Here is a 57671-nt window from a genome sequence, read left to right as displayed (position 1 = left end):
CATGAGGATTTTGCCACGACCGTCTATGACTGGTCGGTATTCCCACAACGCAGCGAAACCTATTCATCCCGCAAATACAAGCTCTTCCGTTCGGTTTGCCCGGGCTGGGACAATACCGCACGCCGCAAGCGCGGTGGCACGGTGTTCATCAACAACACCCCCGCGCTGTATCGCAGATGGCTGGACAATGCTATTGAGGACACCTTGGCCCATATTAGCGAGCCATCCGAGCGGCTGGTTTTCGTCAATGCCTGGAACGAGTGGGCGGAAGGCGCTCACCTGGAGCCCGATAGCGTTAACGGCCACGCCTATCTGCAAGCGACCCGCGACGCTTTGGAGGCGGCGAAGGGGATCTCCAAGGCAAGGATTGCAATCGTTTCCCACGACGCCCACCCGCATGGGGCGCAATTGCTGGCTCTCAATGTGGCCAAGGGATTTAAGCGGCTTGGTTTTGAGCCCGATCTCATCGTGCTGGGCGACGGGCCGCTGCTCGGCCGTTTCGCCCACGCCGCGACCGTGCACAGGATCGACTTGCCTGAACAAGGCGATGCCGATGTGTTGAAACGCCTGGCCACCATTAGAAACAACGGTGCCGAGGTCGCCGTCGTGAATACCACCGTATCCGGAAAGCTCGTCCCGCTGCTGAAGCAGGCGGGGTTCCGCACCGTTTGCCTCGTCCACGAACTGCCCGGAATATTGGCGTCCTACGGTCTTGCTGACGCAGCCGCAGCCATTGCTGAGAGCGCTGACACGGTCGTTTTCCCAGCCGAGATCGTCAAAGCCGGATTCGAAGAGTTTGTTGGCCAACCGGTCAGCCAGTCGGTAGTCAGGCCGCAAGGACTCTATCTGCGTACGCCCTATCTCGCCGATGATCGCCAGCAGGTCCGCGAGGCGGTCCGCGCAAGATTAGGGCTTTCGACCAACGCAAGCATCATACTGTGCGCGGGCTATGCCGACCATCGCAAGGGCCTCGATCTTTTCGTTGATGCTTGCCTCAAGGTGATGGCATCCAGGCCGGATGCGGTTGCAGTCTGGGTCGGTCATGTCGATACTGTCTTTCACGCCAAGCAAATGCGGCGTGTGAAGGAAGCGGGACTGGAGGGCCGCTTCGTCTTTGTCGGATTGGTGGAAAATCCGCAGGAATACTATTTCGCCGCTGATATCTACGCCTTGACCTCGCGTGAAGATCCGTTCCCTTCGGTGGTGCTTGAGGCGCTGGATGCCACAGTGCCGGTCGTTGCCTTTGAGGGCGCTGGTGGCTTCCAGGATCTGCTGAAGCGGGATTGCGGAATCCTCGTGCAGGCATTCGACACCGATGCGATGGCCGAGGTCATTGGCAATCTGCTCGACAATCCAAGTGAAGCCCGGCGTCTCGCCAGCGTTGGCCGGGATATTGTCCGCCAGGAATTCAGCTTCAGCCAATACCTACATGACCTGCTGATTTACGCCGAAAGGCCGCTGCCGCGGGTGTCGGTCATCGTGCCGAACTACAACTACGCCCCATACCTGGGCGCACGTCTAGGCTCCATCGTCGATCAGACGATAAAGCCCTACGAGTTGATCGTGCTTGACGATGCTTCGACCGATGAAAGCGTAGAAGTCATCGAGGAATTTCTGGCCGGTTGCGACATCCCATACCGGCTGGTCGTCAATGCGCAGAATTCAGGCTCGGTATTCCGCCAATGGATGCGGGGGGTCGAAATGGCGCGCGGCGATTATGTCTGGATCGCCGAAGCCGACGACCTCGCCGATCCCGATTTTCTGGCCGAGCTTCTGCCCGCCTTCGAACGTGAGGAGGTGGTGATGAGCTACTGCCAGTCGCGCCAGATGGACGGCGCCGGCCGGGTTCTGTCCGAACACTATCTCGACTATGTGTCGGACATCGACCGGTCTCGCTGGACGAAACCCTACGTCGTGGACGGCCGCCAGGAAATCGCCGAGGCGCTTTACCTTAAGAACACCATTCCGAACGTCAGTGGCGTCTTGTTTCGAAGGGAGGCGCTCAGGAATGCACTGGCCAAACACAGCGAAGAGATCATGTCGTTGCGCAACGCCGGGGATTGGGTGACATATTTGCGTCTGCTCGAAAATGGTTCGATCGCTTTTTCCCCGCGTTCGCTCAATTCACACCGGCGGCATCAGTCGAGCGTAACCATAGGAAATTTCGATCTCAGGCATCTACAGGAGATCAGGCAGGTACAGGCCAACACAATCCGCAGCCACGATCTTGGATCTGCCGCGCTTGAACGGGCGAGCGTCTACGCCCGTGAACTCAGTGAACGATTTGGTATCCCAATTCAAGAATGACGACGTTGGTGGCTGTGGAGAATTAGATGTCTACAGAGCGTCGAGGAGATTTTAGTGAGAGTTCTTTTTCTGGGAGCGCCAATAGCTCCGCATCCTGATCCGCAGATTGCTTTTGAAAAGAAATTCGAAATCATTGGATACAACACCGGAAACCTTCTGATAGGGCAGTCTCTATTCGAGGAACTTCGCTTTGAAGAGTTCGGTCAGGGGTTGGGCTATTCCCCGCAAGAAGCAAACGAACGTTTCGACATCATTGCTATCGCCGCAGCGAATTTCATTTTCAAAAATTTTGATTTGTCCTATTTGGCTGACTTTATCGAGCCGACCAAGCTGCCATGCCTGGTTGCCGGCCTCGGGGCGCAAGCTTCTATCATCGGTGACAAAGTCACAGATATCCCAGAGGGCAGTAAACGCTTCCTTCGTATCATATCGGAACGCAGCAAGACCGTGGGCGTGCGTGGCCATTTTACGGCTGAAGTCATGAATGACTTTGCGATAAAGAACGTCAAAGAGGTTGGATGCCCAAGTTTGTTTCGCAAATTGCGTCCGGACTTGAAGATAAAGAGGCCAGGAAGAGACGCCGAACTGAGAGTTGCAGTGAACGGATCACGCAACGTATTTCTTCATTCGGCCAATCCCGAAGCTGCCCGGCGCGTTGAAGCTGATCTTTTGAAATTATCCGCTCATAAAAAATATCCATATGTTCTTCAGAACGAAGAACCGGAAATGAAAATGCTACTTTCCAGAGATGGGAGAGAAGATGATTTTGAGGTCGCCCAGGCAGTGCTCGGGCAGATGAACATGGAAATGGATCCGTCGCTCTATGTAAAGCACGTCAAAGAGGACGCAAAAATGTTCTTTGATCTGGCAGAGTGGGATGCGTACATCTCGAAGTTTGACTATTCGGTAGGAACGCGCTTCCATGGAAACCTGATCGCATTAACCAACGGTGTTCCTGCAACCATAATTTCCCATGATTCGAGGACGACGGAAATGGCGGAACTTATGAGCATCCCGCACATCCCGGTCGATAAAGTGGGACAATTGGACGTCCACGAGCTTGTGCAGGCTGGTAACTATGATGAGTTTCAGCGCAAGTACACTGTTCTATATGATCGTTTTGCCCAATTCCTTTCGGAAAATGGGGTTGCCCACCGGCTAGAGTAGCACCGTGAAGCTGAGCTCGTACCGAAGCAGCATTCTGCTTACGGCTTCGTTTTTTGAAAATCCTGATGGTGCTCCATGAATTCCGATTCTCATCCAGTTTACCGCCGGGCAGGTTACTGCCCAATCTGTGAAGCCAATGTCGAGTTTTCCGCCAACTATGATTGGTATCGTGATCATCTGCTCTGCTCCAGATGTGGATCGATCCCGCGCGAGCGCGCTTTGGCTCTTACGCTCACGCGACATATCCCTCGTTGGCGCAACCTTGTTATTCATGAATCCTCTCCCACTCCCCGCGGGATTTCTCCGAAGTTGAAGCGGGAATGTGCCGGGTATGTTGAATCGCAGTACTTTCCCGGAGAGCGTTTGGGCTCGTCCGTCAAGGGCTTCCGAAACGAGAACTTGGAGGCGCAGACATTTGGTGATGCGACTTTCGATGTCGTCGTTACACTTGATGTCATGGAGCATGTGAATATGCCGGAGCGGGTGACAAAGGAGATTGTCCGCACCCTGAAACCAGGCGGCGCTTACCTGTTCACCGTTCCCACCTACAAGGGCAAGATCGACAGTGAGCGCCGTGCGCTCTACAGGCCGGACGGAACGATCCAGCACACCGGCGAGCCGGAATATCATGGGAATCCGGTTAGCGATGCTGGTTCGCTGGTAACATTTCACTACGGCTATGACCTTCCAGAACTGATCCACCGGTGGTCAGGAATGGACGTCGAGGTGTGCCGTTTTCACGATCACTGGCACGGAATAGTAGGCGAATTTACAGAAGTATATTTGGCACGGAAACACGCCCGCTAAAGAATTTTTCTGCTTAGTCGGTGTTATACTCTACAGCTTTGAAGTAGCTCTCGCACTCGGTCGGGAAGGACAGCCCAATTGGAAGGCCTCGGACACCTACCTCTTGCCAACGATCTTCGGGAGCCCGATTACATGGCGACATGCGGCAGCGACGGCTTTCATGCAAGCTTGCGAAAGGCCGTGAACGTGCCGAGGTAATAAGCCGGCGGCGGTTGAGGCAGCGAGTGTATGGGGATCGGTGAAAGCTTAGGTCGGAGCCGAAGAAAAGCGAATGGTCGCGGGTACCCCAGACAGACAGTAGGACGAGTTGGTTTGAGTTACAAGCGAGACGGAATGAATACGGAGATACGCCCCGAAAACAAGACCGCGCGGATTGATCTGCCAGGCCTTCTTGCAATGCGCTGCTACGCGGCGCTATCGATTGTACTCTTTCACATGGTCTGGCTCACGAAGCTGGAGATTCCCCATTATCTAGGATTCGTCCGATCGCACTTTGGCTATGGCGTGCCGCTGTTCTTTATCGTCAGCGCTTTCGGATTGTTTGTCGGTTATAGCAGCAAGATTGGCTCGCGGGATGATCTGCGGGAATACTACTTGCGCCGCTTCCTTCGGATTGCGCCGCTGTTTTATTTCATGATGGCGTTCTATTTCCCACTCTACTGGATGTTTGGCGCCGCGCAGTTTCCCACCTCGCCGTTTGCTCTCGGGTACGTCGTCAGCTCTGCACTGTTCATCTTCAATCTGACGCCCCAGTATGTGACCGGCTACGTCATGGCCTCGTGGACGATCGGCATCGAAATGGCCTTCTATGCCATTCTGCCATTGCTGGTTTTTGCAGTGACCGATCTTACGCGCTCACTGGTCTTCCTAGCCGTGGTCGTGTTCGTCACAGTTAGCTGGGATGCTGCGTTCCAAGGGACAACAGGGCCAATCGCGGCATTTGGTGGATATTCGCTGGTTGGCCACATGGTGAATTTTGCAGCCGGCATAGCCGGATATCACGTTTGGCTTAAGCTTCGTCAAACCTCCCCTCTGGCCGGTCAGGCAGTATTTGGCGTCAGTTTATTGGCGGTCATCGGCCTGATCGACTTTTCTGCCTACATCCCTGGTTTAGGCGGGCGCGTAGCGTGGGCGGTCGCTCTAGCTGGAGCAGTAGTCGGAGTTTCTCTTCATCCGGCAAGATGGTTCGTGAACCGAGTTGCAATGACCCTCGGGAACGCCAGCTTCAGCCTCTATCTCTGGCACCCTGTTGTTCTGGTCGGCTTGGAGAGGTGCGGCCTGTATCGCACGATCTATTCAGCATTCAGCGGCGCATCCGTCCCGTTCTTCGTCTCGACCATCTGCACTCTTGCTGTATTGATTCCTTTGGCGCTGGTGAGCTATCGATACATCGAGCGGCCCGGCATGGGCCTCGCGAAACGCTTGTCCAGGCGATCTCTAGCAGGCAGTTGACCAATCGCGCGCGCAATTCATTTTAGTAACGTCCACAGGGCGCAACGTTGGCATACTCAACCGCAGCAGGTGCGACGAATTGGGAATCTGAACTGCGAGCATATAGTATCCGGGAAGAGTACCTTAAGACTTAGCTCGCGTTCCAGCCCTCTCTGCAGGTTTCGTCGTGAAGGCTTCGACCCTTCCGTTCTTAAGCGTCATTCTCTTCGTACATACGCTTTCGAGCAGGCTCTCATTGTGGGTCGCCAGGACGATGATGCCTGCCTTCTCTGCCAGTTCATCCATGCGTCGCTTGGCTTTTTCTTGAAATTGGGCGTCGCCGGCGCCGATCCACTCGTCCATCAGCAGAATTTCGGGGTCAAGGGCTGTAGCCGCTGAGAAAGCAAGGCGAGCGGCCATACCCTGGCTATAGGTTTTGAAGGGGACATCGATAAAGTCGCCAAGTTCGCTGAAGGCGATGATCTCCGGCATTTTTTCTTGGATCTCGGCCTCGGTCCACCCGCTGATCAAACCCCTCAGAACAATGTTTCGCCGCCCCGTCGCTTCGGGGCGAAATCCTATGTTGATGTTGAACAAAGCGTCGACTTTGCCTTCAATGGCTACTGTGCCGGCCGATGGCTGATAGATGCCGTACAACACCTTGAGCAGTGTCGTCTTGCCGGCCCCGTTTGGGCCGACCAAGCCCAAACGGTCGCCCGCTTTGAGTTCAAAGCTGACATCTTCCAGCGCCTGCACGACCTGCTTGCCGCCGGATCGTCCGATTTTGCCTCCAAGACCACCCAGGCGCCGGTCAGGCGCCGTAAGCGTCAATTTTTCGTAGAGGCGGTAGGCGAGGCTGACATTGTCCAGCTTGATGGAAATCATTTTGAGCTCAGATCAGGAAAACGACGCGCTTGCGATATCCGCCCAGCAGCAGCAACGCAACCGCCCAGAAAGCCAAGGAGATGTAGGCTGTCACAACAAAGGGATGGGTTGGGAATTCGCCGCTCGCGATTGGCGCACGCACCACTTCCAGGAAATATGTGAACGGATTCCAATGATAGGCATAGTTCTGTATACCGCCTTGCCCATGATAGGCCCAGAAGACTGGCGTAAGAAACGTGCCGACTCGCATGATGTTGCCGACGATGAACTGAGCATCGGGAAAGAATGCGCCCAGGAATGCGAAAACCATTACGATTGCAGGGGTCGCGAGCACAATCAGCAACAACCCCGGGATCGACAAAAGCCACTCAGCGCTGATTCCCAAACCGCTCAGCAGCAGGATGACGATGCAACCCGCGACCGAATAGCTCGCTCGGATGATACATTGCACCGTCAGCCGCATCACATACACGAAGAGTGGCAGCCTCGTACCTTGAATGAAACTGGCTTCGCGCGAGAACAGGGGCACGCTCAGGCTGATCATCTCCATAAGGTAGAACCAGACAACTAGGCCGATCGAGGCATAGGCCGTGTATCCGGCCGAATCCGTGTCCTTGGTCTTGAAAACGAAGATGAAAGTGCCGATGAATGCCAGATAATTGACCAGCATCCAAAGCGGGCCGAGCGTCGTGCGTCTGTGCTGGTCGCCGATGTCCTCATGGGCAAGCGCAATCCAGACCCGGTGTAATCTCATGGCCTTTGAGATGTCGTCAAAAGCGCCGTTTAGTGCCGCAATCATAGCTGGGAGTATCGCAATCCGTTGTTCTGGCGCATTATTCTTCGCTGGCCATAGCGAACCACCAAGCCCGTCTCTAATAGCCATTTCGATGGGCATATGGCAACGCATTGCGTCGTAACGCGGTGGGGAGCAGAGTCAACTGCGGCAAAACTGAACGCATGCTGTCTAGCTTACTTTAGCTTTTGATAATGTTGACTTTGCGGCAACCGCCCGAGCAAGATCCATGTTCTCCACTGGACGCTTCTTGTCCGAAAAAAACTCTGGCTATGCCCTCGCCCCCGCAGTATGCGATACAGCACGGCGGGGGCCGGGGATGGCACTTGAGTAAGGTGATCGGTCGCGAAGTATCTTCGTGTCGCACCTCGCTGGTGTCGATGCCCCTGAGCCTGGAGTCTAGTGCCGTCCAATGAATTCCCACCTCGAAGCTGTGTTCGGGCTCAGGCCACAGATGCGGCGCGCCTTCATCATGGTCCAGGACGTGGTCATGGTCCTGGTCGCCGTGGCACTCAGCCTCGTGCTTTCGCGGTCGAATCTTTCGTTCGACGCGCTCTCCGAGGAGGGTCTGGCGACATGGGCGGGCATTGTCGTCATCAGCCATTTGCTGTTCCGCTACAGTGGCCTCTACACCACCGTCTGGCGCTTCGCCTCGACGCCGGACTTTTTCAACATCCTGAAGAGCTGCGCGATCTTGACGTTCACTCTTTATGTGGCGTCGCTGCTGCTGCGGTTTTACCGGCCGGTCGCGGGGCTCAACGAGCGTCAGTTCATCGTCTTCTTCCTCGTCTCCTTCACCATAATATCGGCACCCCGGCTATTCTACCGCTTCCTGCGTGACGGCGCGAGCTGGGGGATTCTGAGCCGCAAGACCGACATCAGGCAGGCCAAGCGCGCTCTGTTCGTCGGCCGGCTCGACGAGGCCGACCTGATCATTCGCTTCACGCGCACGGCGCAACCGGCGGACTATTCCATCGCCGGCATCATGGCGACCGAGCGCGGCGCACCGTTGGGCACGCGGATTCAAGGTGTTCCCGTGGTGGCGACCATGCCGCGCCTGATCGATGTCCTGGAAGACTATGCGACCGGCACCAAAAGCCTGGACTTGCTGATTTTCGGCAGCGGCGCCGAGCACGAAATCGAGGACTATTCGGAACTCGTGCGCATTGCCCGGCACGGCGACATAAATGTGGTGCAGTTCTCAGGCCTTTCGGAGCTGGAACAGCACGGAAAGCTGGTTCTCGACACCGTTGAGATGGAAACGATCCTGCGCCGTCCGGCGGTCGCGTCCGACATCCAGCGCATCGGCGCCTTTGTCAGCGGCAAACGCGTTCTGGTGACCGGCGGCGCCGGTTCGATCGGCCAGACGCTGGTCAAGCGGTCGCTGGAACTGGGAGCCGAGGCGGTGTTGGTCGCCGACAACTCCGAGTTCGGCATTTTCCAGTTGAGCCAGTATGTTGACGAGAAGGACCATGACCGGCTCAAGGTCCGCATCGTCGATGTCGCGGACCGGCGCCAGATAACGCGTGTCGTCACGGAATTCCGGCCGGACATCATCTTTCATGCCGCGGCGCTCAAGCACGTTCCGCTGCTCGAGGAAAACTGGGATTCAGCCGTTCAAACCAACATTTTCGGAACGCTCGTCTGCGCCGAAGTTGCCGCCAAGTGCGGGGTTGCGCAATTTGTCCTGATATCGAGCGACAAGGCGGTGGATCCCTCATCAGTGCTCGGCATGACGAAGCGGGCCGCCGAACAGATCATCAGCGCCTTGCATGGCCAGACGGGCGGGCGTGACCCGGCCACCAAGTTCATTGCAGTGCGGTTCGGCAATGTCTTCGGCAGCAATGGTTCGGTGGCGACCATATTCCAGGCGCAAATCGAGGCTGGGGGGCCCGTCACCATCACCGACCGGCGCATGACGCGCTATTTCATGACCGTGGCCGAAGCCGTCGATCTCGTCATCATGTCGGCGGCCGATGCCGCGTCGCGGCAGAGCGGACACGATTATGCCGTCTATATGCTCGACATGGGCAAGCCGGTGCCGATCCTTGAAGTGGCCGAAACGATGATCCGCTTGTCCGGAAAGAGCCCATACAAGGACATCGCGATCCGGTTCACCGGCATCAGGCCGGGCGAAAAACTTCACGAAACGCTGCATGGCGAAGACGAGGAACTCGTAGAACTCGGCATCTCGAAGGTTTTCGGCCTCAGCACGGACGTCGTGGAATGGTCGGATGTCCAGGTCGCGCTCACGGCGCTGCAGCAGTCGGCGAAAAACCAGGACAAGGCTGCCGCGCTCGCCGCATTGGCAGGTCTCGACCGCGCCAAGAAGGCCAGGGAGAGTGCACGTCAAGACGCGATCCCGAAAACGGCCGGGCAGGCGAGCTAGGTTCAGAATTCAGAAAGCGATCTTGGTCGTGAGCAAAGCAGATCTGCGCATAGCGGTCCTGATGGGCACGAAGGATGGCGCGGCCTTCATCGATGAACAGCTGCAGTCCCTGCTCGCGCAGTCGCACCCTCTGGTCGACCTGTGGATTTCAGACGATGGCTCCGTCGACGGCACGACCGCCATCATCGAGACATGGAAATCCCGCTGGCGGCCCAAAGGTCGGATGACGCTGGTAGAGGGGCCGCGGCAAGGCTTCGCCGCCAATTTCCGCTCCATGATCGTCGACCGACGCATCGAGGCGGACTGCTATGCCTTCTGCGACCAGGACGATATCTGGGAGACCGAGAGGCTGGAGAGCGCCATCAGCTGGATGCGGACCCAGGATGCGAAAACCCCGCTGATGTTTTGTTCGCGAACCGCCACCATGACGGAAACAGGAAGTCTTGTCGGCCATTCGCCGCTGTTTGCCCGGCCGCCAACCTTTCGCAACGCGCTTGTGCAAAGCATCGCCGGCGGCAACACAATCCTGCTCAACGCTGCGGCACGCGACCTGCTGGCCAGGGCCTCCACGCGGACCGGGTTCGTCAGCCATGACTGGTGGGCCTATCTCATCGTGACCGCCGCCGGCGGCATCGTCCGCTACGATCCGCGGCCGCTGGTGCGCTACCGGCAGCACGCGGCGAACCTGGTCGGCGCCAACGTGTCCTGGAAAGCAAGGTTCTCCCGGCTTGGCCGCCTGTTCAAGGGGGAATTCGCCGGCTGGACAGACCTTAACCTCGACGGTCTCGCCCTCAATCGCGACCTCCTGACCGAGGACGCGACGGCGTGCCTCGACCTTTTCACCCGCGGGCGCAACGGCGGTCTTTTCCGGCGTTTGGCGGGCTTGCGCCAAAGCGGCGTCTATAGGCAGACAGTTTCCGGAAACCTAGGGCTCTATCTCGCTTTCGTCCTGGGGCGCATCTGAACATTGGCACGAGTGCGTGGCACGCTTGGCCAAAAGATCGGCTCATGCTACGTCGACCGGATTGACGGCATTTGCCTGCGGCGTTGCCTCGGGACTTCGGCAGGGAGCACTATCGGCCGTTCATGAAGGCAGCCAAGCAAATCTTCGATATTGCCGGTGCGGCTCTGCTGCTGGTGGCCACATCTCCTGTCTTGGCGCTCACCGTCCTTGCCGTTCGGGCATCGTCGCCGGGCCCGGCTATTTTTTCACAGGTGCGGGTCGGCCGTGACGGTCGGCTTTTTCGCTGCCACAAGTTGCGCACGATGTATGTCGGGACGCCGTCACTGCCCTCGCATGAGGCGCCGGTGGATTCCGTGACATCGGTCGGGAAGGTCTTACGGAAGTTCAAGCTCGACGAGCTGCCACAATTCTGGAACGTCCTGAAGGGCGAAATGAGCCTGGTCGGGCCGCGCCCCTGCCTGCCGACCCAAACGGAGTTGATCGAGTGTCGCAGGCGGCTGGGGGTTTTGGCGGCGCTGCCGGGCATAACCGGCCTGGCCCAGATCAGGGGCATCGACATGTCGAACCCGGAGCTTTTGGCCGAAACGGATGCTGCCTACCTCCGCACTGCGTCGTTCTGGCTCGATTTTCGGATCCTGTTTGGAACGCTCTACCGAAGCGGATAGGTCACCAGGGAGTCAGGATCTACCGAGCCGCGCCAGCTCGGCCAGCCGCTCGACCGTGCGAGCTTCAGGCGTCCACCCCTGCGATACCAGCAGGGCGGGGTCGCATATCTGTGTCGCAGTCAGGCTGTCCCAGAACGCCCGCCTGCCGAGCGCGGCCACGACCGGCCGTATCAGGCCGGCCGGCACAGCCATCAGACGCACAGGCCGCCCCAAACCTCCGCGAAAGGCGACGATAACGGTCTCGACGGTGACCGGCGGTACATCGGCGCCGACATAGATCGGGCAAAGTGACCCCGAATGGCTCAGCAGGTGCGACACCGCTCGCACTGCGGCCCCGGCAGACATCAGCGAGCGGATTCCCGTCAAGGCGCCGGTCGGCAGCGGCAGTGCCGTATCGGCCAGGCGCATCAGCGTCGCCAGATTTCCCCTCATGCCGCTTCCATAAACCGGAGGCAGGCGCAACACGGCGGCGTCCGAGCGGCCGTGTAACGCGTAAGCGTCCAAAACCTTGATCTCGCCTTCGCGCTTCGAGCGTCCATAGGCGCATTGTGGGGCAGGAAGCGTGTCCTCGTAGATCGTTGCGCTGACGTGCGCGCCGATCACCGCTCGGATCGAGGAGAGATGGATGAAGCGTCCGCTGGCCTGTGCCGCCGCTGCATGCGCCAGCCGCGCGCTCAATTCCACATTGACCGCCCTGTAATCGGCTTCGGTTGCATTTCCCTGATCATTGTTGAGGCCGGCGCAATGGACCACGTCAGTCATATCCCGGGTCAGTTCCAGGAAGGCGGCGGCCGGCGCGTCGAAACCGGGCATCGGCACAGTCTCGTTTTCCGAACCCAGCCTCTCGGGATGGCGGGAGGCGAGGCGAAGCTCGGCACCGGCTTCGCGAAGGTGGCGCACGACAAGACGCCCGATGAAACCTGTCGCTCCCGTGACCAGAACCTTCATGGGCTTGCCCGAAACAGCTCTTTGCTGACTACTCGCTCTTCCATCACTGGCGCAGGTGCCTGCTCTTCCAACAACGGAACCTGGCGGCCGGAGGCGAGATATGTTCCGCTCACCAGGAAGACCATCAGCACCGAGTCCAGAATGTCATGGCCGATCAGGATGCCTGTCATTCCGGCCGTCAGATAGGTGATCACCACGACGACAATCATGGTCGCGCCGAACCGCTCGCTCGGATCGCTGCTGTTTCGCAAGACCCGGACGGCATTTCCAGCGGCAACGATAAAGATCGCCGCCAGCGTCACGGCGCCCAGAATTCCCGCTTGCACCAAGGCGGTCAGGAAGCCGTTGTGAAAATGGTTGAAGCCTGTGTCCATCGCGAACTGCTCATGAAAGCCCTGGTTGATCAGAAGCTGGGTTGCACCCACACCGTGCCCGAACAGTGGCATGTCATGGAATGCTTTGAGTCCGATCTCCCAAAGCGCAACACGTATTCCCAGCGAGGTGTCGTAGTTGCCGCTGGCTCCAAGCGCACCCCAATCGGAGCGCAAAAAGTCGACCCGCCCGGATATCGCCTGGAAGCTGGAAGCGGCGATCACGACGCCGACCGCCGCCAGCAGCAGCAGCAGGCGAACGGCATTCCTGCCTCTGAGCCTGTGCCGGTTGATCAGCATGACGGCGATACCGGTGATCAGCAGTGCCAGCCAGACGATACGCGAGCCGGAATAGATGACGGCGATCGTCCCGGCCAGTGCCGCGTAGAAGAGGGGTGTCCGGGCTTGCTCAATACCGGACAAGGCGCCAGCCACACACATGACCACGGCAAGGCAGACGACGGTTGCGAACACGATCGGATTTCCAGCTCCCCCCTCGGCCCTGACGCCAATCCAATATTGCTGGATGACGGCTATGAGCAGCGCGACAAAGCAGGCGGCCATGCTGGAAAGCACGATGATGCGGGCAAGCGTGGTTTTCTGCGTGATGCTCCAGGTCGAATAGGACACGGGGAAAAACAGGAAGGTCACCAGCGGGATAAGATGCGGCGCATCCCGGGCGAACGAATTGTTGACGATGGAAGCCAGGAGATTGGAGGCGCAGTAGGCATAGATCGCGACCGTCATCCAGATCATGGGCCGGTCGGCGTTGAAGCGCCTTTTCCGTAAAGCAATCAGCAGGACTGACGAAAGGCCTCCGCCATTGAATACGAAGCTGACCACCGATCCCAGAACCGGTGGAAAAAAGAAGCAAAGGATGGAGAAGTAGTTGTTGATCCGCGAAGGCGTGAATTGCTGTCTCAGGGATGAAAGCCGGGTCAATTTTCGGGCTCGCTGTCTTCGGCAAGTTTCATGCGGCGGATCTGTTTAGCGAAGTTGAATGCGCTCGCCTCGAAATTGCCCATGCCTCATGATGCACTTGCCCGCTTCCCGAGGCTGGTATAGCGGCTGCCCCCCATTTTCGATAGTGTATAGGGCAGATTGCCACCGAAAATCGGCGGCAGGCGCGGGCCGACCAGAGGAAGTCACTTGAAAGCCGCACACTGGTCCATTCAAGCAATATTTTCCCCGCGTTTTCTGGGCCGTTGAGCTTGCGGGCAGGAATTTCCGGGTTTGCCGGCATCTGTGGAAAATTCATTCTCGAACCATGTGCGGCTGGGCCAGTCTTGCATTGTTCTTGACAATGGCGATCTGCTAGAACGCCGGCACGAGAAAGATTGTCCGGAAACAAGGCTCGAACCGGGCGCGAAGAGCTCGATGATTTGAGGCAAGGTCTTCTGTTGGAAGATACGAAAGAACGCCCACGGCCCATGACAACAGCGCTTACGCATCTTCAGCGGCTTGAAGCCGAGTCCATCCATATATTCCGTGAGGTTGCGGCCGCTTTTGCCAAGCCGGTCATGCTCTATTCGGTCGGCAAGGATTCATCCGTGTTGATGCATCTGGCGATGAAGGCGTTTTATCCCGCCAAGCCGCCGTTCCCCTTTCTTCACGTCGACACGACGTGGAAGTTCCGCGAGATGATCGCCTTTCGCGATCAGATGGCGCAGAAACTCGGCTTCGATCTCCTGGTTCATGTCAACGAAGACGGCGTGCGCGACAACATCAATCCGTTCGACCATGGTTCGAACACCCACACCCATGTCATGAAGACCGTGGCGCTGCGCCAGGCGCTCGACAAATACGGTTTCGATGCGGCCTTTGGCGGCGCTCGTCGCGACGAGGAGAAATCGCGCGCCAAGGAGCGCATCTTTTCGTTCCGCAACGCTCAGCATGTGTGGGATCCGAAGAACCAGCGCCCCGAAATGTGGAAGATATTCAACACCCGCATCGCATCGGGTGAATCGATCCGCGTCTTTCCGCTGTCGAACTGGACCGAACTCGATATCTGGCAGTACATCCTGCAGGAAAGTATCCCGATCGTGCCGCTCTATTTCGCGAAGGAACGGCCGGTGGTGGAACGCGACGGCATGCTGATCCTGCGGGACGACGACCGCATGAAACTGCGCCCCGGCGAGACAGTGGAGAACAGGCTGGTGCGGTTCCGCACGCTGGGTTGCTATCCGCTGACCGGCGCCATCGAATCGGATGCCGACACGCTGGAAGCCATCGTCGGCGAAATGCTGACGGCACGCACGTCCGAACGGCAGGGTCGCCTGATCGACCGCGATGAAGCCGGCTCGATGGAAAAGAAGAAGCGCGAGGGGTACTTTTGACCATGCGCCACATCATGGCAAAGAGCCTCGCTCCCACCGACGACGTTCGCGACTATCTGGCTGCGCAGGAGAAAAAGTCGCTGCTGCGCTTCCTGACCTGCGGCTCGGTCGATGACGGCAAGTCGACGCTGATCGGGCGCCTGCTGTCCGACACCAAGCAGATTTTCGAGGATCAACTCGCCGCGCTCGAACGCGATTCGCGCAAGCATGGCACGACGGGCGACGACATCGATTTCGCGCTGCTGGTCGACGGTCTGGAGGCCGAGCGCGAGCAAGGCATCACCATCGACGTCGCTTACCGCTTCTTCGCCACACCGAAACGCAAATTCATCGTTGCCGACACACCTGGCCACGAGCAATACACCCGCAACATGGCCACCGGCGCCTCGACCGCCGACCTGGCAATCGTGCTGATCGATGCCCGGCAGGGGGTGCTTCGCCAGACAAGGCGGCATTCGATCATCGCCTCGCTGCTCGGCATCCGCCACGTCGTGCTGGCCGTCAACAAGATCGATCTTGTCGATTTCGATCAGGCGGTTTTCGACCGGATCGTCGAAGACTACGGGCAATTCTCACGCGATCTCGGCTTCCAGACCATTGTGCCGATCCCAATGTCGGCCCGTTATGGCGACAATGTCAGCCGCCGGTCGGAAAGCATGGAATGGTATTCCGGCCCGACGCTGATCGAGCATCTCGAAACCGTGTCGGTCGACGAAGCGATGGTCGAACTGCCGTTCCGTTTCCCGGTCCAGTATGTCAATCGTCCCAATCTCGACTTTCGCGGCTTTGCCGGCACGGTCGCCTCCGGCTCGGTTGCGCCCGGCGACGAGGTCGTTGTCGCCAAGTCCGGCAAATCCTCGCGCGTCAAGCGGATCGTCTCGTATGGCGGCGATCTCGCCCAGGCGGCCGTCGGCCAGGCCGTCACGCTCGTCCTCGATGACGAAGTCGAAATCTCGCGCGGCAACATGCTGGTTTCGCCTGCCGCACGGCCGCAAGTCGCCGACCAGTTCGCCGCCAACATCGTCTGGTTCGACGAGCATGCGTTGCTACCAGGCCGCTCTTACATCCTGCGCACCGAGACCGACCAGACCAGCGCCACCGTCACCGACCTGAAATATCGGATCAACGTCAATGACTTTGCCCATGAAGCGGCCAAGTCGCTCGAAATGAACGAAGTCGGCATCTGCAACATCTCGACGCGGACGCCGATCGCCTTCGATCCCTTCGCCGAAAACCGCACTACCGGCGCCTTCATCTTGATCGACCGCATCTCCAACGCCACGGTCGGCGCCGGCATGATCCTGCACTCGTTGCGCCGTGCCGAAAACATTCATTGGCAGTCGCTCGATGTGGGCAAGCGCGTGCGCGCCGACATGAAGAACCAGCGGCCCGCCGTGTTCTGGTTCACTGGGCTGTCGGGATCCGGCAAGTCGACCATCGCCAACCTGTTCGAAAAGAAGCTGTTCGCTACCGGCCGCCATACCTATATCCTGGACGGCGACAACGTCCGTCACGGTCTCAACCGCGATCTTGGTTTCACCGACGCTGATCGCGTCGAAAACATCCGCCGCGTCGCCGAAGTGGCGCGTTTGATGGCCGATGCCGGGTTGGTCGTCATCGTGTCGTTCATTTCGCCGTTCAGCGCCGAACGGCGCATGGCGCGCGAATTGATGGCCGATGGCGAGTTCATCGAGGTGTTTGTCGATACGCCGTTCGAGGAATGCGCCAGGCGTGATCCCAAGGGCCTCTATGCGCGCGCACTGAATGGCGAGATCAAGAATTTCACCGGCGTCGATTCCCCTTATGAAGCGCCGGAAACCCCGGAGATCCATCTGCGGACACTCGGCAAGTCGGCCGAAGAGATGGTCGACGCCCTGGAACACTGGCTGAACGAGCGCGACATTGCCGAAGACCAATACGATAGCGGCGGCGGCATCTGACGACAGGCTGATGCTCGAAATCTTCGAGCGCCTGGCCTTGTCGGCCGGGCGCGAGGTGATGCGCGTATTCCACGCCGGCTGTGCGGTTGACCGCAAGTCCGACGCCTCGCCGGTGACCGAGGCGGACCGCGAGAGCGAAAAGATCATTCTCGCCGGACTGCGTGCCGCATTTCCCGATATCCCCTGCGTGGCCGAGGAAGAAGCTTCCGCCGGGATCGTGCCGCCCGACCTGGACGGGGCTTTTTTTCTGATCGATCCGCTCGATGGGACCAAGGAGTTCGTTAACCGCCGCACCGATTTCACCGTCAACATAGCGCTGGTTCGCGATGGCGTGCCGGAAGTCGGCGTCGTCTTTGCGCCCTGTACGGGGCGCTTCTTTTCCGGCCAGCCGGGCAGGGCGGAATCACTCGAAATCGATGGCGATTACCAGGTCGTCGGCCGCCGGTCGATCGCGGCGAGAACGGCCGCGACGCCGCTGGCCGTCGTCGCCAGTCGGTCTCACAACACACCGGAAACCGAGGCCTATATTCGCGACCTGGGTGCCGCCGAAATCGTTTCGGTCGGTTCGTCCTTGAAATTCTGCCTTCTCGCCAGTGCCGAGGCCGATGTCTATCCGCGCTTCGGCCGCACCATGGAATGGGACACAGCGGCGGGCGACGCCATCCTGCGCGCCGCCGGCGGCATGACGCGCACGCTCGATGGCCAGCCTCTGGTTTATGGCAAGCGCAGGCAAAGCGACGACGAGGATTTTGCCAATCCGCATTTCATTGCCAGCGGCAGGGCTGCGGGCCCCGGCTGAGAAAGGCTCGGCAGCTTACTCCGCTGCGGCCTGCGCTGAATTCGAGCCGATATAGTTGCGGATCGTCTCGATGATTTGGTCCTGGTCGGCTTCGCTGAGATAGGGGTGCATCGGCAGGCAGAGGATACGCTTCGGCAGGTCTTCCGAAACGGCCAGGCCGGTCGGCGTGCGCGGGTAGTCGCGATAGGCGACCTGGGCATGCAGCGGCTTCACATAGTAGATGACCGACGGAATGCCCTTATCGCCGAGATGCGCCTTCAGCCCGTCGCGCTTGGGTGTCTCGATGGCGTACTGCGCCCAGGCCGAACGGCTGCCGTCCAGATTGCGGGCCGCGGTGACGATGTCGCCAAGCCCGTCGGCATAGCGCTTTGCCACCACCTGGCGCGCAACCATCTCGTCTTCGAGGATGGCCAGCTTCTCGATCAGGATCGCCGCCTGTATCGTGTCGAGCCGCGAATTGATGCCGACGCGGACATTGTCATATTGCGTTTCGCCCTTGCCGTGGAAGGCGAAGGATCTGAGCTGCTCGGCCAGCGCATCATCATTGGTGAACATCGCGCCGCCATCGCCGTAGCAGCCAAGCGGCTTGGCCGGATAGAAGCTGGTCGATCCGACATGGCCGAAAGCACCGCACATCTTGCCGTCGAGCGAACCGCCCATCGACTGGGCGGCATCCTCGATCACCATCAGCCCTTCGCGGTTGGCGATCGCCATGATCGCCTCGTAGTCGGCGGCAAGGCCGAACAGATCGACGGGAATGATTGCCTTCGGCTTCAGCCGGCCTTGCTTCTTGATCATGGCGATGGCCGCTTCGAGGCTGGCAATGTCGATGTTGTAGCTATGCGGGTCGACATCGACGAACACCGGCTCGGCCTTGGCCAGCGCCACCACTTCGGCGGTGGCGGCGAAAGTGAAGCTCGGCACGAACACCGCGTCACCCGGGCCGATGCCGGCCGCAAACAGCGGCAACAGCAGCGCGTCGGTGCCGTTGGCGCAGGCCACGACATGCTTGGTGCCGATATAGGCGGCAAGCTTATTCTCGAATTCGGTGACTTGCGGGCCAAGAATATAACGGCCTTCGTCGACGACACGGTCGATCGCGGCCTTCAGCCGGTCGCGGATTCGTTCGCGCTGCGCGCCAAGATCGATGAACTGCATGTCGGCCTCAAAACGGGTTAGCCAGATAATCGGCCGCTGGTACCAGAGTTGCGCTTGCCGAGAAAGCCGGGCAGGCAGAGCGCTAAATTGCCCAAGTGTCGCAGTCCGTTACCAGTATTTCCCGGCGAATGTCAGCCAGATGCCGGAAATCCGGGCTTCGTCGGGCGCCATCCCGCCCTCATAGCCCTGGAAAGAGCCCCTGCGAAACATAAAGTGATCGATTGGGCTCAGCTTATGTTGAGCGTTGCTCAGGCGATTTCATGTCGCCAGGGTGGATTGGCGCCGGCCCGCGACACGGTCACTGCCGCCGCCTTCGCGCCGAGCGCCAGCGCCTTGTGGATGGCGTCTTTCGACAAGCCGGAAATCGCCGCCTTGGTCAGCAGGCCCTGCTCATGCAAGGAGGCGAGGATGCCGGCGTTGAAGGTATCGCCGGCACCGACCGTGTCGACCACCTCGACCTTTTCCGGCATGACGGTGACGGCATGTTCCCTGGTATAGCCGACGGCGCCTTCGCTGCCATGGGTGACGACGATCAGCTTCGGGCCTCGATCCAGCCAGTTGCGGATGACATCCTCGTGCGAGCCGGCTTCGCCGAACCAGTTCAGATCTTCGTCCGACAGTTTCACGATGTCGGCCATCGCCATCATGGCGCGGATGCGCCTGAGGTGCTTGGCCTTGTCCGGGATGAAGTTCGGCCGGATGTTGGGATCGAGCATCATGACTCGACTTTCATGCTCGCGCCTCATGAATTCCTCATAGGCACTGCCGGCGGGCTCCGAAATCAGGCTGATGGCACCGAACAGCATGGCTTCGATCTCGCTGCCAAGCTGCGGCAGGTCGTCGACGGTCAGCATGCGGCCGGCGGTGTTCTCGTCATAGAAAGTGTAGGTCGCCTGGCCGTTGGTGAGCTTGACGAAGGCCAGCGTCGTTGGCCGTGGTGAGGTGTGCGCATAGGTGGAGCTGACCTTGCTTGCCCCCAGCGCATCCCGGAATTGGCCGCCGAACAGATCCGACGATAGGCCCGAAAAGAAGCCTGCCGGCGCGCCGAGCCGGCCAAGCGCGATCGCCGTGTTGAACACGGCGCCGCCGACATAAGGCGCAAAGGCCGGCTCGCCTGCTGTCGTCGTGCGCGGCAGCATGTCGATCAGGGCTTCGCCGCAGCAGAGGATCATGGCTTCCTGGTCTCCGGCGGATGGATCACGCCCTTGCGGATGATGATGTTGGCGTAGAGCCGCGGCTCGCTGGTCGCGACGATGGCATGCGCCGATTTGACCCGTGCATAGAAGTCGGCGCCGGCCAGCGCAACCACCTTGCGGCCAGGCGCGCGTTTGGCGCAGATCGCCTCGATCTCATGATGGACGGGATCGGCAAGCGAAGGATCGCCCTTGACCGAGGCGCGAAACAGCGCCTCCGGCACGGCGTCGTCCACCGGCAAGACGCTTAGTATCGCGTCGAGTACCGGGATAAGAGGGTGGCCATCGGCGCGTACCAGCCGGGTTGCCTGCTGTTCCGCCGGATAATTTCCGTCGACAAGGGCGATTTCGTCGCCATGGCCCATGCCGCGCAGGATCGCCAGAAGCTCCGGACCGAGCAGCGCCGGAATTCCGATCAGCATCAGGCGCTCCTGGAAATTGTCGTCGAGCCGATCAGGAAGCGTTCGGAAAGGGGCAGACTGGCGCCGCCGAGCGCCCGGGCGTGAATGCCGACGGTTCCCTCACGAATGGCGGGCAGCTTCAAGCCTTCGCCGTCGATCGTGGCGATGGCCGCAATGATGGCGTCGACCAGCCGGCGGCGCACCGCCTTCGGCATCCAACCGTCGATCACCGCCGCTTCGAAATCGATGATCGAGGATGCGGCGACGATGGCGTAAGCGAGCGCCGTTGAGGCGCTGGCGATCCAGTCGTCGAGTTCGGATCCGATCTCGCCCCAGTCTTCCGGCGAGGTCCACAGATGCGAGGCCTCGATGCCGCGCGCATTGAGCGCCTTTTCGAGCATGGCGATGGAAGCGACATCGATCAGTTGGGTCGGCTTGCCGTCCGGCCCGGGCACCGGCATGGAGCCGAGCGCTCCGGCATTGCCGGTCGGGCCGCCAAAAAGCCGGCCATTCAGCACGATGCCGCCACCGGCAAAGGCGCCGATATAGAAATAGACGAAGTCACGCGCGGCGCCCGCCTGGCCGAAGACGAGCTCGGCGCCGCAGGCCGACGTGGCATCGTTCTGCAAATAGACCGGAAAATCGCATTGCGCCTGGATGTCGGCCCTGATGTCGCGGTGACGCCATTCGTCCATGACATCGCGCGGGGCGCCGGCGGTATCGGCCCAGTTCCACAATTCGAACGGCATGGCGATGCCGAGCCCGGCGATGCGCTTGTCTTGCGCGGGCGTCAGCTCGCCGCGCATCTGCCGCATGCCGTTGGTGACGAAGTCCACCGTCTCGCGCGGCGCCGGGTAGCGATAGGAATGCTGCAGCATCGAACGGACATGGCCAAGGAAATCTATCAATACCAGTTCGGCGCTGCGGCGGCCGATCTTCAGGCCGATGAAGAAAGCGCCTTCGGGGTTGAGCGCCATCGGGATGGAAGGCTGGCCGATCTTGCCGCGCAACGGCGCCTGGCGCAGCAGGAGGCTTTCTTCCTCCAACTCGCGCATGATGACCGAAACCGTCTGCGCCGAAAGGCCGGTCATGCGGGCGATGTCGGATTTTGCCAGGCTGCCATGCTGGCGCACCAGCGACAGCACCAACCGCTCGTTGTGGTCGCGCATGCCGCTCTGGTTGGTGCCGCGGTGAATGAGACTGTCATTCACCTCGGGCGAACCGTGCCTCGCAATGGCCGTTTCCACCCTGTTCCTCCCGTCGTTCCCCTCAATGCTTTTGGGCCAGAATGGGTCAACGAAGCAAGGCTGTCAATAATAAATAAGAGTGATTTAATTATTGACAGGGGCTTTGTGCTGGTGTCTGTTGAAGCAGCGTCCACGCTGGGAGAATTTCGTTGGACGCGCTGCAGGTGCCGGTTGGCCGGCATCCGGAATGGTTCCACTGGGAGGAAATCGTGACCAATACAAAACTGTTGAAATCGACCGTGTTTGCCGCCGCGGCTCTGGGGCTGATGGCGTTCGCATCGTCCGCATCCGCGGCCGGTGTCGGTGCCTGCCTGATCACCAAGACCGACACCAATCCCTTCTTCGTCAAGATGAAGGAAGGCGCCACCGCGAAGGCCAAGGAACTCGGCGTCGACCTCAAGACCTATGCCGGCAAGATCGACGGCGACAGCGAGAGCCAGGTCGCGGCGATCGAGAGTTGCATCGCCGACGGCGCCAAGGGTATCCTGATCACTGCATCCGACACCAAGGGCATCGTGCCTACCGTGAAGAAGGCGCGCGATGCGGGCCTGCTGGTGATCGCGCTCGACACGCCGCTCGATCCGATCGACGCCGCCGACGCGACCTTTGCGACGGACAATCTCGAAGCCGGCAAGCTGATCGGTGCCTGGGCAGCCGCCACGCTCGGCGACAAGGCCAAGGACGCCAAGATCGGCTTCCTCGACCTGACGCCTTCGCAGCCGACCGTCGACGTGCTTCGCGACCAGGGCTTCATGATGGGCTACGGCATCGACGTGAAGGATCCCAACAAGATCGGCGATGAGGACGATGCGCGCATCGTCGGCCACGACGTCACCAACGGCAATGAAGAGGGCGGCCGCAAGGCGATGGAGAACCTCCTGCAGAAGGACAACACCATCAACGTCATCCACACCATCAACGAGCCTGCTGCTGTCGGCGCCTACCAGGCGCTCAAGGCTGTCGGCCTCGAAAGCCAGGTGCTGATCGTCTCCGTCGACGGCGGCTGCCCCGGCGTGAAGTCGGTGGCCGAAGGTGTCATCGGCGCCACTTCGCAGCAATATCCGCTGCAGATGGCAGCGCTCGGCATCGAGGCGATCGCCGCTTTTGCCAAGGACGGAACCAAGCCGAAGCCGACCGAAGGCAAGAACTTCTTCGACACCGGCGTCAACCTCGTGACCGACAAGCCGGCCACCGGCGTGAAGTCCATCGACACCAAGGAAGGCCTCGCCAAGTGCTGGGGCTGATGCCGGTCTGACAAGGCATCTACGGAACCTGAGCGGTCGGGGCTTGATCCCCGGCCGCTTCGGGTGGACGATGGCTCGCGTGACCGCGAACAATCCCGGCAGCAGACCGGAAAGGCGTGGACTGGCGTCGGCGTTTGGCTGAAGCCTACGGGGAGTAAACATGGCTCAAGCTCAGGAATTCGAGAAGGTTCTCTCGAGCAGCGACACCAGCGTTGCTGCTTTTGACGAGCACAAATCGGCCGTCAAGCGCATCCAGCATTTCCTGCATTCGACGCCGGCCGCGGTGCCGCTGATCGTGCTGGTTCTGGCGATCATCGTCTTCGGCATCACCATCGGAGGGCGGTTCTTTTCGTCCTATACGCTGACGCTTATCCTGCAGCAGATCGCCATCATCGGCATTCTGGGTGCCGCACAGACATTGGTCATCCTGACCGCCGGCATCGACCTGTCGATCGGCGTGATCATGGTGATTTCAGCGGTGATCATGGGCAATTGCGCGGTCAGCTACGGCATGCCGAGCGCGCTCGCCGTGGCGATCGGGCTTGCCGCCGGCGCGGCCTGCGGGCTGCTCAACGGGGTGCTTGTCGCCTACATGAAACTGCCGCCCTTCATCGTGACGCTTGGCACCTGGAACATCGTCATGGCCACGAACTTCATCTATTCGGCCAACGAGACGATCCGCGACACCGACGTCGACACCCAAGCGCCGCTGCTGCATCTCTTTGCCATCAGTTTCAAGGTCGGCACGGCGGTGCTGACGCTTGGTGTCATTGCCACGGTCGTGCTCGTTATGGTCCTGTGGTACGTGCTCAATCACACGGCATGGGGCCGCCATGTCTATGCCGTTGGCGACGATCAGGAGGCGGCGAAGCTGTCGGGCATCCAGACCAAGAAGGTGCTGATGACGGTCTACACCCTTGCCGGGCTGATCGCCGCTTTCGCTGCCTGGGTCTCCATCGGCCGCAACGGCTCGATCTCGCCGTCCGCCGCCGTCACCGACTACAACCTGCAGGCGATCACCGCGACGGTGATCGGCGGTATTTCCCTGTTCGGCGGACGCGGCTCGATCCTGGGCACGCTGTTCGGCGCGATGATCGTCGGCGTCGTCTCCATGGGCCTCAACATGCTGGGCGCCGATCCGCAATGGAAGGTGCTGCTCACCGGTGTGCTGATCATCGGCGCCGTGGCGGTCGATCAATGGATCAGAAAGGTTTCGGCATGACCACGACCCAGGAACCCATCCTCACCGCGCGTGGCCTGGTCAAGCGCTATGGCCGCGTCACGGCCCTCGACAACGCCGACTTCGACCTCTACCCCGGCGAAATCCTTGCCGTCATCGGCGACAATGGAGCCGGCAAGTCGTCGCTCATCAAGGCGATTTCCGGCGCGGCCGTACCCGACGAAGGCGAGATCCGGCTTGAAGGCAAGCCCGTCGCCTTCAAATCGCCGATGGAGGCCCGCGAAGCCGGCATCGAGACCGTCTATCAGAATCTGGCGCTGTCGCCGGCGCTCTCGATCGCCGACAACATGTTCCTTGGTCGCGAAATCCGCAAACCGGGTTTTCTGGGCGACTGGCTTCGCATGCTCGACCGTCCGGCAATGGAAAAGCGCGCTCGCGACAAGCTTACCGAACTTGGCCTGATGACCATCCAGAACATCAGCCAGGCTGTGGAGACGCTCTCGGGCGGCCAAAGGCAGGGCGTTGCCGTGGCGCGTGCGGCCGCCTTTGGCAGTCGTGTGGTGATCATGGATGAGCCGACGGCCGCGCTTGGCGTCAAGGAAAGCCGCCGCGTGCTCGAGTTGATCCTCGACGTCAAGAAACGGGGCCTGCCGATCGTGCTGATCTCGCACAACATGCCGCATGTCTTCGAAGTGGCCGACCGCATTCACATCCACCGGCTGGGCCGTCGTCTCTGCGTCATCGATCCCAAGCAATATACGATGTCCGATGCCGTGGCCTTCATGACCGGAGCAAAGGTTCCGCCCGAGGCAGCGTTGGCGGCTTGAGGCTCCGATGGCCCAAATTGCCGCAGGGTCAGCCGGCCTCGCGGCAGTTTAAATCGATTGAAGATATGCCGAGATCAGCTAGCATGGACTGGGAGGAATGGTGAAAGCCGGTATGATCATGGCAAATGCACGAGAAGGCGACATGGCAAACGCGATGACATCCAAAGCTCCCGTTCTCGAAACCCCCGATCCCAAGACGCTCGCCGACGAAGTCTTGAAGGCCCTCAAATACCGGGTAGGCAAGGGCACCAACGTCGCCACGCAACATGATTGGCTGACGGCCTCGATCAAGGTCGTGCGAGACCGCATCGTCGATCACTGGATGCAGGCGACGCAGGAGGCCTACGCCCAGCAGGAAAAGCGCGTCTATTACCTGTCGCTCGAATTCCTCATCGGCCGGCTGATGCGTGATGCCTTCTCCAATCTCGGCCTGATGGACAATATGCGCGAAGCGCTGAAATCCCTTGGCGTCGACCTCGACCTTATCGCCGGGCTCGAACCGGATGCGGCGCTCGGCAATGGCGGCCTCGGCCGGCTCGCCGCCTGCTTCATGGAAAGCATGGCGACCGTCGACATTCCCGCGCATGGCTACGGCATCCGCTATGCCAACGGCATGTTCCGGCAGGAGATTCACGACGGCTGGCAGGTCGAACTGCCAGAGACCTGGCTTGATCACGGTAACCCGTGGGAGTTCGAACGTCGCGAACGCTCCTTCGAGGTTGGTTTCGGCGGTTCGGTGGAATCGATCACCTCCAAGGATGGGCGCCTCGAACGCCATGTCTGGAAGCCGACCGAGCATGTGCTGGCCGTCGCCTACGACACGCCTGTCGTCGGCTGGCGGGCAAACCGCGTCAACACGCTACGGCTGTGGTCGGGCATGCCGATCGATCCGATCCTGCTGGACAAGTTCAACGCCGGCGATCACATCGGCGCGCTTGCCGAAAGCAACAAGGCAGATGCCTTGTCGCGCGTGCTCTATCCCGCCGACTCCCACAAGGCCGGGCAGGAATTGCGGCTCAGGCAAGAGTACTTCTTCTCCACCGCCTCGCTGCAGGACATCGTCCAGCGCCATCTGAGCCAATATGGCGACCTGAAGTCGCTGCCCGACAAGGCTGCGATCCACTTGAACGACACCCATCCCGCCATCGCCGTGCCGGAGTTGATGCGCCTGTTGATGGACGTCCACGGCATGGATTTCGATCAGGCCTGGGATATCACCAAGCGCACCTTCGGCTACACCAACCACACGCTGTTGCCCGAGGCACTGGAAAGCTGGCCGGTGCCGCTGTTCGAGCGGCTTTTGCCGCGCCACATGCAGATCGTCTATGCCATCAACGCTGAAGTGCTTCTGGAGGCTCGTGCCTCCAACCAGTTCTCGGACGAGCAGATCGGCCGCATCTCGCTGATCCAGGAAAATGGCGACCGCCGGGTGCGCATGGGCAATCTGGCCTTTGTCGGCTCGCACTCGATCAACGGCGTTTCGGCGCTTCACACCGACCTGATGAAGGAGACGGTGTTTGCCGATCTGCACAAGCTCTATCCCGATCGCATCAACAACAAGACCAACGGCATCACGCCGCGGCGCTGGCTGATCCAATGCAATCCCGGACTGACGTCGCTCGCCCGCGAGGCGATCGGCGACCGTTTTCTCGATGACATCGACGCCATCAAGGATCTCGACGGTTTCGCCGGCGATGCCGTCTTTCGCGACAAGTTCGCCGCCGTCAAGCGCGCCAACAAGGCGCGATTGGCCAACCTCGTCGCCGACCGGCTCGGCATCAAGGTCGATCCTTCGGCGCTTTTCGACATCCAGATCAAACGCATCCACGAATACAAGCGCCAGCTTCTGAACATCCTCGAGGCGATCGCCCTCTATGACCAGATCCGCTCGCACCCCGAGCGCGACTGGATGCCGCGCGTGAAATTCTTCGGCGGCAAGGCGGCGCCCAGCTATCACAACGCCAAGCTGATCATCAAACTCGCCAACGACGTCGCCAAGGTCATCAACCGCGACCCGGCCGTGCGCGGTTTGCTGAAGGTCGTGTTCGTGCCGAACTACAATGTCAGCCTTGCCGAGATCATGATGCCGGCTGCCGACCTTTCCGAGCAGATCTCGACCGCCGGCATGGAAGCGTCGGGCACCGGCAACATGAAGTTCGCGCTGAACGGCGCGCTGACCATCGGCACGCTCGACGGTGCCAATGTCGAGATCAAGGAATGCGTCGGTGACGACAACATCTTCATCTTCGGCCTGACCACCGCCGAGGTCGCCGAGCGGCGCAACAACGGCTACGATCCGCGCGCCGTCATCGAAGGATCGCCCGAGCTGGCGCAAGCGGTCGCGGCTGTTTCGTCAGGCGTCTTCTCGCCGGATGATCCGGAGCGTTACCGCGACCTCGTCAACGGTCTCTACAACAGCGACTGGTTCATGGTCGCCGCCGATTTCGATGCCTATGCCACCGCCCAGCGCGAGGTCGATGCGGTCTGGCGCAACAGTCCCGACTGGTACGCCAGGGCAATCCGCAATGTGGCGCGTGTCGGCTGGTTCTCCTCCGATCGCACGATCCGCCAATATGCGAAAGAAATCTGGAACGTGCCTGCCTGATGTGATTGCATGAGGCCGCAAACAATGTGGTCCCGGTGGTGTGAACTTAAAAGTCGGATCACACCACTAGAAACAAACACTCGGTGCCTGGGGAGGGACACTGCCTGATGAAGAAGCCGCGCGCGACCGCTGCGACAAGCGGGCCGGACGGACTGGCGGCAGCCAGCGATGTTGCGGCGATTGTTGCCGGTACGCATGGCGATCCGTTTGCCGTTCTCGGTGTTCAGGAGGCTGGGAAGGGTTTTGTGGCCCGCTGCTTTGTTCCGAATGCCGAATTCGTCACCGCTTATACGCTGACCGGCACCATCGCGGGTGAATTGTCCAGGCGCGACGATGGCGGCTTTTTCGAAGGCAAGCTCTCGATCAAGAAGCGGCAACCGCTTCGCTATCACGCGCGCAATGCCGGCGGCGACTGGTGGCTGACCGATCCCTATTCGTTCGGTCCGGTGCTCGGGCCGATGGACGACTACTACATCGCCGAGGGATCGCATCTCAGGCTGTTCGACAAGCTCGGCGCTCATGTCATCGAGCACGAAGGCGCCACCGGCGTGCATTTCGCCGTCTGGGCTCCCAATGCGCGGCGTGTCTCTGTGGTCGGCGATTTCAACGAATGGGACGGCCGCCGGCACTCGATGCGCGACCGCCGCGACACCGGCATCTGGGAGGTGTTCATTCCCGATATCGGTGCTGGCCGGCCCTACAAATACGAGATCATCGGCCCCGACGGCGTCAGGCTGCCGCTGAAGGCCGATCCGTTCGCCTTCAAATCCGAACTGCGTCCGGCCACCGCTTCGGTCGTTGCTGTGCCGCCGGCGCATGAGTGGGGCGATGAGGCGCATCGCAATTTCTGGCGCAATGCCGATCACCGGCGCGAAGCCATTTCGATCTATGAGGTCCATGCCGGTTCCTGGCAGCTTCGCGACGACGGTACGTTCCTGTCATGGGACGAACTGGCCGACCGGCTCATCCCCTATGTGGTCGAGACCGGCTTCACCCATATCGAATTCATGCCGATCTCTGAACATCCCTATGACCCGTCCTGGGGCTACCAGACGACCGGGCTCTACGCGCCATCGGCCCGCTTTGGCGATCCGGACGGCTTTGCCCGCTTCGTCGACGGCGCCCACCGTGCCGGCGTCGGCGTTATTCTCGACTGGGTGCCGGCGCATTTCCCGGTCGATGAGCACGGCCTGGCCAATTTCGATGGCACCGCGCTCTATGAACATGCCGATCCGCGCAAGGGGTTTCATCCCGACTGGAACACCGCGATCTACAATTTCGGCCGCCGCGAGGTGGTGTCGTTCCTAGTCAACAATGCGTTGTTCTGGGCCGAGAAATACCATGTCGACGGACTTCGCGTCGATGCGGTCGCCTCGATGCTATACCTCGACTATTCGCGCAAGGCCGGCGAATGGATCCCCAACGAGAAAGGCGGCCGCGAGAACCTTGAGGCGGTCAGCTTCCTGCAGAAGATGAACAAGGAGGTCTACGGCCACCATCCGGGCGTGATGACCATCGCCGAGGAATCGACCTCTTGGCCGAAGGTCTCGGCACCGGTGCATGAAGGCGGGCTGGGCTTCGGCTTCAAGTGGAATATGGGCTTCATGCACGACACGCTGGAGTATTTCTCCAAGGAACCGATCTTCCGAAAGCACCACCACAACGACCTCACCTTCGGCCTGACTTACGCCTTCTCCGAGAATTTCGTGCTGCCGCTCTCGCATGACGAGGTCGTGCACGGCAAAGGCACGTTGCTTGGCAAGATGGCCGGCGACGATTGGCAGAAGTTTGCGACGCTGCGCGCCTACTACGCTTTCATGTGGGGCTATCCCGGCAAGAAGCTGCTTTTCATGGGGCAGGAGTTCGCGCAGCGCCGCGAATGGAGCGAGGCGCGCGCGCTCGACTGGAACCTGCTTGAATTCCGGCCGCATCGCGGCGTCTGGCAGACGGTGCGCGATCTCAACTATCTCTACCGTTCGCGCCCGGCCCTGCATGGCCGTGATTGTGAGCCGGAAGGGTTTTCCTGGCTGATCGTCGATGACAGCCAGAATTCGGTTTTTGCCTGGCTGCGCAGTGCACCGGGCGGCAGCCCGGTGGCCGTCATTTCCAATTTCACGCCGGTGCCGCGTGACAATTATCGCGTGCCGTTGCCGATATCAGGCAAATGGCGCGAAATCATCAACACCGACGCTTCCGAATATGGCGGGTCCGGCAAGGGCAATGGCGGCATGGTCGAGGCACGGGCGGAGGGAGGAAGCATCTCCGCGACGATGCTTTTGCCGCCGCTGTCGACGATCATGCTCGAGCTCGTTGCCGACTGAGCCCGTCGAGACTGAGTAAAACGGCGATATCGAGTAACTTGGGAGGGTAGAAATGGCAGACTTGAAACGGACCCAGCCGCTGGCGCGCGATGCCATGGCCTATGTATTGGCCGGCGGCCGTGGGAGCCGCCTCAGGGAACTGACCGACCGGCGTGCCAAGCCGGCCGTATATTTCGGCGGCAAGACGCGCATTATCGACTTCGCGCTCTCCAATGCTCTGAATTCCGGCATTCGCCGCCTTGGCGTTGCCACCCAGTACAAGGCGCATTCGCTGATCCGTCATCTGCAGCGCGGCTGGAACTTCCTGCGGCCCGAGCGAAACGAGAGTTTCGACATCCTGCCGGCCAGCCAGCGCGTCTCGGAAACGCAGTGGTATGAAGGCACCGCCGACGCCGTTTATCAGAACATCGACATCATCGAGGCCTACGGGCCCGAATACATGGTGATCTTGGCCGGCGACCACATCTACAAGATGGACTACGAGATGATGCTTCGCCAGCACGTCGACGCCAATGCCGATGTCACCGTCGGCTGCCTCGAAGTGCCGCGCATGGAAGCCACCGGCTTCGGCGTCATGCATGTCGATGCCAAGGACAACATCATCGCCTTTGTCGAAAAACCCGCCGATCCGCCCGGCATTCCCGATAAGCCGGAATTCGCGCTGGCTTCGATGGGCATCTACGTGTTCAAGACCAAATTCCTGATGGAGCAATTGCGCCGCGATGCGGCCGAGCCGGGCTCAAGTCGCGACTTCGGCAAGGACATCATCCCCTATATCGTCCAGCACGGTAAGGCGATCGCGCATCGCTTCGCCAAATCCTGCGTCCGCTCGACCGCCGAGAACGAGGCCTACTGGCGCGACGTCGGAACGGTCGACGCCTATTGGGAAGCCAATATCGACCTGACCGACATCACGCCTGAACTCGACCTCTACGACCGCGACTGGCCGATCTGGACCTATGCCGAATTGAAGCCGCCGGCAAAGTTCGTGCATGACGAGGATGGCCGCCGCGGTTCGGCCGTGTCCTCGCTTGTCTCGGGCGACTGCATCGTCTCCGGTGCGTCGCTCAAAAGAAGCCTGATCTTCACCGGCGCGCGCATCAATTCCTTTTCGACGCTGGAAGAAGTCGTCATGCTGCCCGACGTTCATGTCGGCCGGAACGCAAAGTTGAAGCGCGTGGTCATCGACCATGGTGTTAGGATACCGGAAGGCCTGGTGGTCGGCGAAGATCCCGTCCTCGACGCCAAGCGCTTTCGGGTCTCGGAGAAAGGCATCTGCCTGGTCACCCAGGACATGATCGACAAGCTGGGGCTCTAACGCATGCAGGTTCTGTCGGTCACGCCCGAGATCTTTCCGCTGATCAAGACCGGAGGGCTTGCCGACGTGACCGGCGCGCTGCCCATCGCGCTTGCCGCCAAGGGCGTGACCATGCGCACGCTCATTCCCGGTTTTCCGACCGTCATGGCTGCCTTCAAGAAGAAGCGGGCGGTTCTGCAATATCCCTTGCTGCAGGGTGGCAAGGCTGCCGTCCATTCCGTCCAGCTTGCCGGGCTCGAACTGTTCGTGCTCGATGCGCCGCATCTGTTCGACCGTCCCGGCGGTCCCTACGGCAACGCCACCGGCGTGGACTGGCCAGACAATTGGCGGCGTTTCGCGGCGTTGAGCCAGGTCGGCGGCGACATTGCCGGTGGCGCCATCTCGGGCTACCAGCCCGACATCGTCCACGCCCATGACTGGCAGTCGGCGATGACGCTGGCCTATATGCGCTACGGCAAGGCGGTCGGCGTGCCATCGATGATGACTGTCCACAACCTCGCTTTCCAGGGCCAGTTCGGCGCCGCCATCTTTGGCGAACTCGGCCTGCCGGCAGCGGCGATGGCGCTCGACGGCGTCGAATATTATGGCGGTGTCGGCTTCCTCAAGGCCGGCCTGCAGGCCGCCTGGGCGATCACCACGGTCAGTCCGACCTACGCGCAGGAGATCCGCTCGGCGGAATTCGGCATGGGCCTCGACGGCCTCATCAACATGCGCTCCAGCGATCTCTATGGCATAGTCAACGGCATCGACACCGACATCTGGGATCCGGAAACCGACAAGCACCTGGTGTCCACCTATACGGCTAGCACGCTGAAGGCGCGCGCGCCCAACAGGGTTGCCGTGGAAGACCGCTTCAGCCTTGAGCGCGACGACAGCCCGATCGTCTGCGTCGTCAGCCGCCTGACCTGGCAAAAGGGCATGGATACCTTGGCGACAGCGGTCGACGGCATTGTTGCGACCGGCGCGCGCCTGGCCATCCTCGGCTCGGGCGATGCCGGCCTCGAAGGCGCGCTGCTCGCCGCCGCCGCCCGGCATCGCGGCCGCATTGGGGTCGTCGTCGGCTACGACGAGGGGCTGTCGCACATCATGCAAGGCGGCTGCGACGCCATCGTCATTCCCTCGCGCTTCGAACCGTGCGGGCTGACGCAGCTTTACGGCCTGCGCTATGGCTGCGTACCCGTGGTTGCCCGCACCGGCGGCCTTGCCGACACGGTAATCGACGCCAATGAGGCTGCCGTTTCGGCCGGCGTCGCCACCGGCTTCCAGTTCGCGCCCAACAATGGCGGTGCCTTGCTGCACGCCATCCGCCGCCTCGTCGACGCACATGCCAGTCCGGCGGTCTGGGAATCGTTGCAGCGCCAGGGCATGAAGGCCGATGTGTCATGGGACAAGAGCGCGGAAAAATATGTCGAACTCTATCGCTCTCTGCTTTCGAAAAGGGTTGCCTGAAGCATGATACGCACCGTCCCCACCAAGCCTTATTCCGAACAGAAGCCCGGCACGTCGGGCCTGCGCAAGAAGGTGCCTGTCTTTCAGCAGGAGCACTATGCCGAGAATTTCATCCAGTCGATCTTCGACGCGCTCGACGGTTTCAAGGGCAAGACCCTGGTGATCGGCGGCGATGGCCGCTTCTACAACCGCGAGGTCATCCAGAAGGCCATCGCCATGGCAGCCGCCAACGGCTTCGGCAAGGTGATGGTCGGGCAGGGCGGTATCCTGTCGACGCCGGCCGCCTCGCATGTCATCCGCAAATACAAGACCTTTGGCGGCATCATCCTGTCGGCCAGCCACAATCCGGGCGGTCCGCATGAGGATTTCGGCATCAAGTACAATGCCGGCAATGGCGGCCCGGCGCCGGAAAAGCTGACCGACGTGATCTTCGAAAAGACCAGGGCGATTTCGAGCTTCAAGATCGCCGACATCGATCCGATCGACATCGACACAACAGGCACGGTCAAGGCCGCCGGCATGACGGTCGAGGTCATCGACCCGGTCGCCGACTATGCCGAACTGATGGAAAGCCTGTTCGATTTCGATGCCCTGCGCAAACTGTTCAAATCCGGCTTCCGCATGCGCTTCGACGCCATGCACGCGGTGACCGGCCCCTACGCCAAGGAGATCCTGGAAAACCGGCTCGGCGCGCCCAACGGCACCTGCCGCAATTTCAAGCCGCTGCCGGATTTCGGCGGCCATCACCCGGACCCGAACCTCGTCCATGCCAAGCACCTCTATGACGAGATGATGGGACCAGACGCGCCGGATTTCGGCGCTGCCTCGGATGGCGACGGTGACCGCAATCTGATCATCGGCAAGGGCATTTTCGTCACCCCGTCGGACTCGGTTGCCATGCTTGCCGCCAACGCCCGCCTGGCGCCCGGCTACAAGGGCGGGCTGAAGGGCATCGCCCGCTCGATGCCGACCAGTGGCGCTGCCGACCGCGTCGCCGAAAAACTCGGCATCGCCCTCTATGAGACGCCGACAGGCTGGAAGTTCTTCGGCAATCTGCTCGACGCCGACATGGCGACGATCTGCGGCGAGGAAAGTGCCGGCACCGGTTCCAACCACGTCCGCGAAAAGGACGGCCTTTGGGCGGTGCTTTTGTGGCTCAACATCCTTGCCGCGCGGGGCGAAAGCTGCAAGCAGATCGTCGCCGAGCACTGGGCGACCTACGGTCGCAACTACTATTCGCGGCACGATTATGAAGAGGTTGAGAGCGACCGCGCCAACGCATTGGTCGACGAACTGCGCGCCAAGCTCGGCGCGCTGCCGGGTGCCAGCGTGCGCGGCATGACAATCGCCAGCGCCGACGACTTTGCCTACCACGATCCCGTCGACGGTTCGATCAGCGAGCATCAGGGCATCAGGGTGCTGTTCGAAGGCGGTTCGCGGGTGGTCTTTCGGCTGTCCGGCACCGGCACGTCAGGTGCCACGCTGCGCGTCTATATCGAGCGCTACGAGTCGGACAAGTCGAGGCACGACCTCGACACCCAGGCCGCCCTTGCCGATGTGATAGCCGCGGCCGATGATATTGCCGGGATTCACAGCCATACCGGCCGCGCCGAGCCAAGTGTGATTACTTGAGGGTGGCGCTGCACGCGCCCATAGCTCTCGCAGAGCGCCAGGTTAGATAATGACGGGCGTATGGCGCTGCACCCCCCTCTGGCCTGCCGGCCATCTCCCCCTCAAGGGGGGAGATCGGCAGTTTCAGCGCCTCGTTCCTCATGCTGCGTTGGCCGTTGGCGAAAGCGATGCGACGGTCCGATCTCCCCCCTTGAGGGGGAGATGCCCGGCAGGGCAGAGGGGGGTGCCTCGCGCTAACCTTGGCGGTATTTTCCAGTGACCCAGCTCGGCGCCACCGTCACCCGCGAAGGCATCCGCTTTGCCGCTTGGTCGCAGGCCGCCCGTCGGCTCTGGCTCTCGATCTTCGACGAGCAGGGCAATCGGGAAATCGAACGGCTCGAACTGCAGCCGGAAGGTGAGGGCGTCCATGCGCTGTTCGTTGCGGGCCTTGGCCAGGGCATCCGCTACGGCTTTCGCGCCGATGGCGACTACGCGCCGGAGCGCGGGCTGTGGTTCGACCCTGCCAAGCTCCTGACCGATCCTTACGCCGTCGAGATCGACAGGTCCTATGTCTATGACTGGCGGCTGGCCCAGCGCCGGGGCGAGGGCGCCGATACCGCACCGCTGATGCCGAAGGCGATTGCCGCTGCGCTGCCGAAGCCGGTGCAGGCTGCCCCGCCGCTATTCCAGCCGGGCGGCCTTATTTACGAAGTGCCGGTGCGCGCCTTCACCATGCTGCATCCGGACATTCCCGAAAAATTGCGCGGAACAGTCGCCGCACTTGCTCACCCGGCGGTTATCGAGCATCTGAAAAAACTCGGGGTTGGCGCGGTCGAACTGATGCCGGTGACCGCGTCGATCGATGAGCGACATTTGCCGCCGCTCGGGCTGCGCAATGCCTGGGGCTACAATCCCGTGACTTTCATGGCCCTCGATCCGCGTTTGGCGCCGGGCGGCATCATGGAGTTGCGAAACACGGTCGCCGTGCTGCGCGAGGCTGGCATCGGCGTCATCCTCGACCTCGTCTTCAACCACACCGGCGAGAGCGACTGGCTTGGCCCGACGTTGTCGCTGCGCGGTCTGGACAACCAGGCCTACTACCGGCACTCATCAGACGGCGGGCTGGCCAACGATACCGGCACCGGCAACACGGTCGCTTGCGACCATCCTGTCGTCCAGGAGATGGTCCTCGACACGCTTCGCCATTTCGTCAGGGATGCCGGCGTCGACGGCTTCCGCTTCGACCTGGCGCCCATTTTGGGCAGGGTCGAAGGAACATTCGATGCCGAGGCGTCGTTGCTGAGAGCGATGCGCGACGACCCGCTGCTGGCCGATCGGGTGTTGATCGCCGAGCCGTGGGACATCGGTTCCGACGGCTATCAGCTCGGTAATTTCCCGCCGCCCTTCCTCGAATGGAACGACAAGTATCGCGACGATGTCAGACGCTTCTGGCGCGGCGACGCCGGCATGGTCGGTGCGCTGGCGACCCGGCTTGCCGGTTCGTCCGATGTGTTCGCAACGAACAGGCAAAACGCCAGTCGGACCGTCAATTTCATCGCCGCCCATGACGGCATGACGCTCGCCGATATCGTGCGCTACGAGCGCAAGCACAACGAAGCCAATGGCGAGCAGAACCGCGACGGCCACAATGAAAACCTGTCCTGGAACAACGGCGTCGAAGGGGATGCGGACGATCCGGCCGTACCAACTGCTCGCCTGAACGATCAGCGCGCGCTGCTCGCCACGCTGTTTGCCTCACGCGGCACCATCATGCTGACCGCGGGCGACGAATTCGGCCGCACCCAGCAAGGCAACAACAACGCCTATGCGCAGGACAACGAGATCACCTGGCTCGTCTGGGCCGGCCGTGACCAGGCGCTGGAGCGCTACACGGTGGAACTCTCGAGGCTGCGCCGGTCGATGCCGGCGCTCTTCGATACAAGCTTCCTAACTGGCCAGCCGCAGGCAGGTTCGGGGACGCCGGACGTCGCATGGCTGACCGAAACGGGCACGCCGCTCGATGGACAAGGCTGGCAAGATCCGCAGCAGCACCGTCTTGTCATGATCCTGGGTGGCGCCAGCGACGACGAGCGCCGTCTTGCGGTGCTCGTCAACGGCGATCGTCGGGCCTGCATGTTCACCTTGCCTGAGCGTGAAGGATTTTGCTGGGTGCCAGCCCTCGAAACCGCCGAGCCAGCGGACAGCTCGCGACCGATATCGGGACGGGCGGTGATCTTCATGATCGAACGAGCGCAAGCCGGCAAAGGGGAGAAGCGCAATGGCGGCAGGTGACAAGACCGGATGGTGGCGCGGTTGCGTCATCTACCAGATCTATCCGCGCTCCTTCCAGGACACGACCGGCAACGGCAGCGGCGATCTCGCCGGCATTACGTCGAGGCTCGCTCATGTCGCTTCGCTTGGTGTCGACGCAGTCTGGCTGTCGCCTTTCTTCAAGTCGCCGATGGCCGATATGGGCTACGACGTGTCGGATTACTGCGATGTCGATCCGATGTTCGGCACGCTCGAGGACTTCGATGCGCTGGTCGCCGAGGCGCATCGCCTCGGCCTGAAGATCGTCATCGACCAGGTGCTGTCGCATTCGTCCGACAAGCACGACTGGTTTGCCGAAAGCCGCGCCAGCCGCGATAACCCCAAGTCGGACTGGTATGTCTGGGCCGATACCAAGCCCGATGGCGGGGCGCCCAACAACTGGCTCTCCGTGTTCGGTGGCCCGGCCTGGGAATGGGATTCGACCCGCCGGCAGTATTACATGCACAATTTCCTTGCCTCGCAGCCCGACCTGAATTTCCACAATCCGGAGGTCCAGGACGCGCTTCTCGACACGGTGCGGTTCTGGCTGGAGCGCGGCGTCGATGGCTTCCGGCTCGATACGGTCAATTACTATGTCCACGACCGCTGGCTGCGCAGCAATCCGCCCCTGGCGTCGAGCGTCGCCGGCACCAACGGCGAGACCAACACCTACCTCTACCAGGAGCATCTGTTCGACAAGACGCAGCCCGAAAACCTGGCGTTCCTGCGCCGCTTCAGGGCGCTGCTCGATGAATATGACGACCGCGCCGCGGTCGGCGAAATCGGCGATGAAGGCCGCTCGTTGCAGACGCTCGCCGCCTACACCTCAGGCGGCGACAAGCTGCATATGTGTTACACCTTCGACCTGCTCGGTCCGCAGTTCTCGGCCGCGCATGTGCGTGGCTGCGTCGCAGCCTTCGAGGCGGCCGTCTCCGACGGCTGGGTCTGTTGGGCGTTCTCCAACCATGATGTGGTGCGCCATGTCAGCCGCTGGACAAGGCCGGACAGCGATCCCGATGCGGTCGCAAGATTCTCGATCATGCTGCTCGCCTGCCTGCGCGGCTCGATCTGCCTCTATGAGGGCGAGGAGTTGGGCCTGGAGGAGGCGGAGCTGGCCTATGAGGATCTGCGCGATCCCGTCGGCATCCGCTTCTGGCCAGGCGTCAAGGGCAGGGATGGGTGTCGCACGCCAATGGTCTGGGAGGCCGGCGCCGACAATGCGGGCTTCTCCACGGCCAGGCCGTGGCTGCCGATACCGGCCAGCCATCGCGCCCGCGCGGTCGACGTCCAGAATGCCGACACGGCCTCGGTGCTGAAGTCCTATCGGACCACGCTGGCCTTGCGCGGGAAGCATGAGGCGCTGGTGTCAGGCTCGATCCGATTTCTCGACGCCGAGGGTGACCTGCTTGCTTTCATTCGCGAGGGCGGCGGCGAAAGACTGCTCTGTGTCTTCAATTTCGGCGGGGGATCGGCCAATTGGCCGTTGCCGGGGGACATCGGAGTGGTTACGGAACTTGACGGCGATGCCTCGCTAACCAGGGAGGTCGAGCTTTTGCTGCCGGGACTTGGATGCTTCCTCGGTAGGCTCGACTGATGCCTCGACTGCTCTACTGCACCAGCACGGAGCGTCCACAAGTCGCACCGGTGACCCGGACATCCGCCTCGCCGAGACGCACGCCAAGGGCTCCAAGCAGGTTGGCAAGCAAGGTATCGATCGGGGCTGCCACGCTGTTCAGAAGTGCCACCACCGGCGGCTTCACAAATCCCAGAAGGGCGTCCAGATTCAGCGGCAGGCCGAGTAAATTCGCCGTCAGCGACAGGCCGCTGACCAGCGACGTAGTCAACGATTGGGTAAAGTTTTGCGTGTAAGCGGTCCTTATCGTCTTGGCATCGATGTCGGCCTTGTTGAAAGTCAGCGTCGTCGCGGGGTTATTGGCCATGTTAAACGCCGCCGAGCCCACTACGGACACCACGGGGATGAGCAGAAGTTTCACGGCCGCGATTTCGGTGTTGGAAAACGTCTCCTTATTGGTGAAATCGGCAAAGCCGGCGCTGCTGCTGTCACCGAGATGTCCTTCGACGATACCGGGACGTGTAGCAACGGTGACCTTGATACTGTCAGGGCCTGTTGGACAACTTATGTCCATGAGCTTGGCCTCGGCATAGGCGACTTCGACATGCAGGGGCAAACTGACCGATACCAAGGTGATACCGCCTCCGACATTTTTGTTGCCGCCCCCGATCTTCACTATTAGCTTGATGCGGGTCTGCGCCGTCCGCACAATGGCGCCGACCTCGCCAACCGCCAGCCATGGCGAGGATTGCGGCGGTTCGCCGATAGCGATGGCGAGCGTGGTCGACAGCACCCCCGGAATGGCGGCGCCGAGCGCGACGTCGACCTGCTTCGAACCGTTTGCCAGTCCGGCGGCGGCGGTCAGCATGCCCATCGCACTGGCATCGACGCCAAGGCCGGCCGGCTTTTGGCCGAGGCCCAACTTGCCGACGGAGCCGAGATCGACCAGATGACTGAGCGGGATCTTGACCGTGCTGGTCGACTTGGAAGCGATCGTCTGCAGGGCGACCTTGGCCGTGTTGCCAAGCCCCGGCACATTGGCCATGGCCGTGGCGATTTGGCCGACGGTCGCCTTCGATGCCAGCACATCCGTATACGATACGCCGGTCAGGTTCAACTGTGTGGCAAGGCCGTCGACGAAGGAGAGCACGCTCACATCCGCAGAGAGCAGCGCGTTGTAGTCCATGACGCTGAGCGAGATGTTGCTGCCGAGAAGTCCGCCGAGAAGCGCGTTGAGGATACCGCCATCGAGGCTGGCGAGCCTCGATCCGACCGAGAACGTCGCCTGCGGCGTCATGCTGGCGATGGCTTGGGTGCCGATGACGGGAGTGGGGATCAGCGAACTCGCGAAATAGCGGGCCGGGATCTTCTTCAGGGTGACACGGACGGCATTGTAGGGTGTTACGCTGGCCTGGAAACGCTGGCCCACATTGGCGCCGGATGCCACATATCGCCCGGGTGTGACCGTCACGACGGTTTTGCCGGCCGCCGGCTCGATCGTCTGTCCCGAGCTTTGAACGACAACCCCTGGCATGCCGTTGTCGGTCAGCGTGGTGACAACCGCGGTGTTGACTTTGGTCATGTTCGAGGCGGCGGTGATCGCCGCCAGATCCACCATTGCCTGTGCTTCGCGGCGCTCGGTGTAGATCGAGGCTTCGTCGATGGCCACCGCGGCCAGCGCCAGCGCCACCGGCGCGCTCAATGCCGCCATGACGGTGAAGTTCGCTTTCCTGTCACCCAGCATCAACCGGGCAAGCCGACCGATCCCATTGCACGCATGCAGCAGCATTTAAATGCCCCCGACCCTAATCGTTGACTGGCGCTTGATGGTGGTCCCGGGCATGGCTATGCCCGGGAAAAGGTTCCAGATCGGCAGGTTGCGGGCATCGTACTGGATGGCCACCACGAACTGGCTTCCATCGGCCGCGCTGTCGTTGGCCTGGTAGGTCAACTTGCTGACATCCACGAAGGGATATCCGCCGGCATTGTTGGTGACGAAGCTGGCCACGAGCGTCTGGCGCTCGGTCTGGTTCAGCCCGGCAATGGCCGTGCGGGCCGCATCCGCTGCGATCTGCTGGATCGAGTTGGCGGCGCCGAAATATATACCGTATGCAACCATTCCGAGTAGAAGAAGAATGAAGATCGGCGAGAGTAAGGCAAATTCAACCGCTGAAGTTCCACGTTCTTCTTGAAATTTTCGCACCAAATGAAAGACTTTGGGCAATTTACTTGCTCCGTTGCTCATAGCCGCCACGCGTCTGAGATCGAACTGTATAGAAGGCAATCGTAATGTAACCTGTGGTTGCTTAAGAACGCATTAAGACATTCCGGCAAACTGGCGTGGCTCCGATTCGCGGTGAAAAATGGCGTCGAGGTGAAGAAACCAAGTCAAGCTTCTGGTTTCGGCTGGTGTTTCAGCGGCCACGCCATAGCTTTCGTCCGCCTTACTTTGGGTGACCCAGAGAGTCTGTTGAAATACAAATTCTCCGCGTTAGTGTCTGGGCACGAGCCGCAGGACGGGAACCAGCGGCGCGCTCAAAGGGGTCAGATATCGGCTCCAGGGCGTCAACACTTAATAGGCGCGCCAACGGCAGCGCCGACAGGGAGAACTTCATGCTGAAAAACATGCTGAAGGCGACGGTGCTCGCCACGACCATGGCGCTGGCCGCCGGCACGTTCTACACGCCGGCTTTCGCCGAGACCGTCTATAACAGAGGCAGCGCCGCCGAAGCGGAGACGGTCGATCCGCACAAGACCTCGACAGTCTACGAAGCCGATATCATACGCGACCTGTTCCAGGGCCTGGTCATGCATGACCAGAAGACGAACCTCATTCCGGGCGCGGCCGAAAGCTGGACAGTGTCCGACGACGGCACTGTCTACACCTTCAAGCTGCGCAAGGATGGCCTCTGGTCGGATGGCAGCCCGGTGACGGCGGACGACTTCGTCTATTCGTTTCGTCGGCTGGAAGACCCGGCCACCGCTGCCGAATACGCCTCGATGCTGTACCCGGTGAAGGGTGCGGAGGACGTCAACACCAAGAAGGGCAAGCCGGAGGATATGGGTGTCAAAGCGATTGATGCAAATACCCTCGAAGTCACGCTGAAGGCGCCGACGCCTTACTTCCTGGAGATGCTGACCCATCAGGCCACCTATCCGGTCAACAAGGCTTCGATCGACAAGCTCGGCGCCGACTGGATCAAGGCGGGTAATCTCGTTTCGAACGGCGCCTATACGCTGGCCGAGTGGATTCCCAACGACCACATGAAGCTGGTCAAGAATCCGAAATTCTGGGACGCCGCGACCGTCAAGATGGACGTCGTCAACTATATCCCGACCGAAGACCGCTCATCGGCGATGAAGCGCTTCGAGGCCGGCGAACTCGACAGCTACGGCGACCTGCCGACCGAACAGCTCGCTGACCTCAAGACCAAGTTCGGCGACCAGGTCCGCGTCGGACCTTATCTCGGCACCTATTATTATGCGATCAAGACCGACAAGGCGCCGTGGGACAATGTCGAACTGCGCAACGCCATCTCGATGGCGATCGACCGCGACTTCCTCGCCGAGAAGGTCTGGCAGAACTCGATGCTGCCTGGCTATTCGATGGTGCCTCCGGGCATCGCGGGCTACTCGCCGGCAACGGCCAAATACGCCGACATGTCGCAGATCGACCGCGAGGACGCTGCCAAGAAGACCCTCGAGAAACTCGGCTATACGCCCGAGCATCCCTTGAAGATGGAGATCCGCTACAACACGTCGGAAAACCACAAGAACACGGCCGTCGCCATCCAGGAACAGTTGAAGCCGCTCGGCGTCGACGTCTCGCTCGTCAACACCGACACCAAGACCCACTACTCCTTCCTCGAGCAGAAGGGCGACTACGACGTGGCGCGTGCCGCCTGGATCGCCGACTACAAGGATCCGGAGACCTTCCTCGGCATCACCCGCAAGGCCAGCGGTAACAACTATTCGAGCTATGTCAGCCCGGCATATGAAGCGGCCATGGACAAGGCGGCGGCTGCCGGCGGTAAGCCGGAAGAGCGCATGAAGGACCTCGCTGAGGCCGAGCGCATCCTTGTCGATGACGTCGGTAACATTCCGCTTCTCTACTACAGCTTCCACGACATCGTTTCCTCGAAGCTGCATGGCTTCGACGACAATGTGATGGATATCCATCCGTCCCGCTTCATCAGTAAGGACTGATCCTTAGCCGGGCCGCCGCGCAACTCAATGCGCGGCGGTGCTGGTTGGCCATCGCATCGGTCCGGAAACCGGAATCGATTTTCGGTATGTCGGTGCGAAGATTTGAAGGCTAGAGCGCAACCGTCCGGCTGGACGCGCGTTGCTCTGGATCAAGCGGGGCACCGATGCTGCGATACGTATTACGGCGGCTTCTGACCGCCATCCCGACGCTGTTCGTCATTGTGACCATGGCGTTTTTCCTGATGCGCGTCGCGCCGGGCGGCCCATTCAACCAAGAGCGGGGGCTGAGCCCCGAGATCAAGGCCAATCTCGAAGCCCAGTTCGGCCTCAACGACCCGCTCTGGCTGCAATTCGTCCATTATCTCGGCAATCTGCTGCGCGGCAATTTCGGCCCGAGCTACAACATGCCGGACTTCACCGTCACCGAACTCTTCGCCAAGGGCCTGCCTATATCGGTTCAGCTCGGCGCCTCGGCGCTCGTCCTGGCGCTGCTGCTCGGTTGTGTGCTCGGCACCATTGCGGCGCTTAACCAGAACAAGCTTGGCGACTATACGGTGATCGCGCTGGCGACGGCCGGCAGCACCATCCCAACCTTCGTCATCGCGCCGGTGATCCAACTCCTGTTCGGGCTGACCTGGAGGCTGCTGCCGATCGGTGGGTGGGGCGATGGCGCTTTCATCAACAAGGTCGGTCCGGTGTTGACGCTCGCTCTGCCGCAGATCGCCATCGTCGCCCGGCTGATGCGTGGCTCGATGATCGAATCCTTGCGGTCCCATCACATCCGCACGGCGCGCGCGCTCGGCCTGTCCGATTGGTCGGTGGTGGTCAAGCACGCGCTGCGCGGCGCCATCCTGCCGATCGTCTCCCTCACCGGTCCGGCGGCGGCGGCATTGCTGACCGGCTCGGTCATTGTCGAGACGATCTTCTCCATTCCAGGCGTTGGCCGCTATTTCGTCGATGCCGCGCTCAATCGTGACTACACGCTGGTGATGGGAACGGTGGTGGTGATCGCCATCTTTACCATTGTCTTCAACCTGATCGTCGACGTCATGTACGCGGTCGTCGATCCGAGGGTGCGCTATGACTGACATCGCAGCCACAGCCGCCCCCGCCGTCATCGCCCGTTCACTCTGGGGGGATGCCTGGGCGCGTCTCAAGGCCAATCGCGCCGCCATGTTCAGCCTGTACTACCTTGCCCTGATCGGTGTCGTCAGCGTATTCGGGCCGTGGTTCGTGCCACATCAATACACTACCATCTATGCCGACTATGTGCGCATGCCGCCAAGCCTGTCAGCCTATCCGAAGGCCGACATGGTCGAGACGGCGCTTACCGAAGCGATCAAGCGCATGCGGGTTGAGATCAAGGAGTGGCGGCAGGAAGGCAACCAGGTCTTCGTCACCGTCAAGTCGACCAGGCCGATCGACGATCGCAACATCCGTTATCTCGACCGTTCCGATGCCTTTGACGGCACCAAGATCGAGAGCAAGTCGCCCGACGGTCTTGAAGCGACGATGAGCGCCTCGATCAAGCAGCAATATTTCCTGTTCGGCACCGACAACACCGGCCGGGACCTATTGTCGCGCACGCTGATGGCCGGGCGCATATCGCTGGCCATCGGCCTGCTCGCGGGTGTCGTGGCGGTGGTCATCGGCGTGGTCTACGGGGCCGCGGCCGGCTTTGCCGGCGGCAAAATCGACGAGGTGATGATGCGCATCGTCGACGTGCTCTATTCCTTGCCCTTCATCTTCTTCGTCATCATGCTGGTGGTGTTCTTCGGCCGCAACTTCGTGCTGATGTTCCTGGCGGTCGGCGCCGTGCTGTGGCTCGACATGGCGCGGATCGTGCGCGGCCAGGCGCTGTCGATCCGCCGGCAGGAGTATGTCCAGGCGGCGGAAGCCATGGGTGTCGGCCAGCGCGGTATCCTGCTGCGCCACGTCATTCCCAATCTGCTCGGCCCGGTGGTCATCTACATGACGCTGCTGGTGCCGCAGGTCATCATCCTGGAGAGTTTCCTGTCATTCCTGGGGCTCGGCGTGCAGGAGCCGATGACCAGCTGGGGCGTGCTGATCTCGGTCGGCGCCAAGAACATCGGCACCGCCAACTGGCTGCTCCTGTTCCCCGCCTTCTTCCTCGTCTCGACGCTGTTCGCGCTGAATTTCGTCGGCGACGGCCTGCGCGACGCACTTGACCCAAGGGATCGCTAAGATGGGGATCGCCGAGATGGCTGCTTCCGAAACGATCCTCAGCGTCAAGGATCTGCGTGTCCGCTTCCGCACGCTTGACGGCGCCGTCGAAGCAGTCAAGGGCATCAACATCCATGTCAAATCTGGCGAGACCGTTGCCGTGGTTGGCGAATCCGGGTCCGGCAAAAGCCAGACGATGATGGCGGCGATGAGCCTGCTGGCATCGAATGGGGAAGCGACAGGCAGCGTCGATTATCGCGGCCGCAATCTTCTGACGCTTAGCAAATCCGAGCTCAACCAGGTTCGTGGCCGCAAGATCAGCATGATCTTTCAGGAGCCGATGACTTCGCTCGATCCGCTCTATTCGATTGGCAATCAGTTGATCGAGCCGATCCGCCGGCACCGGGGCCTGAATGCCCCCGACGCGCGGGAAGAGGCGCTCAAGCTGCTGCGGCTGGTGCATATTCCCGATCCCGAGCGGCGGATGAAATCCTATCCGCATGAAATGTCCGGTGGCCAGCGCCAGCGTGTGATGATCGCGATGGCGCTCGCCAACGACCCTGACATATTGATCGCCGACGAGCCGACGACGGCGCTCGACGTGACCATCCAGGCGCAGATCCTGATGCTTCTGGCCGAATTGCAGCGCAAGCTCGGCATGGCGATCGTCTTCATCACCCACGATCTTGGCATCGTCCGCCGCTTTGCCGACCGGGTCTATGTCATGCGCCAGGGCGAGGTTGTCGAGGAGGGGGAGGCGGAGGCCATCTTCGTCAATCCCCAGCATGCCTACACGAAAATGCTGCTGGCGTCCGAGCCGACCGGCAGCAAGGCGCCGCCGCCCGCCAATGCTCCGGTGCTGCTTGAAGGCAGAAATGTCGAAGTGACGTTCAGGATTGGCGGCGGGTTTCTTGCTGGTGAACCGCTGATGCTGCGTGCCGTCGATCACATCTCGATCCGGCTGCAGCGCAACCAGACCATCGGCATCGTTGGTGAATCCGGCTCGGGCAAGTCGACGCTCGGCCGCGCCTTGCTGCGGCTGTTGCCGAGCGACGGGCTTATCCGTTTCGGCGATCGCGACATTTCCCAAGCCGACAGGCAGGCGATGCGGCCGCTGCGGCGCCAGATGCAGCTTGTCTTCCAGGACCCGTTCGGCTCGCTGTCGCCGCGCATGACCGTCGGCCAGGTCATCACCGAAGGACTTCTGGTGCATGAGCCTGATCTCTCGGGCAAGCAGCGTGATCAACGCGCGGTCGACGCCTTGCGCGAGGTCGGCCTCGACCCCAACGCACGCAATCGCTACCCGCACGAATTCTCCGGCGGCCAGCGGCAGCGCATCGCCATTGCTCGCGCCATGATCCTGAAGCCCAGGCTGGTGGTATTGGATGAGCCGACCTCGGCGCTCGATCGCTCTGTGCAGAAACAGATCGTCGAACTGTTGCGCAAGCTGCAGGCGGACCACGAATTGTCCTATCTCTTCATCAGCCACGATCTGTCGGTCGTGCGCGCCATGGCCGACTACATCATCGTCATGAAACAGGGCAAGATCGTCGAGGAGGGGCCGACCGAGGCGATCTTCAGCGATCCGCGGCACGCTTACACACAGACGCTGATGGCCGCCGCGATCGACATGACGCGATTTCGCCTGAGCGCCTGAACCAGGCTTCGCACCGATACACTGGCTGTCCGCTCAATTTGTGGAGCTCGGGCACTTGCGTGCTCGCACAGCGGCAATGGCATCCTGTTGCTGCTTGAGCCGGTCGATCCTGGCTGTTTCACGGTTGGCCACCGCGGTCTTCACGCGTGAGCCGCCGAGCAGCCAGCGTGGAACATTGGTGTTGGCGACCTTGCCGCGCGTGATTGCCGTTTGCGAGATGTCACGGGCGACGTCTCCCATCGCCCTGTTGAGGTCGGTGCACGTCATCGAATCGTATTTCGCTGGATCGACGGTTCTGCCGAGCGATGAACAGCCAGCGACGAGAACCAGCGTCATCACGAGAATCAAGGGCGAGGCTGTGGTTGAATTCAAATTCATGTCGCACTCGGCCCGCCGTTCACTGACTCCATCAAGTTCACGACCCTAAGACCGACAGACCTTTTCGTCAAAATATGCGGCCTCGAAGAAACCTCCCACTGGGCCCGGCCTTTGCGGCCGACGCAGGAACATCTCAGTCACTGGAATTGCTATCTGCCGAGTGTTGGGCTCAATCGCTGGCAAACGGAGAGTACCGGTTCCGGCGACGTCGGGGCGGCCTTTCCTACGCTGCCTCGGCCACGAACCTCGACGGGGGGCAACCGCCGAGCACTGTCTGAGCGATGTCGGCGTCATTTTCATCGACATGCGCCGTCACCAGAACGACCCCTTCGGCAACCTCCTGATCATCCGCCTTTATGGCGGCCGTGGCGAATGTTCCAAACAGACCGGCAACGCCGCCACAGACCGCGCCAGCCACCGCTGTTGGCAATACGCCCGCAGCAACAGGATTGATGCCATAGGCCGCAACGGCACTCAGGCAGACCAACCCGCCGGCGGCAGCGCCAAATAACGATCCCAAAGCGGAAACCCGAAGAGATCCCGCCTCGTCATTGTAAGGCCCGATGATCGCGATCTGTACGCGAGGAATTCCGGCTGCCACCAAGTCGCTGGCGACCCGCGCCGCATCGACGGGGGAATCAAAAAGTCTGCAAATCGTCGGCATGGTCGCTTAACGCTTCTGGCTGTTCAGCGTCGTCTCGGTGAGGAATGACGCGGCAATCAGATCGTCAACCTCGATTGGGCCCTCGCCGCCCTCCATGATGGCTGCGACCTTCTGGAAGGTCTTCATCTCGTCTTCGGTAATCTGGGCTTCCGGCATCCTGGCTTTGATCTCTGTCATGCGCATGCTCAGGGCATAGGATTTCTTGGTCTCACGGTTCGACATGCTGCTGCTCATAGTTCATTGATCATTTTTTGCCCGCCACTCGAATTTGGGGCAAGGGCAAACGTTTCCAACCCTGGACTTCGGTCGGGGAGGGGTCGGACCTAAGTCTGGTCGTGGGCCGCAATGGTCTTGCCGACGGCGCCGCCAAAGCATGACCCAGGATGCGTGCCAAAAGGCCTTTCGTGGCCCGACTCATCAAGAATCGGGCCGGAGATCTGCGATCAGTACCCGTCGTTTTCGATCACAACGGGATGGTGTCGATGGTGGTGACGGTGGGTGGAGACGGAACCTGTCACGACAACAGTATCGCGGTGATGATGCCGGCGCCCATGGTCATAGAACGCTACGGTACCATGGCGGCGGTGGTGCAAGCGCTGACCGTCTTCGTTGATGATCTTGACGCTTTCGTGATGTCGATGATGGGTTCTAACAACCACATCGGCTTCGGCTGCCGAAGCCACAACGGGCAGTCCAAGGGAAAGCGCCAACGCGCACATGATCATTGTTTTCATTGCAGTTTCTCCATTTTCTTAATTAGCCCTTCATTGGATAAACTGCCCCTGATCGCTTTGGTTCCGGTCGTCCGGCATCGACCCGAACGTTCACTGGTCATCGCTGGATCTCGTCAAACGGCGGAACATTAGGCGTGCCTGATGGTTTATTTCCCGCAGCCGGGATCACGATTTGGTGTCTGCTGCGGATCAGTCGGCAAAGGCTGGTCGGCCCGCGTTCTCTGCCAGAGGCGCGGGCTTCCCAGGCAACAGGAGAGAGATCATGAACAATATCATTTGGCTCGTTGGAGCTGTGGTCATCGTGATAGCGATCTTGAGCTTTTTTGGCCTCCGCTGAGGGGGACGCGCGTACCAGTCGGGATGTTTACCCGAAACTGTCCGCGAGCGCACGCATGAAGGCATCAGGCGGCCGGTTGACTGGTTACTGTCCAGTGCAACAGGCATCGCTGTCGGCCGGGTCACAGAGGCACGGCGAATAGAAATTCGCCCATCCGACTGGCGGGGGACGCGAGTAATCTCGCTTGAGGGGCAGGTGGAGCGCCGAAGTCGGGATGCGTTAACTCTTTGTTTTCTCTGGTCGGAGTGGCAGGATTTGAACCTGCGACCCCCTCGTCCCGAACGACGGGGTCTGCCAGCGAAAACCCGGATTTCCGCCATTCCTCATCACGGTCGGCGACCTTTGTTCACCTTTGTTTCTAGCATACCTGTGGGGTTTCTGTGGGGAGCTGTGGGGGCGTTCGTCGTCTGTGCCTCCGGCATGCGTACCACATTTTTTGGAAGGCTCCTGTAGCGCGACTTGGAGACAATCGCCTCGGCCGCCTCTGCCTGGAAGTCTGGATGATGGTGGCCATACGTCTGGATCAGCATCTCGACGGTCATGCCGAGGAAGCCAGCGGCTGCCCAAGGGTCGGAGCCTTGTTGCATTAGCCATGTTGCAGCGGTGTGGCGGAAGATGTGAGGAGTCACATCGGTACGGAATATGCGTCTGACGCCTCCATCCGGAGCTTCAACATCGTCGTACCAGCCCAATCCGGCTGCCTCGACCACTGAGCGGAACGCCTTCTTGATTGACTGGACGGGTTTCCCGTTCCACTCAACGACGTAGTCGTGGGCGATCATTCGACCGACGTTTGAGCTCTTGCCGCGACCCTTGGTCTTGATCTCCAGCGGAGTGACGGCCCATCGCCGTACATGGGCAAGCAGACGATCGGGCAGACGTACCGGCGGCTGGCGCTTCTTGGTCTCGAGGCGACCAGCTGCGCGACGATAGAAAACGCCGCGCTCCAGGTCCAAATGGCCCGCCCCTTCGGTAGGTCGGACGGCGGCACCACAGATCGCCGCCGAGCGCGTGCCGGTGTAGAGCGCGACAAGGATAAAGCGCGCGACGTGGCGCCCTGTGCGACGGTCGCTAGCCCGACCTTTCCACGACTGACGCATGCGCCACGCAGCGCGGATCAAAGCCGCCGCTTCGTTTCGTGTCAGCCAGCGATCTCTGGGCAAGGACTTAGGTGGCAGCACGATGGCCGGCGCTGAGGTTATGTAGCCCTCTCGATGATAGTTGTTCAGCGCTGCCCGCAAGTCCTCCAACTGCCGCCGAGCGGCTGCACCGCCGCCGTGTGCTTTAGCATAGTCGCGGCAGATCTTGCCGTCGATGTCGCCGATCATCATATTGCCGAACCAGTTCAGCACTGAGACCATACGGCCACCGGTTTCCTTGGGCTTGGCGTGATTTGGCGCGACGTCAGTTAGGTAGACACTAATGGCGTCGGCTATTGCGACCGTAGCGGGATCACGACTGCGCTCGCGGACCGGCTCGTACTTTTCGGTGATGTAGCTGGCAAGCCGTTTTTCAGCGCGTTCGCGGTTGCCAGTGCCGCCGCAAGCGCTGACGAAGGTGTTGCCGTCACGAATGAACCAGCCGGCGCGGCTCCGTAGGGATCCGTCCTGCTTCCTGCTTTCGTCCCGCCAGACGAGGCGTGCCCCTTTCGAAGTCCTCGACATCTTTCCCTCATCTCGGCGATCGCGGCCAAGGTGACATACTCCTTCCCCGCGATCATCTCTGTTACAAGTCGGCCAGCATCCCGCTCCTTGCGCAGCCCTGGTGCCCCCATCGTACCGTCGGGGAAAGCGATGCGAGCGGCTATGTCCAGCCGGAGCGGGGCGCTTTGGTCGGGGTGATGGCTATTCTCAAAAATGCGGTTGGTCACAGATCAGAAAACACGCTGGTGTGTGGAGGCCATTGATGGCGGGGCCAGCCTGATCTAGTTCGTTGGACAATACGGTTCTATGGGCCTTGGGCGTGGTACTATAGGGGGAGTGCTTTTCTTTGCCCCGGACCGTCCGGCGGCGAGTGCTATTACCCGAAAAAGCAAAAATTTTTGCGGGCCATAGATAGGTCCATTCCCAAGCAAACCCGACCGATCAGCACAGGATATCGTGTACACCTTCCCCTGTCCGGTACCAGGCGCGCAGGTGATCGAAAGATCTGCGGCCTAGCTGGTTCCAAAACGTTCAGGCCGGCGGCCGAGCTGCAGCACGGAAATGCCAGCCCAAAATCCAGCTGGTTGTGCCATCGCTCCTCGGGCCTGCATTGGGAAAGCTCGGCCGAGAAGGTGTCGCCCACGTGATGTCGGTGGAGCTTTTTAGGTACGACTGTCAATCGGCAGATTCGAAGAACGCTGCGAGAGCCGGGGGCGGACGTGACACCGAAGCCATTGGAAAAACATCGGGTGCCTGAAGAAGGAGGAAGAGGTGGCAGAGGATCATTCAGGATCCTCAGGATCAAACTTCGCGATGCGTGCGACGGCCTCTCGAAGCATTGCCGCCTTCCGCCGGCCCCGCTCCTGGATTATCTCTCGGAGCCGATCAGGCGGGATGGTCGACATGAAGTCCGCCGAGGTTATTTCGCCATCCTGATAGGTGAACTTGAGCGCCATTGCGCCGACCAGATTGACGTGTTGGGCAAGGACGGATGCGAGCTCGTTGAGGCTGGCGGCGTGGGCGTACAGGAGCGCGGTGGCTACAGGCGATCTGCGGATAATTGCATTGCTGACCAGAAGCTCGAAGCCCTTCCACCACATCAGTTCCCCGATGCCTCGCCCTGTGACCGAGGCGGCGGACTGAGCCGCGCTCACGTACCTGGCCAGAAAGTCATTTTCATAAACGACTTCGTGGTCGCCTCGCGCCCAGTTAACCTCCGCGTTTCCCTTTTGGTTAACCCTTGCGTGGAGATAGGCCCGCGGTTTCCTGTTCTCATCGCGTACGGCGGAGCTCCAGTTGGCGGGATAGATAAGGACATCGACGTGTTCTTGGTTTAGGCCGCAGGCGTAGTCGTTGTCGAGCATTTGGGAGAGATCCTCGTGTAGTCTGGATGTTCCGGTCCGGTCGCGATCACGCGCCAGGGCCAGATAGTCGGAGCTCGAGATGAACGGGTCGAACAGTTTGGTCATTGAAAGTCCTTTGAGGAGGAAGGCTGGACGCCGTGAAGTTTGGCTTCGGCTATGTTAGGAACGAGTCGCCCGTTCGAAGCGGCGCATGACATGGTGATAGACTTCAGGGGTCTTGTGGCCGGCGTCCGTCATCAGGGTGGCAGCGCTTCGCAGCGTTTCAATCGTTGATTTAAGGGCTGTAAACTCTTCATCTTCGTGATGAAGGTCCAGTTCCGAGGAGAGTTCGCGAAGAAGGTCGGTCAGCACTTTTGCCGTTGTCTGGTCGATGGTCATGTTGTGAGTTCCTTGGGATTGGTAGTTGATCGTATACGGTGTGTTTGCACTATATGCGATACATAAGTGGCGCAAAATTGCCTTCAATAGGCCGCCAAAGATTTTTTGCTGGAGAATGTTCGGATGACCGAAGCCGAGTGGGAGCGACTGATCAGCGGGGTGTTGAAAGCCGAGCTAAAGCTTCAGGGTCTGAGCTACGCCGACTTGGCCGAGAAGTTGGCTGTCATCGGCGTCGAGGAGAAGGTGCCGAACATCCGCAACAAACTGTCACGCGGACGCTTCAGCGCTGTCTTCCTAGCGCAGTGTCTTCACGCGATAGGGTCGAAGAGGCTGAAGCTCGACTGACTTTTGTGGGGGCGCCGGCGCCTGGTCCATGCAGTGATATAGACACAGCTACCGCGGCTAGTTGACCAGTCGGGTTTGGGCCCTTGGACCTGGCTCAAGTTTTGGCGCAGGCGGGATTGGTCACTCGGAGACGATCTCGACGGAGTTCTCTTCCCCTAGAGTATCGCGGATTACGCGCCTAGCGGAACGAGCTTGGCGGGACCAAATGGGTCGGACCATCCATTGAAAGGAAACCAATGTCCGACAAATATTTGACAGTCTCAGAAGTTGCCGACTTGCTTGGTGTGCTCAAAGAAAACGTTTTGCGAATGGCTGAGCATGGGGCGCTCCCACCTCCGGTCACGACAAACGGTGAACCACACTTTCCTGAGGAGCCTATCTTGCGTCGACGTGAGGAGGAGGACGACGCTATCCCCTCTGCAGGCGTCTACCTCTCGACGGGCGAAGATTTTTTCTATCATAGGGTGGTGAAGGCCAGCCACATGCTTGTCTACAAAAACTGTCCATTCGCAGTTTTCAGTCTCTGGGACAAAAGCCTTCACATTCGCCCATGGCTCACACACTTGGTCGATGATCTTCCCGATCACGAGACCATCTTGCTTTCCTGTGAGGACGCAAGTGTCCCTGAGGTCAGTTTGGAGGATCTTCCAAAGCCCACTTCAATCGCCTGGGGATATAGCTGGGCCGGACGGTACGATTTGGATGTGATGGTCGCAGCTCCAAATGTGAGCCACTGATCCCAGCAAGCATTAGTAGCGCGTCATGGATGCCGAGTTTCAAATGCTCGGCGTCCAAAAGGCTGCACTTGTGTGGTTCGCGGCCTGCGCACATCACGCGCCTCGTGGTGAGATCTGACTGCAGCACGACGCAGCACACTTCGGTTGTTCCCCTCATCGGTAGTCAACATCTGTTCGCCACTGGCAGCGGCCAGGTGAACCGAAAGGCGGAATACATGAAAGAACAAAATCCCATAGACCTCTTCCCATATTTGGCTAAGTACGAAAGACATCTTATGGTCGACCACAAGGTAGCTCTAAAACTTCACATCACCAAGCAAGCGCTCATCGAACTGGTACAGGCAGGGTTGGGCCCGAAGCCCCATCCCGCCTTTGCGTCTGGACATTACTGGTTTTCGAAGGCGTTCGTTCCAAGCTGGAAATCCTGGGCAGCTCGGGAAGCAGGTGACGACGATATAAGGCAAGCGGCCGATATCATTCTGAAAGACGATCGCACTCGGCGCATTCGTGAGTTCGAACACTATGACAACGCAGATCCGCGCAGGTTTCTGACTACCTTGTTTTCTCGGAAGGCATGGTAGGTCCGCATGCAGTCCGACAGGAAACAAATTAAGAACTACGTCGAGCGGATGTTCGGGCAGGACAGCGGGGGAAACCTGGTTGTCTTCGAACGCGATCTGTCGGGGGAACGTAGACGGCATGCGGTCTTCCCATACGCCGATCGGGAAATCGTCTTCGACTTCCTGGCAGCGCAGCCCGATAACGTTCATCGGTATCTCGCGGTGGCCCTCCACGACGAGCAAGCCTTTGAGGAACAGACGCGCCGAGGGGACACGGCCTGTGCCCTCGCCTTCTTGGCGCTCGACATCGACCTGGCTACGGGGGTCCACGCTGCCACGAACCTCCCCAAAACCGAGGAACAGGCGCTCGGTCTGCTAAATGAAGCCGATCTGCCCGAGCCGACTCTGGTCATCCATTCTGGGGGAGGGCTCTACCCGATCTGGCAGTTTCAGCAGCCGCTGCTTTTGGAAAGCAAGGACGATCGGAGCCGCATTCAGCGGCTCTGGTCAGCGTGGTATGAGCAGGCCCGAATAACTTGGGAACGGCATGGCCTCAAGTTGGACCCTATCGCAGATCTCGCGCGTGTCCTGAGGGTCCCCGGCACTTTCAATCCTAAGACTAAGCCGGCCAAGCCTGTCCGCATCTTGGGCACGTCAAGTGATCGGCTCTGGACCCTTGAGCAACTGGAAGACGTTGTCGCGGATCGGGTTGCTTCGAGTTCCAACAATTCGCCGCGTTCCGGCGAGCACCAACTAGCCGACACGCTTCGTCAGGAAATGATGTCGGGCGACGAAGATGCCTGCAAGAATGCTGCTGGAGCTCTGGCGATGATCTCCGGATGTAGTTTTCTCAAAGGGTGTGACGAGGGCAGCGAACGCCTAACAGAACCGCAGTGGAAGGATGCTGCGGACCTTCTGGCGCACATTCCGGAAGGGAGGCGGTATTTTCACAATCTGTCCAGCCGTGATCCCCGCTACTCATATCGCGAAGCGGAGGCCAAACTGGATCACGCCAGTAAATACCGCCCGAAGCTATGCGAGACGATTGCCGAAACAAACTCCGAGTGCAACGGCTGCCTGTTCCGTGAAGGAATGGTGATTCGCACCGCGGTGCAGCTGGCAAAATCGGAACCGGGGCTTGTGCCACTGCAGGGGCGATATGTGCTCGACGCCAAAACTGGTTTGTTCTTTGACATCTCGACGGGACGGGACAAGACGAAGGACGATTTCGATCGCTCCTTCACGCGGAATATGCAGAAGAAGCGGCTGGCCAGCACCACTTTCCGCAATTCGGCACTCTCATGCTTGGCCGATGAACACGACTTCCTGGTTGGGAATGACAAGCTCATCGTCGAGGAAAATGGCATCCGGACATTCAACACCTGGCAGGACGGAGGCGTCGCCGCGGTGGAAGGTGACGCCTCGATCTGGCATGACCATTTTCGCTATCTTTTGCCTGGCGAGGGCGAGAGGAAATGGGTTCTCCAATACCTTGCTCATCTCGTCCAGCGGCCGGCTGCTAAGATCAAGTCGGCTATCGTGCTGCAATCTAAACAAGGCGTCGGCAAAAACCTCTTGGTGCGCGCCGTAAAGCGCATGTTTCATGAGAACGATGTTCGCGAGGTGTACGGTGGCATCCTAGGCGAGCGTTGGCAGGCGGAGCTGGGAAACACTCGTCTGCTAGCCCTCGACGAACTGCAGATCGACGAGCTGAAGACCGCTTACAATCGCCTGAAGAGATGGACCACGGAGGAGATCCAGTCCGTCGAGCGCAAGGGGGTTGATGCGTTCAACGTGAGAACGCCGCGCGGCATCATCATCATGACCAACAGCGACAAGCCCATGGCCATCGAGCATGACGACCGGCGGCTCTTCGTGTGCAAGGTGGAAGCCGCTAAACGGGAGGACGCATACTACAGTGAACTTTGGCAGGGAGGCATGTCAGACGAGAGTGTTGCGGCCTTCAAGCACTATCTCCTCCACCTCGATCTATCAGACTTCGACGCGAATGCAGAGCCGCCGCTTACCGGTGCCAAAGAAGAGTTGATCCGGGCCAGCGCATCCCTTCTGGAACAGGTTATCACTGAGCTTCGGGAAACGGGTTCGGCGCCGTTCAATCGTCAGGTGTACCTGGCAGAAGATGTGGCCAGCGCCGTTGAAGAGCGCATGAGGCGAACGGTAACCGTGCAGCAGATCACTCCGATCCTGAAAAAGCTCGGTGACTGCAAGCGGAGCACTAAGACATCAGTCCCGCGCCTTGGAAGATCGCCGCGTGGCTACGTCTGGGCGTGGCAGGAGGTGGAAAGGTGGCTAAACGCTTCGAGCGACGAGGTCAGAACTGCTCTGGTGGCTAGAGACGTGGATGTCATGACATCGGGATTGATGCCGATTGTCGCGGCGGCTGTCCAAGTGGCCAACTGACCAGGTGCGCGGAGCAACGGACCATGCAGACTTGTATCTCTTCTAGCTATCACTTTGAAGAAAAAGAGGTTGGACAGTTGGACAGCTGGACACCGAAGGGGATCGCCAAACACCTCGACGTAAAGCACTTCTTCTCGGTTGCCATGACGACAAACCTTCCTCCATGGCGCCCGATACCATCTCGCCTCGCGGCAAGGTTTCTTGGCGCCAGCCTCCAGAGCTTAGCGAATTGGAGAATGCGCGATTTGGGGCCCGCAACCGAGCCGATGCGTCGGGGGCAGGGCAATCGAATATACTATCGCCCTGACAAGATCGCCGAGTGGCTCTCTGGTGGGAAATGTTGCGACTGGCAGTTCTCGGCTTTGTGGCTCCAGCACATGGGCATGCCGCTCGATGTGATCAGCGAGGATGCCGTACGCGATCGTATCGCCCAGCTGGAGGGCGTGAGCAACCTATTTCCGGCAGTCAATCGGCTCTGGCGGAATTTCAGAGAGGTCGAGGCAGCCTAGGCCACGTGAAATAATAGTACGGAACGCGAGGAACACTCACGTTCGGCAGCGCATCTCGCAGAAAGCTAGTGGACCAGTGCAACCGCCGACTGGCTTCGTCGTATCAACCCCAGTTCAGCGACCTAGGCCCAACTGCGAGGCGATGATTCCTGCCTACAGGTCTTTCGCGGCAACATTCGGCGTATCAAGCTGACTGGGCTCGGCCTTTCTGGCCGATACTATAGGGTAAGTCTAATCTGCCCATCGAAAGGCGAGACAGCGGTGACTATTTCACAGCTCGAGCCGGCGCGGCAAGCGTGTTGGCGGCGAACTCGAAAGGATGTCGATGAAATTTCGTGAATATGTATCGCTCGCAGATAATTTTTTTGAACACAGGTGGGATTGTAATTTCCTCTATGTAAACTCTAACATTGATGGGATTGCCATCAGATATGTAGTGCAGGAAACTGAAAAAATAGGCGAAAGAGGATTCCTCTTTCTCAGATAATTCCCATGAAAAATATACCTGAGTGAGCGTTGTTGCGTTAGAGCAATGTCGTGGTGCTGGAGCCGCAATGTGCGCCGGTTTCGATGAGGTGTGGGCAGCGAAGCAAACGCGCTCCAGGTAGCACATCAGTGCCAAGTGCCCTTCCACACGCTAAACAGAGAAAAGGTCTGGAGTGAATTCAAATCCACAACGAAATGGGGGATGAAGATGATGATGGAAGGTTCGAAAGGGATCTTCAGGAACTCACAGAGGACGTTCAAAGAATGATCTCAAGGCAACCGGTTCAGCAACGTGGCCGTGACACCCGGTATTTGAACAAAATGGATCAACCGAAGCACGTAAGGTAGTACGGGGCAGTTCCAGCTGGTGACCTGTCACTTCGCTGGTTTTTTGGGGAAGGCGCAGCTGCGTTGCGCCCCTCCTTCTCTATTTTATCCGTGCCGGCACCCGGGGGTAGCATGGGCCAACATCCGATCAGCCCCGAGATTGCCTCCACTTTTCCGCTACATGTTGAGGGACAACCCTAGTTGTTGCTGTGGTGACGTTCGACCATGGGCATTGGGACAAGCCCAGCGCGGTCTCAGCAAAGGCTCGCAGGCCATGCCGTCGGCGTCACGGTCCAGCTTGCCGCCCCGCGAGCAGTTGTGGAGATACCACTGGGCCTCGTCGCATGAGCTAATCTGGCCACACGTTCGCCTTGGCGCACGACAGACCGATTTGCGCAACCAACTTGCAACTGATGATGCCTAGAGGTGACCTGCCACTGAACTGTCATCCAGTGGCGATTAGAGCCGCGACCATTTCTGTTACGCCGTTTGGCGCGGGTAA

At 60.3% G+C, this 57671-nt stretch carries 46 protein-coding genes (1 of these 46 running past the window's edge); 30 read left to right on the top strand and 16 right to left on the bottom strand.

Going from position 1 to position 57671, the window contains the following annotated elements:
- From X735_RS165230 to X735_RS1000000166690, 4 genes are all read left to right on the top strand, one after another.
- Nucleotides 1–2307, top strand: the 3' portion of a protein-coding gene (locus X735_RS165230) for a glycoside hydrolase family 99-like domain-containing protein (RefSeq protein WP_081734721.1). The gene continues 2277 nt to the left of window position 1, outside the view; the window shows 2307 of its 4584 coding nt (coding positions 2278–4584); its start codon lies beyond the left edge, outside the window; its stop codon occupies nucleotides 2305–2307.
- A gap of 54 nt (nucleotides 2308–2361) precedes the next feature.
- The gene (locus tag X735_RS165235; protein ID WP_023808529.1) at nucleotides 2362–3474 is read left to right on the top strand and encodes a polysaccharide pyruvyl transferase family protein; all 1113 of its coding nucleotides are present in this window, start codon (nucleotides 2362–2364) and stop codon (nucleotides 3472–3474) included.
- Between the two features lie 75 nt (nucleotides 3475–3549).
- Entirely contained in the window at nucleotides 3550–4281 is a 732-nt protein-coding gene (locus tag X735_RS0133395) for a class I SAM-dependent methyltransferase (protein WP_031212187.1), read from the top strand.
- A gap of 333 nt (nucleotides 4282–4614) precedes the next feature.
- Entirely contained in the window at nucleotides 4615–5733 is a 1119-nt protein-coding gene (locus X735_RS1000000166690; RefSeq protein WP_023808527.1) for an acyltransferase, read from the top strand.
- A gap of 123 nt (nucleotides 5734–5856) precedes the next feature.
- Here X735_RS1000000166690 and X735_RS165240 read toward each other — a convergent pair whose 3' ends face one another.
- On the bottom strand, nucleotides 5857–6597 hold the full coding sequence (locus tag X735_RS165240) for an ABC transporter ATP-binding protein (protein ID WP_023808526.1): 741 nt from the start codon (nucleotides 6595–6597) through the stop codon (nucleotides 5857–5859).
- 7 nt (nucleotides 6598–6604) lie between these two features.
- The gene (locus X735_RS165245; protein ID WP_245273030.1) at nucleotides 6605–7492 is read right to left on the bottom strand and encodes an ABC transporter permease; all 888 of its coding nucleotides are present in this window, start codon (nucleotides 7490–7492) and stop codon (nucleotides 6605–6607) included.
- A gap of 310 nt (nucleotides 7493–7802) precedes the next feature.
- Here X735_RS165245 and X735_RS165250 point away from each other — a divergent pair, with 310 nt between their 5' ends.
- From X735_RS165250 to X735_RS165260, 3 genes are all read left to right on the top strand, one after another.
- Entirely contained in the window at nucleotides 7803–9779 is a 1977-nt protein-coding gene (locus X735_RS165250) for a nucleoside-diphosphate sugar epimerase/dehydratase (protein ID WP_031212183.1), read from the top strand.
- A 28-nt stretch (nucleotides 9780–9807) separates the two neighbouring features.
- A complete protein-coding gene (locus X735_RS165255; protein WP_023808523.1) occupies nucleotides 9808–10743 on the top strand; it encodes a glycosyltransferase family 2 protein in 936 nt (311 codons plus the stop codon).
- 122 nt (nucleotides 10744–10865) lie between these two features.
- Nucleotides 10866–11408, top strand: a complete 543-nt coding sequence (locus X735_RS165260) for a sugar transferase (protein WP_023808522.1) — start codon at nucleotides 10866–10868, stop codon at nucleotides 11406–11408.
- A 12-nt stretch (nucleotides 11409–11420) separates the two neighbouring features.
- Here the strand turns inward: X735_RS165260 and X735_RS165265 are convergent, their stop codons facing one another.
- Nucleotides 11421–12356: an NAD-dependent epimerase/dehydratase family protein gene (locus X735_RS165265; RefSeq protein WP_023808521.1), complete on the bottom strand. Its 936-nt coding sequence runs from the start codon at nucleotides 12354–12356 to the stop codon at nucleotides 11421–11423.
- The gene (locus tag X735_RS165270; protein ID WP_023808520.1) at nucleotides 12353–13669 is read right to left on the bottom strand and encodes an O-antigen ligase; all 1317 of its coding nucleotides are present in this window, start codon (nucleotides 13667–13669) and stop codon (nucleotides 12353–12355) included. Before X735_RS165270 ends, X735_RS165265 begins: the two co-directional genes overlap by 4 nt.
- Nucleotides 13670–14157: 488 nt before the next feature.
- On the opposite strand from X735_RS165270, the gene cysD reads away from it, so the two are divergent.
- The 3 genes from cysD to cysQ are packed head-to-tail and all read left to right on the top strand — an operon-like array spanning nucleotide 14158 to nucleotide 17802.
- The gene (gene cysD, locus X735_RS165275; RefSeq protein WP_023808519.1) at nucleotides 14158–15063 is read left to right on the top strand and encodes a sulfate adenylyltransferase subunit CysD; all 906 of its coding nucleotides are present in this window, start codon (nucleotides 14158–14160) and stop codon (nucleotides 15061–15063) included.
- 2 nt (nucleotides 15064–15065) lie between these two features.
- Nucleotides 15066–17003, top strand: a complete 1938-nt coding sequence (gene cysN, locus X735_RS165280; RefSeq protein WP_023808518.1) for a sulfate adenylyltransferase subunit CysN — start codon at nucleotides 15066–15068, stop codon at nucleotides 17001–17003.
- A 10-nt stretch (nucleotides 17004–17013) separates the two neighbouring features.
- On the top strand, nucleotides 17014–17802 hold the full coding sequence (gene cysQ / locus X735_RS165285; protein WP_023808517.1) for a 3'(2'),5'-bisphosphate nucleotidase CysQ: 789 nt from the start codon (nucleotides 17014–17016) through the stop codon (nucleotides 17800–17802).
- 15 nt (nucleotides 17803–17817) lie between these two features.
- On the opposite strand, the gene X735_RS165290 is transcribed toward cysQ, so the two are convergent.
- The 4 genes from X735_RS165290 to X735_RS165305 all read right to left on the bottom strand — a co-directional run bounded on the left by X735_RS165290 (nucleotide 17818) and on the right by X735_RS165305 (nucleotide 21801).
- Complete coding sequence (locus tag X735_RS165290; RefSeq protein WP_023808516.1) at nucleotides 17818–18960, bottom strand: DegT/DnrJ/EryC1/StrS aminotransferase family protein; 1143 nt, start codon at nucleotides 18958–18960, stop codon at nucleotides 17818–17820.
- A 248-nt stretch (nucleotides 18961–19208) separates the two neighbouring features.
- Nucleotides 19209–20132, bottom strand: coding sequence for a carbohydrate kinase (locus tag X735_RS165295; RefSeq protein WP_023808514.1), 924 nt, complete (start codon nucleotides 20130–20132; stop codon nucleotides 19209–19211).
- Nucleotides 20129–20575 (bottom strand): RbsD/FucU domain-containing protein, encoded by a 447-nt coding sequence (locus tag X735_RS165300; RefSeq protein ID WP_023808513.1) that lies wholly within the window; start codon nucleotides 20573–20575, stop codon nucleotides 20129–20131. The genes X735_RS165295 and X735_RS165300 overlap by 4 nt, the downstream gene beginning before the upstream one ends.
- On the bottom strand, nucleotides 20575–21801 hold the full coding sequence (locus tag X735_RS165305) for an ROK family protein (protein WP_023808512.1): 1227 nt from the start codon (nucleotides 21799–21801) through the stop codon (nucleotides 20575–20577). The genes X735_RS165300 and X735_RS165305 overlap by 1 nt, the downstream gene beginning before the upstream one ends.
- A gap of 227 nt (nucleotides 21802–22028) precedes the next feature.
- Here X735_RS165305 and X735_RS165310 point away from each other — a divergent pair, with 227 nt between their 5' ends.
- The 10 genes from X735_RS165310 to X735_RS165355 all read left to right on the top strand — a co-directional run bounded on the left by X735_RS165310 (nucleotide 22029) and on the right by X735_RS165355 (nucleotide 38260).
- Nucleotides 22029–23045 carry a sugar ABC transporter substrate-binding protein gene (locus X735_RS165310; protein ID WP_023808511.1) on the top strand — a complete coding sequence of 339 codons (1017 nt, stop codon included), beginning with the start codon at nucleotides 22029–22031 and terminating at the stop codon, nucleotides 23043–23045.
- A gap of 160 nt (nucleotides 23046–23205) precedes the next feature.
- Nucleotides 23206–24267 (top strand): ABC transporter permease, encoded by a 1062-nt coding sequence (locus tag X735_RS165315; RefSeq protein ID WP_023808510.1) that lies wholly within the window; start codon nucleotides 23206–23208, stop codon nucleotides 24265–24267.
- Entirely contained in the window at nucleotides 24243–25052 is an 810-nt protein-coding gene (locus X735_RS165320) for an ATP-binding cassette domain-containing protein (RefSeq protein WP_023808509.1), read from the top strand. The genes X735_RS165315 and X735_RS165320 overlap by 25 nt, the downstream gene beginning before the upstream one ends.
- A 142-nt stretch (nucleotides 25053–25194) precedes the next feature.
- The gene (locus tag X735_RS165325; RefSeq protein ID WP_023808508.1) at nucleotides 25195–27657 is read left to right on the top strand and encodes a glycogen/starch/alpha-glucan phosphorylase; all 2463 of its coding nucleotides are present in this window, start codon (nucleotides 25195–25197) and stop codon (nucleotides 27655–27657) included.
- Nucleotides 27658–27764: 107 nt separating this feature from the next.
- Nucleotides 27765–29978, top strand: coding sequence for a 1,4-alpha-glucan branching protein GlgB (gene glgB / locus X735_RS165330; protein WP_023808507.1), 2214 nt, complete (start codon nucleotides 27765–27767; stop codon nucleotides 29976–29978).
- 52 nt (nucleotides 29979–30030) lie between these two features.
- The gene (gene glgC / locus X735_RS165335) at nucleotides 30031–31296 is read left to right on the top strand and encodes a glucose-1-phosphate adenylyltransferase (RefSeq protein ID WP_023808506.1); all 1266 of its coding nucleotides are present in this window, start codon (nucleotides 30031–30033) and stop codon (nucleotides 31294–31296) included.
- A gap of 3 nt (nucleotides 31297–31299) precedes the next feature.
- A complete protein-coding gene (gene glgA, locus X735_RS165340) occupies nucleotides 31300–32745 on the top strand; it encodes a glycogen synthase GlgA (RefSeq protein WP_023808505.1) in 1446 nt (481 codons plus the stop codon).
- A 3-nt stretch (nucleotides 32746–32748) separates the two neighbouring features.
- Nucleotides 32749–34377 (top strand): alpha-D-glucose phosphate-specific phosphoglucomutase, encoded by a 1629-nt coding sequence (locus X735_RS165345; RefSeq protein WP_023808504.1) that lies wholly within the window; start codon nucleotides 32749–32751, stop codon nucleotides 34375–34377.
- Nucleotides 34378–34632: 255 nt separating this feature from the next.
- On the top strand, nucleotides 34633–36648 hold the full coding sequence (gene glgX / locus X735_RS165350) for a glycogen debranching protein GlgX (protein WP_023808503.1): 2016 nt from the start codon (nucleotides 34633–34635) through the stop codon (nucleotides 36646–36648).
- On the top strand, nucleotides 36635–38260 hold the full coding sequence (locus X735_RS165355) for an alpha-glucosidase family protein (protein ID WP_023808502.1): 1626 nt from the start codon (nucleotides 36635–36637) through the stop codon (nucleotides 38258–38260). The genes glgX and X735_RS165355 overlap by 14 nt, the downstream gene beginning before the upstream one ends.
- Before the next feature lie 13 nt (nucleotides 38261–38273).
- On the opposite strand, the gene X735_RS165360 is transcribed toward X735_RS165355, so the two are convergent.
- Nucleotides 38274–40028, bottom strand: a complete 1755-nt coding sequence (locus X735_RS165360) for a TadG family pilus assembly protein (protein WP_023808501.1) — start codon at nucleotides 40026–40028, stop codon at nucleotides 38274–38276.
- On the bottom strand, nucleotides 40029–40484 hold the full coding sequence (locus X735_RS0133385; RefSeq protein WP_196815282.1) for a TadE/TadG family type IV pilus assembly protein: 456 nt from the start codon (nucleotides 40482–40484) through the stop codon (nucleotides 40029–40031). It lies immediately after the preceding gene.
- Between the two features lie 368 nt (nucleotides 40485–40852).
- Between X735_RS0133385 and X735_RS165365 the strand changes: the two genes are divergently transcribed.
- The 4 genes from X735_RS165365 to X735_RS165380 all read left to right on the top strand — a co-directional run bounded on the left by X735_RS165365 (nucleotide 40853) and on the right by X735_RS165380 (nucleotide 46286).
- Entirely contained in the window at nucleotides 40853–42445 is a 1593-nt protein-coding gene (locus tag X735_RS165365) for a peptide ABC transporter substrate-binding protein (RefSeq protein WP_023808499.1), read from the top strand.
- A 164-nt stretch (nucleotides 42446–42609) separates the two neighbouring features.
- Nucleotides 42610–43533, top strand: coding sequence for an ABC transporter permease subunit (locus tag X735_RS165370; RefSeq protein WP_023808498.1), 924 nt, complete (start codon nucleotides 42610–42612; stop codon nucleotides 43531–43533).
- Nucleotides 43526–44650: an ABC transporter permease subunit gene (locus tag X735_RS165375; RefSeq protein WP_023808497.1), complete on the top strand. Its 1125-nt coding sequence runs from the start codon at nucleotides 43526–43528 to the stop codon at nucleotides 44648–44650. The genes X735_RS165370 and X735_RS165375 overlap by 8 nt, the downstream gene beginning before the upstream one ends.
- Before the next feature lie 16 nt (nucleotides 44651–44666).
- Entirely contained in the window at nucleotides 44667–46286 is a 1620-nt protein-coding gene (locus X735_RS165380; protein WP_023808496.1) for an ABC transporter ATP-binding protein, read from the top strand.
- A gap of 33 nt (nucleotides 46287–46319) precedes the next feature.
- Here X735_RS165380 and X735_RS165385 read toward each other — a convergent pair whose 3' ends face one another.
- From X735_RS165385 to X735_RS165395, 3 genes are all read right to left on the bottom strand, one after another.
- Complete coding sequence (locus X735_RS165385; protein WP_023808495.1) at nucleotides 46320–46664, bottom strand: hypothetical protein; 345 nt, start codon at nucleotides 46662–46664, stop codon at nucleotides 46320–46322.
- 223 nt (nucleotides 46665–46887) lie between these two features.
- The gene (locus X735_RS1000000169540) at nucleotides 46888–47328 is read right to left on the bottom strand and encodes a hypothetical protein (RefSeq protein WP_023808494.1); all 441 of its coding nucleotides are present in this window, start codon (nucleotides 47326–47328) and stop codon (nucleotides 46888–46890) included.
- Nucleotides 47329–47334: 6 nt separating this feature from the next.
- Nucleotides 47335–47550: a hypothetical protein gene (locus X735_RS165395; protein WP_023808493.1), complete on the bottom strand. Its 216-nt coding sequence runs from the start codon at nucleotides 47548–47550 to the stop codon at nucleotides 47335–47337.
- A 260-nt stretch (nucleotides 47551–47810) separates the two neighbouring features.
- On the opposite strand from X735_RS165395, the gene X735_RS1000000169190 reads away from it, so the two are divergent.
- Nucleotides 47811–48194, top strand: a complete 384-nt coding sequence (locus X735_RS1000000169190) for a hypothetical protein (RefSeq protein ID WP_196815281.1) — start codon at nucleotides 47811–47813, stop codon at nucleotides 48192–48194.
- A 531-nt stretch (nucleotides 48195–48725) separates the two neighbouring features.
- On the opposite strand, the gene X735_RS165405 is transcribed toward X735_RS1000000169190, so the two are convergent.
- The 3 genes from X735_RS165405 to X735_RS165415 all read right to left on the bottom strand — a co-directional run bounded on the left by X735_RS165405 (nucleotide 48726) and on the right by X735_RS165415 (nucleotide 51784).
- A complete protein-coding gene (locus X735_RS165405) occupies nucleotides 48726–50063 on the bottom strand; it encodes a site-specific integrase (protein WP_023808491.1) in 1338 nt (445 codons plus the stop codon).
- A 761-nt stretch (nucleotides 50064–50824) separates the two neighbouring features.
- Nucleotides 50825–51511, bottom strand: a complete 687-nt coding sequence (locus X735_RS165410; protein WP_023808490.1) for a hypothetical protein — start codon at nucleotides 51509–51511, stop codon at nucleotides 50825–50827.
- 54 nt (nucleotides 51512–51565) lie between these two features.
- On the bottom strand, nucleotides 51566–51784 hold the full coding sequence (locus X735_RS165415) for a hypothetical protein (RefSeq protein ID WP_023808489.1): 219 nt from the start codon (nucleotides 51782–51784) through the stop codon (nucleotides 51566–51568).
- 123 nt (nucleotides 51785–51907) lie between these two features.
- On the opposite strand from X735_RS165415, the gene X735_RS165420 reads away from it, so the two are divergent.
- From X735_RS165420 to X735_RS165440, 5 genes are all read left to right on the top strand, one after another.
- Entirely contained in the window at nucleotides 51908–52129 is a 222-nt protein-coding gene (locus X735_RS165420) for a DUF6471 domain-containing protein (protein ID WP_023808488.1), read from the top strand.
- A 236-nt stretch (nucleotides 52130–52365) separates the two neighbouring features.
- Nucleotides 52366–52866: a hypothetical protein gene (locus X735_RS165425; RefSeq protein WP_023808487.1), complete on the top strand. Its 501-nt coding sequence runs from the start codon at nucleotides 52366–52368 to the stop codon at nucleotides 52864–52866.
- Between the two features lie 215 nt (nucleotides 52867–53081).
- Nucleotides 53082–53447 (top strand): hypothetical protein, encoded by a 366-nt coding sequence (locus tag X735_RS165430; protein WP_155930531.1) that lies wholly within the window; start codon nucleotides 53082–53084, stop codon nucleotides 53445–53447.
- Nucleotides 53448–53453: 6 nt separating this feature from the next.
- Nucleotides 53454–55847, top strand: coding sequence for a primase-helicase family protein (locus tag X735_RS165435; protein WP_023808485.1), 2394 nt, complete (start codon nucleotides 53454–53456; stop codon nucleotides 55845–55847).
- A gap of 23 nt (nucleotides 55848–55870) precedes the next feature.
- Nucleotides 55871–56356, top strand: a complete 486-nt coding sequence (locus tag X735_RS165440; protein WP_128302937.1) for a hypothetical protein — start codon at nucleotides 55871–55873, stop codon at nucleotides 56354–56356.
- The last annotated feature ends 1315 nt before the right edge of the window (nucleotides 56357–57671 follow it).

The organism is Mesorhizobium sp. L2C084A000 (genome assembly GCF_000502875.1).
In the GTDB taxonomy this organism is placed as follows: Bacteria; Pseudomonadota; Alphaproteobacteria; order Rhizobiales; family Rhizobiaceae; genus Mesorhizobium.
The sequence above is the reverse complement of the archived record's forward strand: the minus strand, read 5'-3'. Positions and strand labels throughout refer to the sequence as shown.

Excerpts from the sequence above, each read along its gene's own strand:
- X735_RS165360 (WP_023808501.1), bottom strand. The coding sequence starts at position 40,028 with ATGCTGCTGCATGCGTGCAATGGGATCGGTCGGCTTGCCCGGTTGATG.
- X735_RS165245 (WP_245273030.1), bottom strand. The coding sequence starts at position 7,492 with ATGCCCATCGAAATGGCTATTAGAGACGGGCTTGGTGGTTCGCTATGG.
- X735_RS165300 (WP_023808513.1), bottom strand. The coding sequence starts at position 20,575 with ATGCTGATCGGAATTCCGGCGCTGCTCGGTCCGGAGCTTCTGGCGATC.
- X735_RS165325 (WP_023808508.1), top strand. The coding sequence starts at position 25,195 with ATGGCAAACGCGATGACATCCAAAGCTCCCGTTCTCGAAACCCCCGAT.
- glgA (WP_023808505.1), top strand. The coding sequence starts at position 31,300 with ATGCAGGTTCTGTCGGTCACGCCCGAGATCTTTCCGCTGATCAAGACC.
- cysQ (WP_023808517.1), top strand. The coding sequence starts at position 17,014 with ATGCTCGAAATCTTCGAGCGCCTGGCCTTGTCGGCCGGGCGCGAGGTG.
- X735_RS165440 (WP_128302937.1), top strand. The coding sequence starts at position 55,871 with ATGCAGACTTGTATCTCTTCTAGCTATCACTTTGAAGAAAAAGAGGTT.
- X735_RS165260 (WP_023808522.1), top strand. The coding sequence starts at position 10,866 with ATGAAGGCAGCCAAGCAAATCTTCGATATTGCCGGTGCGGCTCTGCTG.
- X735_RS165395 (WP_023808493.1), bottom strand. The coding sequence starts at position 47,550 with ATGTCGAACCGTGAGACCAAGAAATCCTATGCCCTGAGCATGCGCATG.
- X735_RS165370 (WP_023808498.1), top strand. The coding sequence starts at position 42,610 with ATGCTGCGATACGTATTACGGCGGCTTCTGACCGCCATCCCGACGCTG.
- X735_RS165295 (WP_023808514.1), bottom strand. The coding sequence starts at position 20,132 with ATGATCCTCTGCTGCGGCGAAGCCCTGATCGACATGCTGCCGCGCACG.
- X735_RS1000000166690 (WP_023808527.1), top strand. The coding sequence starts at position 4,615 with ATGAATACGGAGATACGCCCCGAAAACAAGACCGCGCGGATTGATCTG.
- glgC (WP_023808506.1), top strand. The coding sequence starts at position 30,031 with ATGGCAGACTTGAAACGGACCCAGCCGCTGGCGCGCGATGCCATGGCC.
- X735_RS165415 (WP_023808489.1), bottom strand. The coding sequence starts at position 51,784 with ATGACCATCGACCAGACAACGGCAAAAGTGCTGACCGACCTTCTTCGC.
- X735_RS165430 (WP_155930531.1), top strand. The coding sequence starts at position 53,082 with ATGAAAGAACAAAATCCCATAGACCTCTTCCCATATTTGGCTAAGTAC.
- X735_RS165405 (WP_023808491.1), bottom strand. The coding sequence starts at position 50,063 with ATGTCGAGGACTTCGAAAGGGGCACGCCTCGTCTGGCGGGACGAAAGC.
- glgB (WP_023808507.1), top strand. The coding sequence starts at position 27,765 with ATGAAGAAGCCGCGCGCGACCGCTGCGACAAGCGGGCCGGACGGACTG.
- X735_RS165380 (WP_023808496.1), top strand. The coding sequence starts at position 44,667 with ATGGCTGCTTCCGAAACGATCCTCAGCGTCAAGGATCTGCGTGTCCGC.
- X735_RS165435 (WP_023808485.1), top strand. The coding sequence starts at position 53,454 with ATGCAGTCCGACAGGAAACAAATTAAGAACTACGTCGAGCGGATGTTC.
- X735_RS1000000169190 (WP_196815281.1), top strand. The coding sequence starts at position 47,811 with ATGGTGGTGACGGTGGGTGGAGACGGAACCTGTCACGACAACAGTATC.
- X735_RS0133385 (WP_196815282.1), bottom strand. The coding sequence starts at position 40,484 with ATGAGCAACGGAGCAAGTAAATTGCCCAAAGTCTTTCATTTGGTGCGA.
- X735_RS165365 (WP_023808499.1), top strand. The coding sequence starts at position 40,853 with ATGCTGAAAAACATGCTGAAGGCGACGGTGCTCGCCACGACCATGGCG.
- X735_RS165425 (WP_023808487.1), top strand. The coding sequence starts at position 52,366 with ATGTCCGACAAATATTTGACAGTCTCAGAAGTTGCCGACTTGCTTGGT.
- X735_RS165410 (WP_023808490.1), bottom strand. The coding sequence starts at position 51,511 with ATGACCAAACTGTTCGACCCGTTCATCTCGAGCTCCGACTATCTGGCC.
- X735_RS165290 (WP_023808516.1), bottom strand. The coding sequence starts at position 18,960 with ATGCAGTTCATCGATCTTGGCGCGCAGCGCGAACGAATCCGCGACCGG.
- X735_RS165385 (WP_023808495.1), bottom strand. The coding sequence starts at position 46,664 with ATGAATTTGAATTCAACCACAGCCTCGCCCTTGATTCTCGTGATGACG.
- X735_RS165250 (WP_031212183.1), top strand. The coding sequence starts at position 7,803 with ATGAATTCCCACCTCGAAGCTGTGTTCGGGCTCAGGCCACAGATGCGG.
- X735_RS0133395 (WP_031212187.1), top strand. The coding sequence starts at position 3,550 with ATGAATTCCGATTCTCATCCAGTTTACCGCCGGGCAGGTTACTGCCCA.
- X735_RS165355 (WP_023808502.1), top strand. The coding sequence starts at position 36,635 with ATGGCGGCAGGTGACAAGACCGGATGGTGGCGCGGTTGCGTCATCTAC.
- X735_RS165375 (WP_023808497.1), top strand. The coding sequence starts at position 43,526 with ATGACTGACATCGCAGCCACAGCCGCCCCCGCCGTCATCGCCCGTTCA.
- X735_RS165265 (WP_023808521.1), bottom strand. The coding sequence starts at position 12,356 with ATGAAGGTTCTGGTCACGGGAGCGACAGGTTTCATCGGGCGTCTTGTC.
- X735_RS165345 (WP_023808504.1), top strand. The coding sequence starts at position 32,749 with ATGATACGCACCGTCCCCACCAAGCCTTATTCCGAACAGAAGCCCGGC.
- X735_RS165320 (WP_023808509.1), top strand. The coding sequence starts at position 24,243 with ATGGATCAGAAAGGTTTCGGCATGACCACGACCCAGGAACCCATCCTC.
- X735_RS165420 (WP_023808488.1), top strand. The coding sequence starts at position 51,908 with ATGACCGAAGCCGAGTGGGAGCGACTGATCAGCGGGGTGTTGAAAGCC.
- cysN (WP_023808518.1), top strand. The coding sequence starts at position 15,066 with ATGCGCCACATCATGGCAAAGAGCCTCGCTCCCACCGACGACGTTCGC.
- cysD (WP_023808519.1), top strand. The coding sequence starts at position 14,158 with ATGACAACAGCGCTTACGCATCTTCAGCGGCTTGAAGCCGAGTCCATC.
- X735_RS1000000169540 (WP_023808494.1), bottom strand. The coding sequence starts at position 47,328 with ATGCCGACGATTTGCAGACTTTTTGATTCCCCCGTCGATGCGGCGCGG.
- X735_RS165315 (WP_023808510.1), top strand. The coding sequence starts at position 23,206 with ATGGCTCAAGCTCAGGAATTCGAGAAGGTTCTCTCGAGCAGCGACACC.
- X735_RS165240 (WP_023808526.1), bottom strand. The coding sequence starts at position 6,597 with ATGATTTCCATCAAGCTGGACAATGTCAGCCTCGCCTACCGCCTCTAC.